This window comes from Pseudomonas sp. FSL R10-0056, assembly GCF_009600105.1.
Classification (GTDB): Bacteria; Pseudomonadota; Gammaproteobacteria; order Pseudomonadales; family Pseudomonadaceae; genus Aquipseudomonas; species Aquipseudomonas bubulae.
On the sequence record NZ_WIWL01000169.1, the window covers coordinates 1 to 56275 of the forward strand.

The following is a 56275-nucleotide window of genomic DNA, read 5'->3' on the forward strand; positions in this document are numbered from 1 at the left end:
GGCCGGTGCTGTTGTCGCCGGCAGGGTGAGCGCCTCGCCGCTCAGGCTCCAGACCTTGAGCGCCTTGCGATAAGCCGCGTCGTGCTCAGGGGCGCTGGCGCGCCAGTGGTTCAGGCGTTCGGTCAGTTCGGAGTCGTGAGGGTTCTCCTGGATCAGCAGCAGCCAGTCCAGTGCGGTTTCCCAGATCGGGTTCGGGGGCGGTTTTTCAGTCATCACTCAGTTGTTCCGCGCAGTAGGTCAGGGCGTCGCGGACCAATTGGTGGGCCAGGCTCACGGACATGCCAAGTTGCGTGCCGATTTGCTGAAACGTCAGGCCTTGCAGGCGATGCAATACGAATGCCTGGCGCGTGCGCTCCGGCAGGCGGGACAAAGCATGTTGCAATTTGCGCAATTCGTCCACATGCAAGGCTTGCTGCTCGGGCGAAGGCGCGTTGGAAATGTGTTCGTCCAATGATTCGCTATGGGTGGTGTGGCGGTTTTCCAGGGTTGCCCGGCGATTGAGGTCAAAGGCCAGGTTGCGCACGATACGGTAAAGATAGCCCACCGGTTGTGTCAGCGGGGCGAGGTTGTCCGCGCCCTGGCTGAAGCGCAGCCAGGCGTCTTGAACCACATCTTCTGCCTTGGCCCGGCAGCCCACGATGGGGGCGGCATAGTCGACCAGGGCGATACGATGCGTCAGGTAAAGCTGGAGCCTGTCATTGGTGTCGGGCACGGGTATCCAGGAGGATGAGCCAGGGATCTGAAGTTGGCCGGATATTAATGCGGATGAGATAGATTATCAAATACGACCTTTAGGCCGCAGATAAAAGGTATCGAAGAGGGCAGGAAGGAATCCCGGAAACTAAAAAGCCCGCTTTCGCGGGCTTTTTGAGTGGTTGCACAGGGTGAACCTGTAAACCTGAATTGGTGCCCAGAAGAAGACTCGAACTTCCACGACCTTGCGGTCACCAGCACCTGAAGCTGGCGTGTCTACCAATTTCACCATCTGGGCAGTATCAGCAACGTTGCCGCTGTTGATGTGGCGCATAATACGTAGAGCTTTTCGATCTGTAAACCCCTGTTTTAATTTTATTAAATCAGGGGCTTAGCTGACCCGGAATGCAAAAACCCGCTTTCGCGGGTTTTTGTGTGAGGCTGAAGAGTGTACTACTCTGCAATCTCGAATTGGTGCCCAGAAGAAGACTCGAACTTCCACGACCTTGCGATCACCAGCACCTGAAGCTGGCGTGTCTACCAATTTCACCATCTGGGCAGTATCTTCAACGCTGTTGCCGTTGTTGATGGCGCGCATCTTACGGACGAACCTTTGACCTGTAAAGCGTTGTGTTTAAAAATAGTGAAAATATTTCGCGAACGGTTGGTCGACAGCAGCAAAGCGCGTCAGAAAGGACTAATAAGGCCCAGTGTGTGCCTGAAATTTCCCGTTTCAATACGCGTATGCCAAACTAACCCGCATATAGACAAGGTGAAAACTATCTAATGGCCGATTGGCAGACCCTCGATCCCGAGGCCGCACGTGAAGCGGAAAAATACGAAAACCCTATCCCTAGCCGCGAACTGATCCTTCAGCACCTGGCCGAGCGTGGCTCGCCTGCTGCTCGTGAACAGTTGGTGGAAGAGTTCGGTCTGACCACAGAAGACCAAATCGAGGCCTTGCGCCGTCGCCTGCGTGCGATGGAGCGCGATGCCCAACTGATTTACACCCGCCGTGGCACTTACGCGCCGGTGGACAAGCTCGACCTGATTCTCGGCCGTATCAGTGGCCACCGCGATGGCTTCGGCTTCCTGGTTCCGGACGACGGCAGCGACGACCTGTTCATGAGCCCTGCGCAAATGCGCCTGGTGTTCGATGGCGACCGTGCGCTGGCCCGTGTTTCGGGGCTGGACCGTCGTGGTCGTCGTGAAGGCGTGATCGTCGAAGTGGTTTCCCGTGCTCACGAAACCATCGTGGGTCGCTACTTTGAAGAAGGTGGTATTGGCTTCGTAGTGGCCGACAACCCGAAGATCCAGCAAGAAGTGCTGGTAACCCCGGGTCGCAACGCTGGCGCAAAAATCGGTCAGTTCGTCGAAGTGAAGATTACTCACTGGCCTACGCCGCGTTTCCAGCCGCAAGGCGATGTACTGGAGGTTGTAGGCAACTACATGGCTCCGGGCATGGAAATCGATATTGCCCTGCGTACTTACGACATTCCTCACGTATGGCCGGAAGCTGTGCTTAAGGAAGCAAGCCGTCTGAAGCCGGAAGTCGAAGAGAAAGACAAAGAGAAGCGCATCGACCTGCGTCATCTGCCGTTCGTCACCATTGACGGCGAAGATGCTCGCGACTTCGATGACGCCGTATTCTGCGAAGCCAAGCCTGGCAAGCTGCGCCTGTTCTCCGGCGGCTGGAAGTTGTACGTGGCAATTGCCGACGTCTCCAGCTACGTGAAAATCGGTTCGGCCCTGGATGCCGAAGCCCAGGTTCGCGGCAACTCGGTGTACTTCCCTGAGCGCGTGATCCCGATGCTGCCTGAGCAGCTGTCCAACGGCCTGTGCTCGCTGAACCCGAAAGTCGACCGTTTGGCCATGGTTTGCGAGATGACCATCTCCAAAACCGGCGAAATGACCGACTATCAGTTCTACGAAGCGGTGATCCATTCCCAGGCACGTCTGACCTACAACAAGGTCAGCACTATTCTGGAGCAGCCGAAAACCAGCGAGGCCAAGCAACTGCGCAGCGAATACGCTGATGTGGTGCCGCACCTCAAGCAGTTGTACTCGTTGTACAAGGTGTTGCTGGCAGCTCGTCATACCCGTGGCGCGATTGATTTTGAAACCCAGGAAACCCGGATCATCTTCGGTTCCGATCGCAAAATTGCCGATATTCGCCCGACCACCCGTAACGATGCGCACAAGCTGATTGAAGAGTGCATGCTGGCGGCCAACGTGGCCACCGCCGAGTTCCTCAAGAAGCACGAGATTCCTGCGCTGTATCGTGTCCACGATGGTCCGCCGCCGGAGCGTCTGGAAAAACTGCGTGCGTTCCTCGGTGAGCTGGGCCTGAGCCTGCACAAAGGTAAAGATGGTCCGTCGCCGAAGGATTACCAGGCATTGCTGGCCAGCATCAAGGACCGTCCGGATTTCCACCTGATCCAGACCGTAATGCTGCGTTCGTTGAGCCAGGCGGTATACAGCTCCGATAACCAGGGCCACTTCGGCCTGAATTATGAAGCTTATACCCACTTCACCTCGCCGATTCGTCGCTACCCTGACCTGTTGACCCACCGTGCGATCCGCAGCGTGATCCATTCCAAGATGGATACCCCGCACGTTCGCCGTGCTGGTGCGATGACCATTCCGAAAGCGCGCATCTATCCGTACGACGAAGCGATCCTGGAGCAGCTCGGCGAGCAGTGCTCCATGAGCGAGCGCCGTGCCGACGAAGCCACCCGCGATGTGACCAACTGGCTCAAGTGCGAGTTCATGAAGGATCGCGTAGGCGAGTCGTTCCCTGGCGTGGTAACGGCAGTGACCGGTTTTGGCCTGTTCGTGGAACTGACCGATATCTATGTTGAAGGTCTGGTTCACGTAACTGCCTTGCCGGGCGACTACTACCACTTCGACCCTGTGCATCACCGCCTGGCGGGCGAGCGCACCGGTCGCAGCTTCCGCTTGGGTGATACCGTTGAAGTGCGGGTCATGCGCGTCGATCTCGACGAGCGCAAGATCGACTTCGAAATGGCGGAAAAAACCCTCAGTGCGCCGATTGGTCGTAAAAATCGTACTGCTGATGCGCCTAAAACCAGGAATGCAGGCAAGGCCGGTACCAAGCCGACTGAAAAGCCGGTTGAGCCAGCCCCGGCTGCACGTCGCAGTGCACCGGCCAAGCCCGCTAAAAAATCCTCGGATGATGCTTATCGCCCAAGCGATGCTGCGGCAAAAAACGCCGAGCTGCGCAAAAGCCGTGAACTGAAACAGGCGCTGCTGGCCGAATCGAAAAGCGGCGGTCGGACATCGGAGCCGGGAAAGTCGGGTAGGGGGGCGCCTGCAAAAGATGCGGGCAAGCCTTCCAAGCCGAGCAAACATCGTAAAGGCCCGCCAAAATCGGGCACCGCTCCAGCCGCCAAAAGCGGCGGGGCGCGCAAACCTAAGGCCAAGTCATGAGTCTGGAAAAAATCTATGGCGTGCATGCCGTAGAAGCATTGCTGCGTCACCATCCCAAGCGCGTCAAGCAGGTATGGCTGGCAGAAGGTCGCAGTGATCCGCGTGTACAAACGCTGATCGAGCTGGCCAACGAAAACCGTGTGGCTGTCGGCCAGGCCGAGCGTCGTGAAATGGACGTCTGGGTCGAAGGCGTGCACCAGGGTGTGGTGGCGGACGTGAGTCCGAGCCAGGTCTGGGGCGAAGCCATGCTCGACGAGCTGCTCGATCGCACTGAAGGTGCCCCGTTGCTGCTGGTGCTGGACGGCGTGACCGATCCCCACAACCTGGGTGCTTGCCTGCGTTCGGCGGATGCTGCCGGTGCGCTGGCTGTTATCGTGCCCAAGGACAAATCTGCAACGCTGACGCCGACGGTACGAAAAGTAGCCTGCGGTGCAGCGGAAGTTATTCCGTTGGTTGCCGTGACCAACCTGGCGCGTACCCTGGAGAAGCTCCAGCAGCGCGGCTTGTGGGTTGTCGGTACGGCCGGTGAGGCTGAAGTCAGTATCTATGACCAGGACCTGACCGGCCCGACCATCCTGATCATGGGGGCAGAAGGCAAGGGCATGCGTCGCCTGACCCGTGAGCACTGTGATTACCTGGTCAAGCTGCCGATGGCCGGCAGCGTCAGCAGCCTGAACGTTTCGGTGGCGACAGGTGTTTGCCTGTTCGAAGCCCAGCGTCAGCGCGGCGCCAAGGCCAAGACTTCTTCGAAGAAGAAGTAAGCTGGCTGGCTGTTAAATGTGGGAGCGGGCTTGCTCGCGATGCGTATCACGCGGTGTCTCTGGATGACCGCAGCGATGCCATCGCGAGCCAGCCCGCTCCCACATTGGTTTGTGGCGTATACAAGTAAAGATTGTTCAAATAATCACCAATTGCCTTGCGCCTCTGTTGTCCCTTCTCTACAATTGCGCCCCTTGCCGTCATGGCGGGCGCATATGTGCCTCTCTAGGCAAGACACACAAGTGTCATTCACTCCTTGTCTGACCGCTTTTTAGTTAGCGGCAGGCTACAACCCGTAAGGAGCATTCATGCGTCATTACGAAATCATCTTTTTGGTCCACCCGGATCAAAGCGAACAAGTCGGCGGCATGGTAGAGCGTTACACCAAGCTGATCGAAGAAGACGGCGGCAAAATCCACCGTCTGGAAGATTGGGGTCGTCGTCAACTGGCCTACGCAATCAACAATGTTCACAAGGCTCACTACGTGATGCTGAACGTTGAGTGCACTGGCAAAGCCCTGGCTGAGCTGGAAGACAACTTCCGTTACAACGATGCTGTGATCCGTAACCTGGTCATCCGTCGCGACGAAGCCGTAACTGGCCAGTCCGAGATGCTCAAGGCTGAAGAGAACCGCAGTGAGCGCCGTGAGCGTCGTGACCGTCCTGAGCATTCTGACAGCGCCGATGGCGATGACAGCGATAACAGCGACGCCAGCGATAACGCTGACGAGTAATCCACGGACCTTTTGAGGAGCCAATTACATGGCACGTTTCTTCCGTCGTCGTAAATTCTGCCGCTTCACCGCAGAAGAAGTGAAAGAGATCGATTACAAGGATCTCAACACTCTGAAAGCTTACGTATCCGAGACCGGCAAAATTGTTCCAAGCCGCATCACCGGTACTAAAGCTCGTTATCAGCGTCAGCTGGCCACCGCTATCAAGCGCGCCCGCTTCCTGGCCCTGCTGGCCTACACCGACAGCCACGGCCGCTGAGACCGGGCAGTCGACAAGTAGTAAAGGATTGAAAGCATGCGCGCCTTAGCTGAGTTCATCATGCGAGGCCGTGTGCAGGCCACGTTAATCGTGGCCGGATGTGCGGCATTGCCGTTCTTGTTCTGGTTGAGTGCTGCTGCAGGTAGCCTGGTGCTTCTGCGGCGCGGTCCGAGAGATGCCTTGAGCATTCTCTCATGGGCGTTACTGCCGGCCTTGGTCTGGTGGTTTATCGGAGAGCCCCGCACCCTTATGGTGCTGCTGGGAACTCTGGGGCTGGCGTTGATGTTACGCGCCGGTCAGTCCTGGAATCGCGTGCTGCTGGTCAGCGTAGCGTTGGGTGTGGTGTATGGCGTGGTCCTGGGTACGGTTTTCCGCGAACCCATTGGTGCGATGGCGCAGGAGTTGGAAAAACTTCTGCCGCAGGTCCTCAATGGTCTCTACGACAAGTTATCTGACGTAGAGCGAGCGCGCCTTGGAGCACTGATTGCACCCGTCCTCACCGGTTTGATTGCAGCTTTGATGCAGGTCGTCAGCGTGCTGAGCCTGATACTTGGGCGTTATTGGCAGGCGTTGTTGTATAACCCGGGTGGTTTTGCCAGCGAATTTCGCAGCATCCGCCTACCGCTGGGACCAGCGCTCGTATTGCTGGCGTGCATGCTTGTAGGGCCGAACTTCGGTCCCGAAATGGCCATGCTTACGCCGTTGTGCAGCGTAGCGTTGTTCTTCGCCGGGCTGGCCCTGATTCATGGGCTGGTGGCGCAAAAGCGACTGGCCAAGTTCTGGCTGGTGGGGTTGTACGTCACGCTGTTGCTGTTTATGCAGCTGATCTATCCGTTGCTCGTGGTCTTGGCCATTGTCGACAGCCTGATTGATTTTCGCGGACGTCTGGCGCCGAAAGGCACCGATAAAGACTCTGCGGACGGTGAAGGTTAAAAGTTAAGAGGATTTTCACATGCAACTGATCCTTCTGGAAAAAGTCGCGAACCTGGGCAACCTGGGCGACAAAGTAAATGTTAAGGCCGGTTACGGTCGTAACTACCTGCTGCCGTACGGCAAAGCTACCGCTGCAACCGCTGCCAACCTGGCTGCGTTTGAAGAGCGTCGTGCTGAGCTGGAACAAGCTGCTGCAGACAAAAAAGCTTCGGCTGAAACACGCGCTGCCCAACTGGCTGAGCTGGAAGTGACTATCACTGCCACCGCTGGCGACGAAGGCAAGCTATTCGGCTCGATCGGCACTCACGACATCGCTGATGCACTGACCGCCTCCGGCGTTGAAGTTGCAAAAAGCGAAGTTCGTCTGCCGAACGGCACTATCCGCAACGTTGGCGAATTCGACGTGGCTGTGCACCTGCACGCCGAAGTTGAAGCAACCGTACGCGTTGTTGTGGTAGCTGCTTAAGCAGTCTTAACTGACTGGCACCTTGTGTGCCGGACGGTTAACATCGGGCACGATCCTGTTTACAGGTCGTGCCCTTTGTCTTTCTGCAGATCCTGATTTTCAAACTAATTCCAAGTGGCCATGAACGATATCTCCGCTCCTGAGCAATACGATCTACAAACCGCAGCCCTGAAGGTGCCTCCGCATTCCATCGAGGCCGAACAGGCTGTGCTCGGTGGTTTGATGCTGGACAACAACGCCTGGGAACGCGTGCTGGATCAGGTTTCGGACGGTGATTTTTATCGACATGACCACCGCCTGATCTTCCGCGCCATAGCCAAGCTGGCAGACCAGAACTCCCCGATTGACGTCGTGACCCTTGCCGAGCAACTGGACAAGGAAGGTCAGACTTCGCAGGTGGGCGGCCTGGGCTACCTCGGTGAACTGGCAAAAAATACGCCGTCGGTCGCCAACATCAAGGCCTACGCCCAGATCGTGCGTCAGCGTGCGACGTTGCGTCAGCTTATCGGTATCAGCACCGAAATCGCCGACAGTGCATTCAACCCGGAAGGGCGCAGCGCCGAAGAAATCCTCGATGAGGCCGAGCGCCAGATCTTTGCCATTGCCGAGGCCCGGCCAAAAACCGGTGGCCCGGTGAGCGTCAATGATCTGTTGACCAAAGCCATCGACCGTATCGACACGCTGTTCAACACCGACAACGCCATCACCGGCCTGTCCACCGGTTACACCGACCTCGATGGCATGACCAGCGGCTTGCAGCCTGCGGACTTGATTATCGTCGCCGGTCGTCCATCGATGGGTAAAACCACCTTTGCGATGAACCTGGTTGAAAACGCCGTATTGCGCAGCGAGAAAGCGGTACTGGTTTACTCTCTCGAGATGCCAGGTGAATCGCTGATCATGCGTATGCTGTCATCGCTGGGTCGCATCGACCAGACCAAGGTCCGGGCCGGTCGCCTCGAAGACGACGATTGGCCGCGCCTGACTTCGGCGGTCAACCTGCTCAATGACCGTAAACTGTTTATCGACGATACCGCGGGCATCAGCCCCTCGGAAATGCGCGCCCGTACCCGGCGACTGGTGCGTGAGCACGGCGATATCGGCCTGATCATGATCGACTACCTGCAATTGATGCAGATCCCGGGTTCCGGCGGTGACAACCGTACCAACGAAATCTCCGAGATTTCCCGCTCCCTCAAGGCGCTGGCCAAGGAATTCAACTGCCCGGTAGTCGCGCTGTCACAGCTCAACCGTTCCCTGGAGCAGCGGCCCAACAAGCGCCCGATCAACTCCGACTTGCGTGAATCCGGAGCCATCGAGCAGGACGCCGACGTCATCATGTTCGTGTACCGGGACGAGGTGTACCACCCCGAGACCGAGCACAAGGGCATTGCCGAGATCATCATCGGCAAGCAGCGTAACGGCCCGATCGGCACCACGCGCCTGGCGTTTATCGGCAAATACACGCGCTTCGAAAACCTGGCGCCAGGCAGTTACAACTTCGACGACGATTAACCTGTCCGGCTTCTGTGGGAGCTGGCCTGCCAGCGATAGCATCGACGCGGTCAATCAGATAGATCGCGCCGCCTGAATCGCGAGCAAGCTCGCTCCCACAGACAATATGCCTGCGCCAATCAATTCCGACCATTGCCGTCGGAATTGGTCATTTTTTGTGCTATATTCCGCGCCCGCGAATTTCTTAGTAAATGCCGCGCCCCCTTTTTTGCACTCAACACCGGTCATCGACATGCAATCAGCCAAGCCTCTATTTGACTATCCGAAGTACTGGGCCGAATGTTTCGGCCCAGCACCATTCCTGCCCATGAGCAGGGAGGAGATGGATCAGCTTGGCTGGGATTCATGCGACATCATCATCGTGACGGGTGATGCCTATGTCGATCACCCGTCATTTGGTATGGCCATCATTGGTCGCTTGTTGGAGTCCCAGGGTTTCCGTGTGGGCATCATTGCCCAGCCGAACTGGCAGTCCAAAGACGACTTTATGAAGCTGGGCGAGCCGAACCTGTTCTTCGGCGTTGCCGCCGGCAACATGGACTCGATGATCAACCGCTACACCGCTGACAAAAAGATCCGTTCCGATGACGCCTACACCCCCGGTGGCATGGCAGGCAAACGTCCGGATCGCGCCAGTCTGGTGTACAGCCAGCGCTGCAAGGAAGCCTACAAAAACGTACCGATCGTACTCGGCGGTATCGAAGCTTCGTTGCGCCGTATCGCGCATTACGACTACTGGCAGGACCGCGTACGCAATTCGATCCTGATCGACGCCTGTGCCGATATCCTGTTGTACGGCAACGCCGAGCGCGCCATCGTCGAAGTGGCCCAGCGTCTGTCCTACGGCCACAAAGTCGAAGACATCACCGATGTGCGCGGCACCGCGTTCATTCGTCGCGATACGCCAAAAGACTGGTATGAAGTCGACTCCACGCGTATTGACCGTCCGGGCAAGATCGACAAGATCATCAACCCGTACGTCAACACCCAGGACACCCAGGCCTGCGCCATCGAGCAGGAAAAGGGCCCGGTTGAAGACCCGAACGAAGCCAAGGTCGTGCAGATCCTGGCCAGCCCGCGCATGACCCGTGACAAGACGGTCATCCGTCTGCCATCGGTCGAGAAAGTACGTGCTGATGCGGTGCTGTATGCCCACGCCAACCGCGTGCTGCACCTTGAAACCAACCCGGGCAACGCCCGTGCGCTGGTGCAAAAGCACGGCGAAGTGGATGTATGGTTCAACCCGCCACCGATCCCGATGACCACTGAAGAAATGGACTACGTGTTTGGCATGCCTTACGCACGTATTCCCCATCCTGCGTACGGCAAGGAAAAAATCCCGGCCTACGACATGATCCGTTTCTCGGTGAACATCATGCGTGGCTGCTTTGGTGGTTGCACCTTCTGCTCGATTACCGAGCACGAAGGCCGCATCATCCAGAACCGCTCCGAAGAGTCGATCATTCGCGAAATCGAAGAGATCCGCGACAAGGTGCCTGGCTTTACCGGGGTTATTTCCGACCTTGGCGGCCCGACCGCGAACATGTACCGCATCGCCTGCAAAACGCCAGAAATTGAATCTGCGTGCCGCAAGCCGTCCTGCGTTTTCCCGGGCATCTGCCCGAACCTGAACACCGACCACTCGTCGCTGATTCAGCTTTACCGCAGCGCCCGTGCCTTGCCGGGCGTGAAGAAAATCCTGATCGCTTCCGGTCTGCGTTACGACCTTGCCGTCGAGTCGCCGGAATACGTGAAGGAACTGGTCACCCACCACGTCGGTGGTTACCTGAAGATCGCCCCGGAACACACCGAGGAAGGTCCGCTCAACCAGATGATGAAGCCGGGCATTGGCAGCTATGACAAGTTCAAGCGCATGTTCGAGAAGTACACCAAGGAAGCAGGCAAAGAGCAGTACCTGATCCCGTACTTCATTGCCGCTCACCCCGGCACTAAAGACGAAGACATGATGAACCTGGCCATCTGGCTCAAGACCAACGGTTTCCGTGCCGACCAGGTGCAGGCGTTCTACCCGTCGCCGATGGCTACCGCCACCGCGATGTACCACTCGGGCAAGAACCCGCTGCGCAAGGTCACGTACAAGAGCGACTCGGTGACCATCGTCAAGAGCGAGGAGCAGCGCCGCCTGCACAAGGCGTTCCTGCGCTATCACGACCCGAAAGGCTGGCCGATGCTGCGTGAGGCGCTGACCCGCATGGGCCGTGCCGACCTGATCGGTTCGGGCAAGGACCAGTTGATCCCGTTGCATCAGCCGGCGACCGACAGTTACCAGAGTGCCCGTCGCAAAAACTCGACGCCTGCCGGTAGCCACAAGGTCGCGGGTGAGAAGACCACCAAGATCCTGACCCAGCACACTGGCCTGCCGCCGCGTGCCAGTGATGGTGGCAACCCGTGGGACAAGCGTGAACAGGCCAAGGCTGCTGCGTTTGCCCGCAACAAGCAGGCCGCCAAGGAGCGCCAGGAAGCAGCCAAGGGCGGCAAGAGCCAGCGCCCGGCCCGCAAGCCGGTAGTGCCGCGCTAAGCCTGCCCTTGTAGATACTCTGTTGCAGGTCAAGCCCTATTGTGGGAGCGAGCCTGCTCGCGAACGACCTTCGCGAGCAGGCTCGCTCCCACAGTTGCAGTGTTCCTTCGGCAGCTGCTACGGTTTTGCGTAAATTGCAGTAAATCAACGCCAGCCTTAGGGCTGGCGTTGTGCTTTCTGCGCGCTGAGAGGCCTGCCACGGGTTTGTAGGCTGTTTGCTGTCGCGGAAGTAAGGGAATGAGGTTGGAAGCGTCTGAGGGCGTTCAGGCTAACTGCGAGGATCAGCAGGCGGGCTGCTGATCCTGATCACAGATCCTGTGGGCCGGGTTGTGGATAACCGGGCCGAGGGGGTCAAGCAGTTGGAGCTTTGTCTTCTGGTGCGCCGGTATCTTCTGCGGCGTCTTCACTTTCGCTGTCGACTTCGTGGTCCAGCTCGGTATCAACAGTACCGCCTTCAGCAGCCGCTTTCTTGCGGGCAGCCTTTTCCTCTTTCTTCTGCTCTTTAGCCAAGTCTCTTTGACGCTTAGCGAAGTTATAGTTTGGTTTGGCCATGGGCGATCCTCTTGGGGTCGAAGGTGAGGTTGAGCGGCGCGTATTCTGCCCTGTATTAGTGCTTAGCCGTTAGCTGGGTTTTTGCAAGGTTGCACATTGCGCTAAAAATACGACTCTACACCCACGCAAAAGCCGGTTGTGGATTAAATCTAGTTACTTATTCCCCCAAAATTCAAAATGATGGCCTAAGGTTATAAGCCTGAAGTCCATTCTGGGATGGATTGTGTCGATTGTGGCGATAGACCATGACGCAGATCATATGAATCGATACAATTTTCAGGCAATCTGTATACAGATTTTTGCTTCCCCATACCCTGCCTTGGAGATACACCATGTTTGCCAAAGTTGTTGCGGTATCCCTTTTGACTCTGGCCAGCGGCCATTTGCTGGCGGCTGAGTGCGCTGTAACTGTCGATTCGACTGACCAAATGTCTTACAACACCAAAGAGATCGTCATCGACAAATCCTGCAAGACCTTCACCGTTAACCTGACGCACTCCGGCAATCTGCCGAAAAACGTCATGGGTCATAACTGGGTCTTGAGCAAAAAGGCAGACATGCAGGCAGTTTCTACCGACGGCATTGCCGCTGGCCTGGACAAAAACTATCTCAAGGACGGTGATGAGCGCATCATCGCCCACACCAAAGTGATTGGCGCCGGTGAGAAAGACTCCGTGACCTTCGATGTGGCCAAACTGAAAGCGGGCGAAGAATATGAATTCTTCTGCACCTTCCCGGGCCACAACTCGATGATGAAAGGCGCTGTGGTTCTTAAATAACACCACGCAAGCCCTTAACAGCCCTGACGTGCCCTGCGCCGTCAGGGCTGTTTGCGTTCAGGCCCTGGAGTCGGTCATCTTGAAAATGCCCTGGGCGTTGCTGCTGTCGAAGTTCAGATCGATGTGGCCGGTATCAGGGTCGATCTTGCGTTGGATGAACTCCACAAATGACCCCGGCACTGCGTGCTCGCGGTACACCCCGGCAGCATCGACCAGGCCGCGGCTGACCGTGTTGGCGCGATAGGCGGTTTGCATCACCCGCCCCGAGGCGGACACTTCGATGCTGTCTTTCATGGGCCGTTGCAAGTCACGTTGTTGCGCCACACAGGCTTCGAGGTCCGGCACGCGATCGGTCAGATGGTTGAAGCTGTTGCCCTCGGTTGCGATCCAGGCCATCTCGGCGCTTTCAGCGAGGAGGCAGTTGTAGTCCGTTTCCTGTACCACGCCATGCTGCCGGCCGAATGCTTGATACAGCCCTGGCAACAGGGCCTGCGCCTGGCTCAGGCTGCAGTGGCGGGTGAGGCTCAGGGTCTTGAGGATGCTGTGGTGTTGGGCCTGCAGCGGGTCAAGGCTGGAACCGACCACGCGGCTGACGGCCTGTTGAAAAGCCTCGCTGAAGCGGCCGGGGTGCAGTTCCGAGACAAAGAACTGGGCGATGTCTTCGGGCAGATCCATTTGTCTGTAGCCCCAGCCGGTCATGTTCAGCTTGGTCAGCGGGTAGGTTCGCACATCGGTAAAGCCCAGTGGCTCCAGCAAACGGGCAAATGCCTGGCGGCCGCGGGGCAGTTCGCCGTTGGCAGGCCAGTCCACCGTACGGAGGGCGCCATGGTCGAACACTACCTTGCGGCCATGCTGTGCCTGTTCCTGTACATAGCGTCGGCCTTCAGGCACGGCTTCCACCAGTTTGTGCAGCAGGCACAGGTTCAGTGCTTCGGCGAGCCACACCCGGTGCAGTGCCTGTTCATGCCAGTTGAAGCGCAGCAGCCCTTCAGGCACTTCGACATGCTCACGCAACCAGGCGGTGGCCGGTTGGCCGAGCACGGAATCGACAAGGGAGAACAAAGCATCGAAAGCAGGCATGGGGCAGGGCTCTGGCGACGAAATAGACGTCTATCAAAGCCTTTGGCCGTTGTGGCCACAAGCGAAAAAAATTGCGGGGTTCATTCCGTTTTTTCCGGGAAGGAAAAAGCCCCTCACCCTAGCCCTCTCCCGGAGGGAGAGGGGACGGATTGATGGTGTTCTTGAAACCGCGTGCGGTCTGCTCCCTCTCCCTCCGGGAGAGGTACGCACGGGCTCAAGGCGCGAACGGCATCTCACGCTTGTGGTGGGTCTTTTCGTACGTCTTGCAGATGATATTGAACGCTTCTTCGCTCACCGGCTCGCCATGCAAGAAGGCATCGATCTCGGCATAGGTCACGCCGTGGGACGCTTCGTCCGGTTTGCCGGGCTCCAGGTCTTCGAGGTCGGCAGTCGGGACTTTCTCCACCAGCGATTCCGGCGCACCAAAATGCCGCGCAATGGCCCGCACCTGATTTTTCACCAGCCCGCTGAGCGGCGCCAGATCACAGGAACCATCACCGAACTTGGTGAAGAAGCCCATCACCGCTTCCGCCGCATGGTCGGTGCCGATCACCAGCCCGCCAGTCGCCCCGGCAATAGTGTATTGCGCCACCATGCGCATACGCGCCTTGGTGTTACCCAGTACAAAGTCCACGGTGGCAGCAGGCTTGCCTTCAAACGCGGTCACTTCAGCCGCCAGGGCCTTGACCGCAGGGCCGATGTTCACGGTCTGGCGCTCGTCCGGGTTGATAAAGTCGACCGCAGCCGTGGCGTCTGCTTCGTCATGCTGCACACCGTAAGGCAGGCGCACGGCAATAAAGCGATAGGCCTGGTCACCGGTCTGTTCGCGCAATTGCTGCACCGCACGTTGGGCCATCAGGCCTGCGGTCAGGGAGTCGACCCCGCCGCTGATGCCCAGTACCAGGGTCTTGAGCCTGGCGTTGTGCAGGCAGCACTGAATGAAAGTGATACGCCGGGCAATCTCGGCCTCAAGGGCTGCGGTGTCTTTGAACGGCGGCTGGACCTTGAGGTCTGCAGCAATCTGACGCTGTACGGCCTGCATGATTCACTCCTTGGGAGAATGTTCAGGAACTTGGAAAACGTGGCGTAAATAGGCGGCGAAATTGGGGTCGGAGCAATGGGTTTTGCCCGGTTCATCGGAAATCTTGGCCACCGGCGAGCCATTGCAGGCGTTCATTTTAAGCACGATGCTCATTGGCTCAACCCCCGGAATGTCGCAGGTCAGGTTAGTCCCGATACCGAAGCTGACGTTGATCCGGCCGCGCAGTGACCGGAAAATCTCCAGCGCCCGGGGCAGGGTCAGGCTGTCGGAGAACACCAGAGTCTTGCTCATGGGGTCGATGCCCAGCTTGTGGTAATGAGCTATGCATTTTTCGGCCCACACCACAGGGTCGCCTGAGTCGTGGCGCAGGCCGTCGAACAGCTTGGCAAAGTACAGATCGAAATCTTTCAGGAAGGCATCGGTAGTAATGCAGTCCGTCAGCGCGATGCCCAACAAGCCGCGGTACTCGCGCACCCAGCAGTCGAGCGCGGCACTCTGGCTGTCGATCAGCCGTGGGCCCAGTTGCTGGTGGGCCATGATCCATTCGTGGGCCATGGTCCCCAGCGGCTTCATGTCCAGCTCGCGGGACAGGTTGACGTTGCTGGTGCCGACAAAGCGCCCGGGGAAGTCGTGCTTGAGCACACTGACGACTTCTTCTTGCACGCGGTACGAAAACCGTCGACGAGTGCCGAAATCGGCGACTTGCAGTTCAGACAACTCTTCAGCGCTGGCATTGGCCTGCAGCCAGTCAAACTTGCGATACAGCTGCTCCCGGGCCTGTGACAGCACGGTATCGGCATAGCGCGAACGGTTGCGTACTTCGCTGACAATCGCCAGTAACGGCACTTCAAACAGGATCACATGCAGCCACGGCCCGCGCAGGCGGATAACCAGTTCGCCGTTTTCGATGCCGGTGTGTACATAGCGCATATTGAAGCGAAACAGCCCCAAAAAGCGGATGAAGTCGGGCTTCATAAAGGTGATGCGTTCCAGAAACCCCAACTGGTCCTGAGTCATGCTCAGTTCGCACAGGCGTTCGATCTGGTGACGAATTTCGTTGAGGTATGGGCGCAGATCCTCACTGTTGCGGCAGCGGAATTCCCATTCGACTTCGACGTTGGGGTAGTTGTGCAGCACCGCCTGCATCATGGTCAATTTGTAGAAGTCGGTGTCGAGCAGGTTCTGCACGATGCGATCGGCAAATACACTCTCGCTCATAGCGGCAATCTCCATGCTGCCCGTGCCTGATAGCCACGGCGTTCAGCTTTTTCAATGAATGGCGCTAGTGGCGCATATCTGCAGGCGGTTTTGCCAGCGGTTTTTGTGGTCGTAGCCTGTTTCTGCCCGCTCCCACAGGTGTTATCGCGCATCCAGCTGCTCCATGAACCAGCTCACGAATGCCTTTACCTTGGGTACGCCTGCCGTATGTTCAGGATAGGCCAGGTAGTAGGCATCGCGGCTCGGCATCAAGTGCTGCCAGGCGATGACCAGTTTGCCGTCGGCCAATTCCTCTTCCACCAGGAACCTCGGCAGCAGTGCCACGCCACAGCCAACCTGGGCTGCGCGGATGCACATGTAGAAGGTGTCGAAGCGCGGCCCATGGTAGCTGTGATCGGTATGAAACCCCTGATGCTCAAACCACTCGTGCCAGGCCTGTGGCCGCGAAGCGTTCTGCAGCAACACCAGACCTGTGAGTTGGGTCGGGTCGGTCAGTGCCGTGCCCGGCAAGCTTGCTGGCGAACATACGGCGACCAGTTCTTCACTGAACAGCTTCAGGCTCTCGGTGCCGGGCCGTGAGCCCTGGCCGAAGTAAAACGCCAGATCGCTGCGCCCTTGCAGCAAATCGTCGCCTTGCTGCTCATTGCACAGATCCAGATGAATATGCGGATGGCGTATGCCCCAACCCTTGAGGCGCGGCACCAGCCAGCGGGCGCCAAAAGTGGAAGGGGTGGAGACCCGTAGCACTTCTGTTTCGCCGCCATAGGAACGCAGGGTATGGGTCGACATCTCGACCTGGGTCAGGATTTTTCGGACTTCTACCAGATACAAATCCCCTGCTGGAGTCAGCTGCAAGCGGCGGCGCACCCGGCGAAACAGCAAGTGCTGCAACAGCTCTTCGAGCTGCGCGACCTGTTTGCTGACTGCGCTCTGGGTCAGATTCAGCTCTTCGGCCGCACGGGTGAAACTCAGATGACGGGTCACCGCTTCAAAACACTGCAACGCCGTGATCGAAGGTAGATGGCGCTTGTTGAGCATAGAAGGCCTCTGATTGTTGTTGTCAGGCAACGTTACCAGTGCAGCATGAATTTTCGGAATGATATCTCGCTTAAAGGTCGTTTGTTGCCGCCATGCCAGCCAGCTACAACTAAAGGCCTGTGAATCATTTTTTAAAGCTCAAGGAGTGCCTTCAATGGTTGCTGCATTACTGGATCGTCTTGGTGTGAACCCCGCGCTGTACCAGCAGGGCAATCAGCCGGTGTATACGCCGATTGACGGTAGCCAGATCGGTGCCGTGCACTGGGAAGGGGCTGCCGAGGCCGAGCAGCACGTGACCCGCGCCGAACACGCCTTCGAGGCATGGCGCAAGGTGCCTGCCCCGCGTCGTGGGGAACTGGTGCGCCAGTTCGGCGATTTGCTGCGTGAGTACAAGGCCGATCTGGGCGAGCTGGTGTCATGGGAAGCGGGCAAGATCACCCAGGAAGGGTTGGGCGAAGTGCAGGAAATGATCGACATCTGCGACTTTGCAGTTGGCCTGTCGCGTCAGCTCTACGGCTTGACCATCGCCTCGGAGCGACCAGGCCACCATATGCGTGAAACCTGGCACCCGCTGGGTGTGGTGGGTGTGATCAGCGCATTCAACTTTCCGGTGGCCGTGTGGGCGTGGAATACCGCGTTGGCGCTGGTATGCGGCAACGCGGTGATCTGGAAACCATCGGAAAAAACCCCGCTGACGGCGCTGGCCTGTCAGGCCTTGTTTGATCGTGTGTTGAGCTCGTTTGAGGGCGCGCCCAAGTACCTGGCCCAGGTGGTGATTGGTGGTCGTGAAGCGGGCGAAGCCCTGGTTGACGATCCGCGAGTCGCGCTGATCAGTGCCACCGGCAGCACGCGCATGGGCCGCGAAGTGGCACCTAAAATCGCCGCACGCTTTGCCCGCAGTATTCTGGAGCTGGGCGGCAACAATGCGATGATTTTGGCGCCGAGTGCCGACCTGGACATGGCCGTGCGTGCCATCCTGTTCAGTGCTGTCGGTACTGCCGGGCAGCGCTGCACCAGCCTGCGCCGGCTGATTGCCCACGACTCGGTCAAGGAAGAAATTGTCACCCGGCTCAAGGCGGCCTATTCCAAAGTGCGTATCGGTCATCCGCTGGAAGGCAATCTGGTGGGGCCGCTGATCGACAAAAGCAGCTTTGAAAACATGCGTGATGCGCTGGAGCAGGCCCTTAGCGAAGGCGGGCGGGTATTTGGTGGCGAGCGGCAATTGGCGGGCCAGTACCCTGGCGCTTACTACGTGGCCCCGGCGATTGTGGAAATGCCCGAGCAAAGCGACGTGGTGTGCAGCGAGACCTTCGCGCCGATTTTGTATGTGGTCGGTTACAGCGACTTTGCCGAGGCCTTGCGCCTGAACAACGCGGTGCCGCAGGGGCTGTCATCGTGCATATTCACCACCGATGTGCGCGAGGCCGAGCAATTCATGTCGGCCACTGGCAGTGATTGCGGGATTGCCAACGTCAATATCGGGCCCAGCGGTGCGGAAATCGGGGGTGCCTTTGGTGGTGAGAAAGAAACCGGGGGCGGTCGCGAGTCGGGGTCAGATGCATGGCGTGGATATATGCGCCGGCAGACCAATACCGTCAACTACTCGCTGGAATTGCCGTTGGCGCAAGGGATTACGTTCGATTGAGGTGATGCAAGCCCTCACCCCCAACCCTCTCCCGGAGGGAGAGGGAGCTGATCTGCTTTTGCCTTTAGTCCCCTCTCCCTCCGGGAGAGGGCCAGGGTGAGGGGCTTTGATTTTGGTTGGGTTTCATTTCTGGAGCTTGGCAATGCCTTTACAAGAACAATGTCTGTGGGAAACCCTTACCCCCCAACGCCCCCAAGCGCCAACCTTCAAGGGCGAGTTGAGCGTTGATGTGTGTGTGATCGGTGCCGGCATCACCGGTTTGTCCGCCGCCATCCATTTGCTCGAGCAGGGCAAAAGTGTCTGTGTGCTCGAAGCCTATCGCACCGGTCATGGCGGCTCAGGCCGCAACGTAGGATTGGTTAATGCCGGGATGTGGATACCGCCCGACGATATCGAAGCCGGTTTCGGCGAGGCTGTCGGCAGCCAGCTCAACCGCATGCTCGGTGCCGCCCCGGGACTGGTGTTCAGCCTGATCGACAAATACCGCATCGACTGCCAGTTGCGCCGTGAAGGCACCCTGCACATGGCCCATAATGCCCGTGGCGAAGCCGATTTGCGCAGCCGTGAAGAACAATGGAAGCGCCGTGGCGCCCCGGTTGAACTGCTCACCGGCGCCGCCTGCGAAGCCGCTACCGGCACCACAAAAATCGCCGCCGCCTTGCTCGACCGTCGCGCCGGCACCCTCAACCCTATGGCCTACACCTCGGGCCTGGCCAAGGCAGCCTGTGATCTGGGCGGGCAGCTGTTCGATCATTCCCCGGTCACCGGACTTGAACGCCAAGGCCCACGCTGGTCAGTGCAAACGGCCCACGGTGCGGTAAGTGCGGAGCAGGTGGTGCTGGCGTCCAATGCCTACACTGAAGGCGAATGGACTGATTTACGACGTAACTTTTTCCCTGGTTATTACTACCAGGTCGCCTCCAAACCTCTGACCGACGCCAGCGCAGCGCGAATCTTGCCAGGCGGCCAAGGGTCGTGGGACACCCGCCAGGTATTGAGCAGTATCCGTCGCGATGCCGACGGCCGTTTACTGCTCGGCAGCCTGGGCAACGGCAATCAGAAGCCTGCGTGGTTTCTCAAGGCCTGGGCCGACCGCGTGCAGCAGCATTATTTCCCGTACCTCAAGGGCGTGGAATGGGAATGCACCTGGACGGGCTGCATCGCATTTACGCCCGATCATCTGATGCGCTTATTTGAACCGGCGCCCGGTTTGGTGGCAGTCACCGGCTATAACGGTCGCGGTGTAACCACAGGCAGCGTGGTCGGCAAGGCCTTTGCCGACTATTTGTGCAGTGGCGATGCCAAGGCCTTGCCAATCCCCTTTGCACCGATGCGGCCGCTGTCTGGCACGGGGTTGCGCAGTTGTTTATACGAAGCCGGTTTTTCGCTGTATCACGCCGGCCAATGTTTAAGAATTGTGATCTGACGCGGTTTTTTTCTGGGCGCCCCGACGTTTTGCCTGGCAGCGGCTAGCCTTAAGTGGTGCGGCCTGTAGCAGTCCTGCACCGAGAGTGTGCAGTTCGGTGACGCAAGTGGTTACAGGACGTTTGCGCAACCCGGGGCAACCTGGTTGCAATACCGGCTGCGGCAGGTGGCGCCTGTAGAAACATAGCGGTTTTACCTTCCTCGGTTTAGACGGTTGCACGCCCAATGAAAATGGGCTCGAAACAGTCGATATAACAACAATAGAACGACTTTTTTAAGAATAAAAAGCCAATGGCACGCGGCTTGCTCAGCGCTTTAGGTGAAGTCGAAGTGCCATCTAATAAAACCTCAGGAGCACCACCTCATGTCGCAGACGTTCTACAAGAAAGGTTTTCTGGCCCTCGCCGTAGCAGCTGCATTGGGCGTTTCTTCGTTTGTTCAGGCTGATCTGAAAATTGGTGTTGCCGGCCCGATGACTGGCGCCAACGCAGCTTTTGGCGAGCAGTACATGAAGGGTGCCAAGGCAGCGGCAGACAAGATCAACGCCGCCGGTGGGGTCAACGGCGAGAAGATCGTTCTGGTGGCCGGGGACGATGCCTGCGAGCCGAAACAGGCCGTAGCCGTCGCCAACCGTTTGGTCGACCAGGACAAAGTGGCCGGTGTAGTAGGGCACTTCTGTTCTTCATCGACCATTCCGGCGTCTGAGGTGTACGCCGATGCCGGTGTGATTGCGATCACTCCTGGCTCCACCAACCCGGCGGTGACCGAGCGTGGCCTGAGCGCGATGTTCCGCATGTGTGGTCGTGATGACCAGCAGGGCATTGTGGCGGCGGATTACATTGTTGATGTGCTCAAAGGCAAGAAAGTGGCCGTTTTGCACGACAAGGACACCTATGGCCAGGGCCTGGCGGACGCCACCAAGGCGCAACTGATCAAGCGCGGCGTGACCCCTGTGTTGTACGAAGGCCTGACCCGAGGCGAAAAAGACTTCAGTGCCGTGGTGACCAAAATCCGCTCCAACGGGGCCGACGTGGTGTATTTCGGTGGCCTGCACCCGGAAGCCGGCCCGCTGGTACGCCAACTGCGTGAGCAAGGCCTCAAGGATGTGAAGTTCATGTCCGATGATGGTGTGGTCACCGACGAACTGGTTACCACCGCAGGCGGCCCGCAGTACGTTGACGGCGTTTATATGACCTTCGGTGCCGACCCGCGCCTGTTGCCAGACAGCAAGGTGGTGGTTGAAGAGTTCCGTAAGGCTGGCACCGAACCAGAGGGCTACACCCTGTACGCCTATGCTTCGGTCCAGGCCCTGGCTGACGCCTTTGCCGGCGCCAAATCCAACAAGGGTGAAGATGCTGCCAAGTGGCTCAAGGCCAACCCGGTTAAAACCGTGATGGGTGAGAAAGCCTGGGACAGCAAAGGTGACCTTAAAGTCTCCGACTACGTTATGTACCAGTGGGACAAAGACGGTAAATATCACCAACTGGAAAAACAGAAGTGAGATGAGTCACCTACCTGATGCCAGCTTCGGCGGGCATCAGGTAGGGATGGATCTGCACCACCTGTCTTCTTTTCCAGGAGTCGCGCACACCCTGCCAGCCAAGCTGTCCTGTGACGGCGTGGATGGCTTGCGTCTGCGCAAAGGCTCCAGTGCGTGAGATTGCGTTATGGATGGTATTTTCCTACAGCAACTGCTGAACGGCCTGACCCTCGGGTCTGTCTACGGCCTGATCGCCATCGGCTACACAATGGTCTACGGCATCATCGGCATGATCAACTTCGCCCACGGCGAGGTGTACATGATCTCTGCTTACCTCGCGGCGATCAGTCTGGCTCTGTTGGCATACTTCGGTATCGAATCCTTCCCGTTGTTGATGTTGGGCACCCTTATTTTCACGGTGGTGGTCACGGGCGTGTATGGCTGGGTGATCGAGCGCGTGGCCTACAAGCCGCTGCGCAATTCCACACGGTTGGCGCCGCTGATTAGCGCCATTGGTATCTCCCTTATCCTGCAGAACTATGTGCAAATCGCCCAAGGCTCACGTCAGCAGGGCGTGCCGACGTTACTTAGCGGGGCGTGGCGGGTCGATATCGGCTCAGGCTTCGTACAGCTGACCTACACCAAAGTCTTTATTCTGCTCGCCGCCTTTGTGGGCATGGGCCTGCTTACTTACATCATCAAGTACACCAAGCTGGGCCGCATGTGCCGCGCCACCCAGCAGGATCGCAAGATGGCGTCGATCCTGGGGATCAATACCGACCGGGTGATTTCCTACGTGTTCGTGATCGGTGCCGCCATGGCCGCGCTGGCCGGTGTGCTGATTACCATGAACTACGGCACGTTCGACTTCTATGCCGGTTTCATCATCGGGATCAAGGCCTTCACCGCAGCGGTGCTCGGCGGCATCGGTTCACTGCCGGGGGCCATGCTCGGCGGGATCATCCTGGGTATTTCCGAGTCGCTTTTTGCCGGGTTGATTAACTCGGATTACAAGGATGTATTCAGTTTCTCACTGCTGGTGCTGATTCTGATTTTCCGTCCTCAAGGCCTGCTGGGTCGTCCTCTCGTGGCGAAGGTGTAAGTATGTCTGTAGCCATTAATAAACCGATTGATATCAAAAAAAGCGTAGTCGACTCGATCCTGGCCGGGTTGATTTCATTGATTGTGTTCGGGCCCATCGTAGGGGTGGTGCTCGACGGTTACAGCTTCAACCTGCAACCGGCCCGGGTAGGCTGGCTGGTGGCTATCGTGATGGTCGGGCGCTTTGCCCTGAGCCTGTTTTTACAGACTGCCAAAGGGCTGAAAATCCTGCAGGGCTTTGAGTCCACAGGCTCGGGCGTGCATGTGCTGGCACCGGACTACAAGTCGCGGCTGCGCTGGATCGTGCCGTTGCTGATCGTGATTGCCATCGTGTTTCCGTTTTTCGCCAATAAATACATTCTGACCGTGGTCATCCTTGGGCTGATTTACGTGCTGCTGGGCCTGGGGCTGAATATCGTGGTTGGCCTGGCGGGGTTGCTCGACCTGGGGTATGTGGCGTTCTATGCCATCGGCGCTTATGGTCTGGCGCTGGGCTATCAATACCTGGGGCTGGGTTTCTGGACGGTGCTGCCGCTGGCGGCCATTGCGGCGGCGATGGCGGGATGCATTCTGGGGTTTCCGGTGTTGCGCATGCACGGTGACTACCTGGCCATCGTGACCCTGGGCTTTGGTGAAATCATCCGTCTGATCCTCAACAACTGGCTGTCGTTTACCGGCGGGCCAAATGGCATGCCGGTGCCATCGCCGACCTTTTTCGGCCTGGAGTTCGGCCGGCGCGCGAAAGATGGCGGGGTGCCATTTCATGAGTTCTTCGGCCTGGAATACAACCCCAATATCAAGTTCCTGTTTATCTATATCGTGCTGTTTCTGGTGGTGCTGCTGGTGTTGTACATCAAGCACCGCCTGACCCGCATGCCGATCGGCCGCGCCTGGGAAGCGCTGCGCGAAGACGAAATTGCCTGCCGTTCCATGGGCCTCAACCATGTGCTGGTCAAGCTGTCGGCGTTCACCATTGGTGCCTCCACGGCTGGCCTGGCCGGGGTGTTCTTTGCCAGCTACCAGGGTTTTGTTAACCCTTCCTCGTTCACCTTCTTCGAGTCGGCGCTGATCCTCGCCATTGTGGTGCTCGGCGGCATGGGCTCGACAGTGGGCGTGGTGATCGCCGCATTCGTGCTGACGGTGGCTCCTGAACTGTTGCGCAGCTTTGCCGAGTACCGGGTGCTGCTGTTTGGTGTGTTGATGGTGTTGATGATGATCTGGCGACCACGAGGCCTGATCCGCATCAGCCGTGTCGGAGTTGCGCCACGCAAGGGGGTTGCGCCATGAGCGAATTGTCAAAAGACGATGTTGTGCTCTCGGTCGACAAACTGATGATGCACTTTGGCGGGATCAAGGCCCTGAGCGATGTCAGCCTCAAGGTCAAACGCAACTCGATCTTTGCCCTGATCGGCCCCAACGGTGCCGGTAAAACTACAGTGTTCAACTGTTTGACCGGCTTTTACAAAGCCAGCGGCGGCAGGATCGAACTCAATGCCCGCGGTACTCGTACCAACGTGATCAAGCTACTGGGGGAGCCGTTCAGGCTGAGCGACTTTGTATCGCCCAAGGCGTTTGCCAGCCGGCTGTATTACAAAATGTTCGGCGGAACACATCTGGTCAACCGCTCGGGTCTGGCGCGCACGTTCCAGAATATCCGCCTGTTCAAGGAAATGTCGGTACTGGAAAACCTGCTGGTGGCCCAGCATATGTGGGTCAACCGCAACATGCTCGCCGGCATCCTCAATACCAAGGGCTATCGCAAGGCTGAAAGCGATGCGCTGGATCATGCCTTCTACTGGCTGGAGGTGGTTGACCTGGTGGACTGTGCCAATCGCCTGGCCGGTGAATTGTCCTATGGCCAGCAGCGACGCCTGGAGATTGCCCGGGCCATGTGTACGCGGCCGCAAATCATCTGCCTGGACGAACCGGCGGCAGGCCTCAACCCGCAGGAAACCGAAGCGTTGAGCGGGATGATCCGCCTGCTGCGCGACGAACACGACCTGACGGTGGTGTTGATCGAGCACGACATGGGCATGGTCATGAGCATTTCCGATCACATCGTGGTGCTCGACCACGGCAACGTGATTGCCGAAGGCGGGCCTGAGGCCATCCGCAACGACCCCAAAGTGATTGCGGCCTACCTTGGCGCAGACGAAGAGGAGCTGATATGACGGGCACGATCCTCGAGCTCAAGGAACTGGACGTTCACTACGGGCCGATCCAGGCCCTGAAAAAAGTCTCGATGCATATTGAGGAGGGCGAAACGGTAAGCCTGATCGGCTCCAACGGCGCGGGTAAATCCACGTTGCTGATGTCGATTTTTGGCCAGCCCCGGGCCAGCGGCGGGCAAATTATCTACCAGGGGGTGGACATTACCCACAAGTCCTCGCACTACATCGCCTCCAACGGTATCGCCCAGTCGCCGGAAGGCCGTCGCGTGTTTCCGGACATGTCGGTGGAAGAAAACCTGCTGATGGGCACCATCCCCATTGGCGACAAATATGCCGACGAAGACATGCAGCGCATGTTCGAGTTGTTCCCCCGGCTCCTGGAGCGGCGCAATCAGCGGGCCATGACCATGTCGGGTGGCGAACAGCAAATGCTCGCCATTGCCCGAGCGCTGATGAGCCGGCCCAAGCTGCTGTTGCTGGATGAGCCCAGCCTGGGGTTGGCACCGATTGTGGTGAAGCAGATTTTTGCCACGCTGCGGGAGCTGGCAGGCACTGGCATGACCATCTTTCTGGTGGAGCAGAACGCCAACCATGCCCTGCGGTTGTCGGACCGGGCCTATGTGATGGTCAACGGTGAAATCCGTCTGACCGGCACCGGCAAGGAACTGCTGAGTAACGAGGAGGTGCGTAACGCTTATTTGGGCGGGCATTAACAGGCATTTCACATCTCTCTGTGTGGGAGCGAGCCTGCTCGCGATGGCATCACTGCGGTTTGTTTGAATCACCGCGTCGATCCCATCGCGAGCAGGCTCGCTCCCACATGTCTTTTTGTCAGACAATTCCACCCCGCCCGCCCTCGCCGCAAATTGTGGAAAACAATATTACAACGCTGTGAAAGCGCGACATAAAGCCGCTGCAATTACCTGTTTTGTCATCATTTTGACTTGTCCCCGTTTGCTGTGGAGGTGGCTGTGGGTAACGTGGGAGTAGTTGGCTGTAGCCCTTTATTTACAAGGTGTCCAGCTGGGTGGTTATTTTTCGACCAGCGGCTTTTGCGCAGCCGTTGCGCCGATTTGTCAACAGGTTTGTACGGGTGTAAAGAGCTTCTGGAAATAATGACTAACCTGTGGATAAGTCTGTGGTTAAACTCTGGAAAGAATGCTCCAGGCAGCGTAATTACTGGCCTCTGGCTATCTGGCGGATTTTCCACGGTTGCACCTTTTTGGGGCGTCTGCATGCGGGGTGTGCCCGGGTCAAGTAAAAAAGTCTTACCGATGCTCTCTATCCCTTGTGGATCGGGGCTTTGCGCTTTTTGGAGTTGCCCCCAAAGACTGTGGACGGGCCTGTGGATAAGGTGAGCGCATATGGCTCCAGCCCTTGTTCGTCGTGGCTTGTCGCGTGCTGGTTGTTTTTTGTACAGACTTGTTTTGAAAACACCGCAGGTTGCCGCTGAACGCTAGCCGGGGCATTCTGCTCAACGTCCAATTCAACGGCGGCCGATGCCCGCCAGCCAAGGAGAACATGATGACTTCCACCCTGTTTATTACGGGCGCGACTTCCGGATTTGGTGAAGCATGTGCACGCAAGTTTGCACAGGCAGGCTGGAAACTGGTGTTGACGGGGCGACGCGAAGACCGTTTGAAAGCATTGTGCGAAGAGTTATCCAAGCAAACCGAAGTACACGGCCTGGTGGTGGATGTGCGCGACCGTGCCGCGATGGAAGCGGCGATTGCCGGTTTGCCACCTTCGTTCAGCACATTGCGTGGGCTTATCAACAACGCGGGCCTGGCCCTGGGCACCGACCCTGCGCCCAAATGCGACCTCGACGATTGGGAGACCATGGTCGACACCAATATCAAGGGCCTGCTCTATACCACCCGCCTGCTGTTGCCACGACTGATTGCCTACGGCCGTGGTGCCGGGATCGTTAACCTGGGTTCCATCGCGGGTAGTTATCCTTACCCCGGCAGCCATGTGTATGGCGGTACCAAGGCGTTTGTAAAACAGTTCTCCCTGAACCTGCGCTGCGATTTGCAGGGCACGGGCGTGCGGGTCAGCAACGTTGAGCCGGGCCTGTGCGAGAGCGAGTTCTCGATGGTGCGCTTTGGCGGCGACAAGGCTCGCTACGACGCGACCTATCAGGGCGCCGAACCGATTCAGCCAGAAGACATCGCCGAGACCATTTTCTGGGTGCTCAATACTCCGGCCCACGTCAACATCAACCGCCTTGAGCTGATGCCCGTCACGCAGTCCTGGAGCGGTTTTGCCATCGAGCGCCACGCCAAGGAGTAAACTCACCCCTGGCAGCCCACCTGCGACCTCCTGAGGGGGTCGCATTCAATCGGGCTGAAAAGGAGTTTGTGTGAGTAACCGTGGTGAGCAGAAACTGCTCAAGCAATCGACCGTTCTAATGTTCGCGGTGGCCATTGCCGGCATCGTGACGGGTTTTATTTCGGGTTCCGAATCCATCATGTTCGATGGGTTTTTCTCTCTGATCGCGACTTTTATCAAAGTGCTGATGCTGATTACGGCGCAACTGATCGCCAAGGAAAGCAACCAGCGTTTCCAGTTCGGTTTTTGGCACCTTGAGCCCATGGTGCTGCTGATTGAAGGCAGCTTCCTGTTGTTGATTGCGATCTACGCCTTTCTCAATGGCGTGTTCGGCATTATCAATGGCGGGCGTGATATCGAACTGGGGCTGGTGATCGTCTATGCGGCGGTGTTCACCGTTGTTGAATTTGCCTACTACTTCTGGGTAAAGCGCAAAAATCGCAAGCTCAAGTCAACCCTGATCCAGTTCGATAATGTCAGCTGGCTGGTGGATGCCATGTTGTCGGTGGGGCTGTTGATAAGTTTTGTCACGGCGTTGCTGTTGAAGCAGCAGGGTTATGCACAGTGGGCCGCTTATGTTGACCCGGGGATCCTGATTTTGCTGGCGCTGAGCATGCTTGCGCCGGCGTTCAAGATCCTCAAGCCGGCCTTGCGTGATGTGCTCGGGATTGTCCCGGATGCGCTGGATGACAAGGTGCGGGATGTGCTCGAGGAAATGTCGGCGCGGCATGGTTTTGAAGGCTACAAAACCTATGTGCAGAAGCACGGGCGGGCACGGTTTATAGAGATTCATATCGTGTTGCCGGCAGGTTATCCACTGACCAGCGTGAAGACCCTTGATGCACTGCGCGAAGAGATCTCCGGGCTGCTGGGTGCCGCGGACAGTGCGCGCTGGCTGACCATCAGCTTTACCGGTGATCGTAAGTGGATTGCCTGAGCCAGCCTTGAGTGGTGGGAGCGGGCTTGCTCGCGATTCAGGCGGCGCGGTTTGTCAGGACTATTTCGGTGATGCCATCGCGAGCAAGCCCGCTCCCACAGCTGTTGGTGTTAGCCGAGGTATTGCGCCAAACCGCTGTAACAGGTGGCCAGATGATAAGGCGTGGTCGACGGCATATCCTCGCGGCTGACCTTGCCCGCGCCATCGCGGCATTCGTACCAGCCACCGGCATGTAGAAACTTCTGCTGCAGCGCCAGCAATTGACGCTGCACCTGTGCCTGGTTGTTCGGGCGTAAGGTCAGGGCGCGCAGGTACTCGGCCTGTGCCCAGATACGCTGGGTACCATCGCGCAGGCTGCCATCAGGGGCCAGCATGCCGCACACCGCGCCGCTCTGCGGGTCGACCCCCACCTGCTCGGCAAACCCGAACGCCCGCTCCAGCGAACCGTGCAACGGCGTCTGGCGCAGCAGTGGCGAAGACTCCAGCAAAAAGAACCACTCGAATTGATGCCCCGGTTCAAACCAGTTATCCACAGCTCCGAGCGGTTTTTCCAGCATGACGTTATGCACAGGCTCGATAAAGCGCTGTTGCATACCCTCGGCCAGGGCCAGCAAGGCCGTCTGCACTGGCTTATCGTCACGTACCGACAAAGTGGCCAGGAACGCTTCGGCCAAGTGCATCAACGGGTTTTGCAGCGGGCCGCTGCCCAGTGGCGACCAATCCCGCTCCAGGCTGGCTTCATACAGGCCGTTGCCGTCACTGAAACGTTCAGCCACCACTGCCAGTGCGCCATTGAGCGCCGACGCCACCTGTGGTTCGCGCACTTTCGCCCAGTAATGGGCACAGGCAAAGATGATAAAGGCGTGGGTGTAAAGGTCTTTGCGTTGATCCAGCGGCGCGCCATCGGGGCCGATGCTGTAGAACCAGCCACCGTGCTCGGCGTCATGAAAATGCAGGTGCAGCGAGCGGAACAGTTCAGCAGCGCGTTCGGCGGCACCGGGGAACGCCGGGTCGTCGATCAGGCTGGCGAACAGGTACAGCTGCCGTGCGCAAGCCATTGCCCGGTAGCGATGGGGTGGCAGCGGCTGGTGCGTGGGGCTCAAGGCCTCGAAGGGCAGTGCGAGTTCGGCATTCCAGCCGGGGCCTTGCCAGAGCGGCACGATGACCTGGCGAAAATGCTGCTGTACTGCCGCAAATTGGGCGGTCAGTTCAAGCGGGAAGTCGGAGCTGGCTACATCAGGCATCGGTGGGTGTCGTCACGGCTGGGGCGATTGCGCGACATGATACACCGTGATTCCCCGGATGATCTCAACTCTGTGGGAGCGAGCCTGCTCGCGATGGCATCGCTGCGTTTTTCTGATGTACCCCGTCGCGGCCATCGCGAGCAGGCTCGCTCCCACAGATGATTTCACCGCTATTGGATCAACAATCCTTGACGCTCAATAAACGCCACGATGGTGTCCAGGCCATGTCCGGTCTTCTGGTTGCTGAACACAAAGGGTTTTGCACCGCGCATGCGCTTGGTGTCGCTGTCCATCAGTTCCAGCGATGCGCCCACCAGCGGCGCAAGGTCGATTTTGTTGATCACCAGCAGGTCCGATTTGCAGATCCCCGGCCCGCCCTTGCGCGGCAACTTGTCCCCGGCGGACACGTCGATCACGTAAATGGTCAGGTCGGACAGCTCCGGGCTGAAGGTGGCCGACAAGTTATCCCCACCCGATTCCACCAGAATCAGATCAAGGCCGGGAAAGCGTCGGTTCAACTGATCCACAGCTTCCAGGTTGATCGACGCATCTTCACGAATCGCTGTGTGCGGGCAGCCGCCGGTTTCTACACCAATGATCCGCTCTGGCGCCAGCGCCTCATTGCGCACCAGAAAGTCAGCATCTTCACGGGTGTAGATATCGTTGGTGACGACGGCCAGGTTGTACTTTTCCCGCAGGGCCAGGCACAGGGCCAGGGTGAGCGCAGTTTTGCCGGAGCCTACCGGGCCACCGATGCCAACACGCAAAGGCTGTGTGTTCATTGCTTTCTCCTAGGAACGAAACAGGCGGCTGTACTGGCGCTCGTGGGCCATGCTCGCCAAAGACAGGCCGAAAGCGGCACTGCCAATGTGGGATAAGTGGAGGCTACTAGCGTGTTGCTGGGCCTGCTGCAACGCAGCCGACAGTTCGCTGGTCATGCGCTGGGCCGCTTGCTGGCCCAGGGGCAGGGTTTTCATCAGCACGGCCAACTGGTTTTCCAGCCAGCTCCAGAGCCAGGCGGCCAATGCGTCCTGTGGGTCGATGCCCCAGGCGCGGGCGGCCAATGCCCAGCCCAGCGCCAGATGGGGCTCGGCCTGTTGTGCGAGAAACTCGCGTGCGGGCTCGTCCAGCTCCGGTAAGCCGGTGAGTAACTGTTGCAGGGAATACCCCATTTGCCGGCTTTCCTGATGCAGTTCGCGGGTTTCACGGCTGGCGCGATGCTCGTCACACAAACGCTGCAAAGCGTTCCAGTCTTGATCCGCTGCGGCCTGACAGTGGGCGAGCAACAAGGGCGCCTCGAAGCGGGCGAGGTTGAGCAGCAATTGATCGCGGATCCAGCGCGCTGCCGTGGCCGGGTCAGCCACGCGGCCGTTTTCAACGGCCATTTCCAGCCCCTGGGAATAGCTGTAGCCGCCAATGGGCAGCTGCGGGCTGGCCAGGCGCAAGAGCGCCCAGGCCGGGTTCACAAGCGCACACCAAACTGATGCAACCGCGGGGCGTAGTTGAAATCCTCTTCGCCCGCACGGGAGTGGTGATGGCCACCGCCATAGGCGCCGTGTTCGGGCTGAAACGGTGCTTCGATGGCCTCGATATGGGCACCCAGTTGCTCCAGCATGGCCTTGAGCACGTAGTCGTCAAGCAGGCGTAACCAGCCATCACCCACTTGCAGGGCGACGTGGCGGTTGCCCAGGTGATAAGCGGCGCGGGTCAGTTCAAAAGCATTGCAGCAGGTGACATGCAGGAGCTTTTCGGGGCTGGCACAGACGCGCACGATGCGCCCGTCCTGAGCCTGCAGAAATTCGCCATCGACCAGCGGTGACTGGCCACGGTCAAGGAACAGGCCGACATCTTCGCCGCTGCTGCTGAAACAACGCAGGCGACTTTTGCTGCGGGCTTCGAAGTTCAGGTGTAACTCGGCGCTCCACACGGGGTGGGACTGGACTCTGCGATGAATCACCAGCATCGGAAGGCTTCCTGCAATGGACATTACTCCAACCACAGCAAGGGGCTTGCCAACCCGGTCGGAGGCTGCAAATGCAGGCCCAAAAAGGGTGCAGAAAGATGAAGATGTTCTATATAAGTGCGCAATCTGCGCATCGGCGCACCAATGGGGTGCGCTTGCGATTACTCGGTACTGCCCAGGCCTTTCCAGTGCTTGAGCCCGATAAAAATAAAGCGCAGTTGCTGACTGATCTTGGCCTGGGGCTGCAGGTGATCGGGCAGTGAATCTGCAGGCGGGTCGATCACGTCGGGCAAGGCGGCAAATACGCTTTTGACCACCAGATCGGCGATCACGGTAAGGCCGGCATGATTCAGGTGCGCTAACTTGGGCTTGGAGCCAAGGTCGGCCGCCAGATCCGAAGTGATGTCTTCGCGCAGGGCGCCAATGGCCTGGCGAACCGGTTGCGAACCGCCGTATTGCTCGCGGGCCAGAAACAGAAACTGCGAGCGGTTGGCTTCTACCACGTCGAGAAAAATTCGCACCGAGGCGTTGATCACACCGCCCATAAACAGTTCGTTGTGACGCACCAGGCGAATGGTTTCACGAAAGGTCTGGCCGACTTCACTGACCAGGGCCAGGCCCAGTTGGTCCATGTCGCTGAAATGGCGATAAAAACCGGTCGGCACGATGCCAGCGGTCTTTGCGACTTCGCGCAGGCTCAGGCTGCCAAAGCCGCGACCCGACTCCATCAAGTGGCGGGCAGCATCCATCAGCGCAAGGCGGGTTTGTTGCTTCTGTTCGGCACGAGGCAGCATCGGGGCTGGTATTCCAGACAAGTACAGCGGCGCACTCTAGCAAATCGGCTTTGATGACGTCGAACGGTGTACTGCACAAAGTGTGGGGGCGGGCTTGCTCGCGATGCAGGTTACGCGGGCTAGCGGATCAGCGGCAGGGATGCATTGGCGAGCAAGCCCGCTCCCACACCTGCGAAAGGCTTAGCTCGCATGCTTGTTGCGTTCTGCCAGACGATCAGCGCCACCTTCGGCGACAAACTGGCTGCCCGGAGTGCGATCGTAGCCATCTTCGGCATAGCTGTTTTGTTGGTCCAGGGTACGTTGTGCGCCGTCTTCGGCAACCGGGTTGAGCGGCTGGCTCAAGGAGCTCGATGCTGGTTGGGCCATTGGGGTCGGCTCTTCATCGGCAGGCATGGCGAAGGCGTTGAAGGCCATCAGTGAAAGGGAAAGACCAAACAGGACTGGGCGTTTCATGGTGTGTGCTCCGTAGCAATGCAACTAAGTAGGTGTGATGGCAATGCTACGCTTGGCTGCCGGATATCAAAGTTCATACGGCCAATGGTGATAATCGACAAAATTGATTGTTCAGGCTGGGAGGCTCTAGCCCGGGGCTTTTGAAATTTTTTATACGAAAGCCGTACCGGGGTTAAACCTTCCGGCGTCTTTGCCAGTCGTACATTTATGGCGTCGTAACTGGGACGTTCTGTGGAATTCAAGGAGCCGTGACATGACGCGCACCCGTAAGACCCTTGCCTGGGCAGGCGGTATTTTCGTTCTGCTGGTGGCCGTGCTGGTGGTGATCCTCGCTACCTTCGACTGGAACCGCATCAAGCCGACCATCAACAGCAAAGTGTCTGAAATCCTCCACCGCCCGTTTGCTATTAACGGTGACCTGGCTGTGCGCTGGCAGCGCGAAGAGGATCAGGGCGGCTGGCGGGCCTGGGTGCCGTGGCCCCATGTGATTGCTCAGGACCTGACCCTGGGCAACCCCGAGTGGGCGAAAACTGCGCAAATGGCCAGCCTGAAAAGAGTCGAGCTGCGCCTGTCGCCGCTGGCGCTGTTGACCCAAACCGTGGATATCCCGCGCATCAATCTGACAGAGCCCAGCGCCAGTCTTGAGCGCCTGGCTGATGGCCGGGCGAACTGGACCTTTACCTTCGACCCCAAGGACCCGGATGCCGAGCCTTCAGCCTGGACGCTGGACATCGGTGCTATCGGCTTCGACAAGGGGCATGTGACCCTCAATGACCAGACCCTGAAAACCCGACTGGACGTGTTGATCGACTCGCTGGGCAAACCCATCCCGTTTAGCGAGATCGTCGGCGAAAAAGACGCGAAAAAGGCCCTGGAGAAGGGCGGCAAACCGCAGGACTATGCGTTCGCCCTCAAGGTCAAAGGCCAGTACCACGGTCAGCAGCTCAACGGCAGCGGTAAAATTGGCGGTCTGCTGGCATTGCAGGACGCGACACAGCCTTTCCCGTTGCAAGCCCGGGTCAGCATTGCCGACAGCCATGTCGAGCTGGCCGGGACCTTGACCGACCCGCTCAATCTGGGTGCCTTGGACCTGCGCCTGAAATTGGCCGGTACCAGCCTGAGTAACCTCTATCCGTTGACCGGCGTGACCTTGCCGGATTCGCCGCCGTACTCCACCGACGGCCATTTGACCGCCAAACTGCGTGAAGCCAGTGGCGCGACCTTCAGCTATGAAAATTTCAACGGCAAAATCGGCAGCAGTGATATCCATGGCGATCTGAAATACGTGGCCAGCCAGCCGCGGCCCAAGCTGTCCGGCAAGCTGGTGTCCAACCAGTTGCTGATGGCTGACCTGGGGCCGTTGATCGGTGCCGACTCCAACACCCAGCAAAAAGCCCGGGGCAGCGAGAGCAAGCAGCCTGCGGGCAAGGTGCTGCCGGTGGAAGAGTTTCGCACCGAGCGCTGGCGCGATATGGACGCAGACGTAGAACTCACCGGCAAACGTATCGTGCAAAGCGCCGAGCTGCCGTTTACCGACCTCTACACCCATGTGGTGCTCAATGATGGCGAACTGAGTCTTGAGCCGCTGCGTTTTGGCGTGGCAGGTGGCAAGCTGGATGCGCAGATTCGTCTCAACGGCCGTGCTGCGCCCCTGAAAGGCAGCGCCAGGCTGACCGCGCGCAACTTTAAACTCAAGCAACTGTTTCCCACCTTTGAGCCGATGAAAACCAGCTTCGGCGAACTCAATGGTGATGCCACGATTACCGGTACCGGCAATTCGGTGGCCAAGTTGTTGGGCACCGCCAACGGTGATCTGAAGATGATCATCAATGACGGCGCTATCAGTCGCAGCCTTATGGAAATTGCCGGCCTGAACGTAGGCAACTATGTAGTGGGCAAGATTTTTGGCGACGAGGACGTGAAGATCAACTGCGCGGCAGCGGACCTGGGGATCAAGAACGGGCTGGCCAGTACCCGATTGTTTGTTTTCGATACCGAGAACGCGATTATCTATATCGATGGCACGATCAACCTTGCTACCGAGCAGCTGGACTTGAAGATCACTCCAGAGTCCAAGGGCTTGCGTCTGTTTTCGTTGCGTTCACCGCTGTATGTACGCGGTACCTTTGCCAACCCGTCAGCGGGTGTGCAAGCCGTGCCGCTGCTGTTGCGTGGTGCGGGCATGGTGGCATTGGGTGTGATTGCAGGGCCGGCGGCGGGATTACTGGCGTTGGTCGCCCCAAGCGGTGGCGAACCCAACCAGTGCGCGCCGCTGCTGCAACAAATGCAGCAGGGCAAGGTGCCGAAGACGGTGAAGTAGATCAAAAGTCCCTCACCCTCTCCCGGAGGGAGAGGATGAGGGGACTAAAGGCAAAAGTGGATCCGGGCAACGCCACCAGTTGACTCCCTCTCCCTGCGAAGGCTTGAGCCGGACATCGAAAGCGGGCAGGGAGAGGGCTGGGGTGAGGGCTAAATCACGCCGCCCGCAACGGCGTAGTCCAGCGCTCCGACAGAATTACCCCTCCCAGAGTCAGCGCCCCGCCAATCAGGTGATAGGCATGTAGTTGCTCTTTGAGCACCACCGCTGCGATCAGCGCGGTAATCAACGGCAGCAGGTTGAAGAACAGCGTGGTACGGCTCGGGCCAAGGTTGGCCACGGCTTTCATCCAGGCCAGCGGTGCGATCATCGACGCCAGCACACAGGCATAAAGCACCAGCCCCATGTTATGCACCGTTGGCCCGACCTTAGGTGAGGCCAGGTACAGCGGAAACAACACCACAATCGCCACCAGCACCTGCATATACAGCATCTGCAGCGGCGGCAGGCGCAGTTGCCATTTTTTCAGCAGGGTGCTGTAAACCGCATAGGCCAGGGTGGCGACCAGCATCATCGCGTCACCCAGGTTCAGGCCATGATCAAGCAAGGCCGCCAGGCTGCCGCTCGACACCACCACCAGTACCCCGACAAACGATACGACCGCGCCCACCAAGGCCCCGGCAGTCAGGCGCTGCCCCAGGCTGATAATCGACATGCTCAGCACCATCAGCGGCATCAATGACAGGATAATGCCCATATTGGTCGCCGACGTACGGGCCGCCGCGTAGTAGGCCAGGCTCTGGTACACCGCCATGCCGAGCACGCCGAGGATGAAAATCTTGCCCAGGTTGGGGCGGATGATCGGCCAGTTGCTCATCACCGGCTTGAGCATAAAGGGGGTAAACAGCAGGCCAGCCAGCAGCCAGCGATAAAAGCCGATCTCGGACGGGAAGATCGCTCCCACCGCAAGCTTGTTGATAACGGTATTGCCGGCCCAGATCAAAATGGCCAGTAGCGGGTAAGCGTATTGCATCGGTGACAACCACAGGGTTAATGAGCTGTGATTATCCGCTTGTCTGTCTGCGAGCCTATACTGCGATCCAGCCAACCTCACCCCGTATCCAGACAGCATGCACAAGAATCTGATCAACGTCCCCGAGTTCGACGGTCTGCCAGCGCCGGTTTACTTTCGCTATGCCGAGATTGAGGCCCACAGCCATGCCGTGCCCCATACCCATGCCTGGGGCTCACTGGATTATGTGGCCCACGGTGTGATGCGCTTTGAAGTCGATGGCCGGCGCTTTATGTCGCCGCCGCAATACGCGGTCTGGGTGCCGCCCAACACCGAGCACAGTGCCTACAACGCCCAGGCTATTGTTTACCGTTCGGTGTATCTGGATGCCGTGCATTGCCAGCACTTGCCGACCACCCCGGTCACCCTGGCTATCAGCGATATTCTCAAGGCCATCCTCAGCGACTTTGCCCGCCGCGATATCAATATCCCGCAAAGCGAAGCCGATATAAGGCTGGCCCGGGTGCTGGTCGATCAATTGCGCCAGGCACCGGTGCATCAGTGCTTCTTGCCTTATGCCAGCCATCCGGGCCTGTTGCTGGTGTTGGAAGCGCTGCAACAGAGCCCAGGCGACAACCGCCCGTTGGGCCAGTGGGCGCAGCAGGTGCATGTCAGCGAACGTACATTGGCGCGGGTGTTTGTGCGGGAACTGGGCATGAGCTTTGGCGAGTGGCGTCAGCGTCTGCGGTTTCTGGCCGCGATTGAGGCGCTGGAATCGGCGCGCAGCGTGCAGGACGTGGGCTTCGACCTGGGTTACAGCACCTCGTCGGCGTTTATCGCAATGTTCCAGCGCCAGGCCGGATGTACCCCGGAGCAGTATCGACGTCAGGCACGAGTGCTGTAACAGAGTTTGTCTACACTTCAGGAATCGCGCTGCCCGTTGGCGCGCCAACAAGGAGAAAACTCCATGAAGATGCTGCGTGTTCCTTTGCTGATGATAGGTCTGCTCCTGTGTTCCCAGGGCTTTGCGGCCACGGCCCAACAAAACAAAATGACCACCTGTAACGCTGACGCCAGTGCCAAGGCCCTCAAGGGCGATGAGCGCAAAGCCTTTATGAGTACCTGCCTCAAAGCCAAGCCCGCGACGCAGCAGGACAAGATGAAAACCTGCAATGCCACCGCCGGCACCCAGGCCCTCAAGGGCGATGCGCGCAAAGCCTTTATGAGTGATTGCCTGAAGAAAAAATGATCGGCACTGTGGGAGCGGGCTTGCTCGCGATGGCCTCACTGCGGTTTAACTGACATACCGCAGCGCCTGATTCGCGAGCAAGCCCGCTCCCACAGGGTGTATGCCCTCCCGCCAGTCACAAATTCTAGTGCTCGCAGCTGAAGGCTGGCAGACTGCTTGTCCTTTCACGCTGTCAGTTTTGAGGCTGTATGCCATCGTTTTCTCAGCGTCACATCGTCTTGGCCAGCTACATCATTATTGCTGGCGGCCTGCTATTGGTTTTCCCGTTGCGTTTGTTGCCCAGCCTGCTGGCGGGCTTGTTGGTGTTCGAACTGGTCAATATGCTCACCCCGCAATTGCAGCGTCTGATTGCCGGGCGCCGTGCGCGCTGGCTGGCGGTGGCTTTGCTGGGTACGGTGATTGTCAGCGTACTGGCGCTGATCTTTGCCGGTGCCATCAGTTTTCTGTTGCATGAGGCGGAAAACCCCGGCGCTTCACTGAATAAATTCATGGCCGTAGTCGATCGGGCCCGCGGCCAGTTGCCGCCGTTCCTGGACAGCTACCTGCCAGCCAGTGCTGCCGAGTTCCGGATTGCCATCGGGCAATGGATGAACAAGCACCTCAGCGATCTGCAACTGGTGGGCAAAGACGCCGCGCATATGTTCGTGACCCTGCTGATCGGCATGGTGCTGGGGGCCATCATGGCCTTGCAGACCATTCCTGATATCAGCCGCCGCAAGCCGCTGTCGGCTGCGCTGTTCGAGCGTCTGCACCTGCTGGTACAAGCCTTTCGCAATATCGTTTTTGCGCAAATCAAGATCGCGCTGCTCAACACGGTATTTACCGGGATCTTTCTGGCTGTAGTCCTGCCGCTGCTGGGCGTGCATCTGCCGCTGACCAAAACCCTGATCGTGCTGACCTTCCTGCTGGGTTTGCTGCCGGTGATTGGCAACCTGATTTCCAACACCCTGATCACTATCGTCGGTTTGTCGCTATCGATCTGGGTGGCGATCGGGGCGCTGGGTTATCTGATTGTTATCCACAAGCTGGAATACTTCCTCAACGCCAAGATCGTCGGCGGGCAAATCAGTGCCAAGTCGTGGGAATTGCTGCTGGCGATGCTGGTCTTTGAAGCAGCCTTCGGCCTGCCGGGCGTGGTGGCGGGGCCGATCTACTATGCGTATTTGAAGAGTGAGTTGAAGCAGGTGGGGTTGGTGTAACGGCTTGCCCCAACCCTCTCCCGGACGGAGAGGGTTGGGGCGAGGGTTTTAGCCGTAACGCTTTTTGGCCTCAATCGCCAGACCGCTGCCGATGCTGCCGAAGATGTTGCCTTCAACATGCTGCGCATTCGGCAACATGGCCGCGACGCTCTGGCGCAAGGCCGGAATCCCGCTTGAACCACCGGTGAAGAACACCGTATCCACCTGCTCGACACCCACGCCGGCATTGCCCAGCAATTGCGTCACGCTGTTGCGGATGCGTTCCAGCTGGTTGTCGATGGACTCTTCAAACATCGCCCGGCTCAGGTTTACGCTCAACCCCGCTTCAACCCGGTCCAGCGGCACATGGCGGCTGTCGTTGTGGGTCAGTTCGATCTTGGTCTGCTCGATTTCCATCGCCAGCCAGTGTCCGGCACGCTGCTCGATCAGTTTGAACAGACGGTCGATACCGCCGGTATCCTCAATGTCGTAACGCATGCTGCCCAGCGACAGCTGGGATTTTTGCGAGTACACGGAGTTGATGGTGTGCCAGGTCGCCAGGTTCATATGATGGCTGGTAGGCATGTAGGCGCCGCTTTTCATGCGGCTGCCGTAGCCGAACAATGGCATCACGCCTTGCAGGCTCAGCTGTTTGTCGAAATCGGTACCGCCCACGTGTACGCCGCCGGTGGCCAGAATATCGTCCTGGCGGTTGTCCAGGCCACGGCGCTCGGGCGACAGGCGCACCAGGGAGAAGTCGGACGTACCACCGCCGATATCGACAATCAGCACCAGCTCTTCGCGCTCGATGGTGGACTCATAGTCAAATGCCGCGGCGATCGGTTCGTACTGGAAGGACACTTCCTTGAAGCCGATGGCGCGGGCCACGTCAGTCAGGGTGTTTTCGGCTTCCTGGTCGGCCAGGGGGTCGTCGTCGACGAAAAATACCGGGCGACCGAGTACCACTTCTTCGAATTCACGACCGGCGGTCGCTTCGGCGCGCTTTTTCAGCTGGGCGATAAACAGCCCCAGCAAGTCCTTGAACGGCATCGCCGTGCCCAGAACGCTGGTGTCGTGCTTGATCAGCTTGGAACCCAGCAGGCTTTTGAGCGAGCGCATCAGGCGGCCTTCGTAGCCTTCCAGGTACTCATGCAGCGCCAGACGGCCGTACACCGGGCGGCGTTCTTCCATATTGAAGAACACCACCGAGGGCAGGGTGATCTTGTCGTCCTCCAGCGCAATGAGGGTTTCCACGCCTGGACGCAGCCAGCCGACGGTGGAGTTTGACGTGCCGAAGTCGATACCGCAGGCACGTGCTGGAGAGGCGCTTTTCATGTCTTTCGTGTTCCGGTCAAAAAACGGCCGCGCAGTGTATGTCAGACCGCCGCAGAATCGAAGCACGACTAATCGTTAAATCGCAGGTTTTAATCCACTTGAAAGACTATCCTTGATCCCCAAACTTCCAGTCATTGGCGTGGCAGTCTTTAGGCTGCCGATAAACATTGGCAGCGCTGTTCTTGAGGCCGGTCAAATGACAGGCCGGGCAACCGGAGCATTCTGGTGACCTGAGCTGCGCGATATTGATAACGGATGGTGATCCTTACATGGACTTCAAAGACTATTACAAGATCCTGGGTGTCGAGCCCACGGCGGACGATAAGGCGATCAAGACCGCCTATCGCAAGCTGGCGCGCAAGTATCACCCGGATGTGAGCAAGGAAAAGGACGCCGAGAGCAAGTTCAAGGATGTCAACGAGGCGTATGAAGCGCTTAAAAGCGCCGAAAAACGCGCTGAATACGACGAAATTCGCAAATACGGCCAGCATGGCCAGCCGTTCCAGGGGCCGCCGGGCTGGCAAGGCCGTTCCAGCGGCGGTTTCGAAGACAATGGCGATTTTTCGGACTTCTTCAGCTCGATCTTCGGTTCGCGTGGTGGCGGTTTTGGTGGGCAATCAGGCCGCAGTGCGGGCCGTCGCGGGCAGGATGTTGAAATGGAATTGCCGATTTTCCTTGAAGAAACCCTGTCGGGTGAGTCCAAGCCCATCAGCTTTCAGATAGGCGGGGTCAGCAAGACCCTGAACGTGAAGATCCCGGCCGGTGTGACCGACGGTGAGCGCATCCGCCTTAAAGGCCAGGGTGGCCCTGGCGTGGGTGGCGGGGCCAACGGTGATCTGTACCTGATCATCCGTTTTGCACCGCATCCGAAGTTCGATGTTGAAGGCCATGACCTGGTTATCACGGTTCCTCTGGCGCCGTGGGAAGCTGCGCTGGGCACCAAGGTGGCGATACCGACCCTGACCAGCAAGGTGATGATGACCATTCGCCCTGACAGCCAGAGCGGTCAGCGCATGCGCATCAAGGGGCACGGCCTGGTGGACAAGCAAGGCCAGCGCGGTGATTTGTATGCGCAACTGAAAGTGGTCATGCCGACCCATGGCGACGAGGCCACCAAGGCCCTGTGGCAAGAACTTGCCGACAAAGCAGCATTTGATCCGAGAGCCCAATGGAGTAACTGATCATGAGCAGCACCCTGATCGTTCAGCTGGACATGGAAAGGTTCTGCGAAGAGGCCAATATCCCGGCCACTTACGTGATAGAGATTGTCGAACACGGAATTATCGAACCTCAGGGCCGCACGCCTGACGTGTGGCGTTTTGAAGACTACGAACTGGTCATCGCCAGACGCGCGGCCAAGCTGCGTGATGATCTGCAGATGGAATGGGAGGGTGTGGCGCTGGCGCTGGACCTGCTCGAGGAAGTGCAGCAGTTGCGTGCTGAAAATCAGCGATTGAAGCAGCAGTTGGGGCGGTTTGTGACGCAATAGATGAAGCCTGCCTAAAGGCTCTGTGGGAGCTGGCTTGCCTGCGATGGCCTCGGCGCGGTGTTCCTGGTAGACCGCGGCGGCTGCATCGCGAGCAAGCCCGCTCCCACAGATTGTGTTTGCCCAGGGCTCAGGCGTTTTTGGGCAACACCACCGTAAACGTCGTGCCCTCGGCTTCGGTCGAGGTCACGTCGATGCTGCCCTGGTGGGCGTCCACCACTTCCTTGATGATAAACAACCCCAGGCCCAGGCTGGTGGATGTACCCGGCTGGGTCAGGTCTTCGCTCGGGCTGCGCACCAGCGGGTCGAACAGGGTGCCCAGGGCGTCTTCGGCGATGGGCATGCCCAGGTTGTGCACGCGCAAGGTCACCGCTTCGCTGTCCCCGCTCAGGTGCAATGTCACCTTGCCCCGGCGCGCACCGTGCTGCAGGGCATTGCCGATCAGGTTTTGCAGCAGTTGCCCCAACCGGCGCGGATCCCAGTGCCCTTGCACATCACCTTCGACCTGCAGTGCCGGCGCGCAATCCGGTTGCCCGGCGCAGGCTTCATCCAGCGCCGCCTGGCAGGCCTGGGCAAGGTCCATCGGCTCGGGCTCGATCGGCAGGCTGGTGCCCAGACGGCTGCGCACAAACTCCAGCAGGTCATTGACCATCGCGCCCATATGCCGCGTGCCGTTTCTGATGGCTAGCAGATAAGGCTGCGCCGCAGGGTCAAGGCTGGTTTTGCGTTCCAGCATTTCACTGGACATGCTCACTGCCTGCAACGGTGCGCGCAGGTCATGACCCAGGATGGCAAGGAAGATGTCGCGTGAGCGATTGACCTGTTCGGCATAGGCCGCGGTGGACTCGGCCAGGGCCTGGTCAATGGCTTCGTTGAAGCGGATCATGTCGAGCAGGTGCTCGTGGGCCGGGGCCTGGATGCTGGCGACCCACAGGCGGATGACGCAGGCGCGCAGGTGGCGGAACTCCGAAGTCATCTGCACCAGATCAAAACCCACGGTATGGCGCAGTTCGCCGTGGCTGGCAGCTGCTTCATCCAGCGCAGGGCTCGTTTCGGGGCCTTCACCCTCGGCCTTGGCCTGCTGCTCGCTGGCCGTTTGCGCGGTGTTCATGTCCCGCGAGGCAGCCAGCAGGATTTCCCTGGCATGGTCGCGCAGCGCGACGCTGTTCATGGATTCGGCTGCCGGGGTAATGGTTTCGGCAAACTGCTCCCATTCATCGACGATGCGATCTACATTGAGCACGATGAATTCAGATAGGCCCATGGCCACACGCCTTGCTGCAAGAGCGGTTGTAAAAAATGGAGCCGCATCTTAACGCCAAATGCAGCGTTCCAGTACAACCGCCAATCCCCCTGCAAATACGGGGTGTCAGAACAGGAAGTAGCGCTGTGCCATCGGCAGGACCTCGGCCGGTTCACACCACAGCAATACACCGTCGGCCTTGACCTGATAGGTCTGCGGGTCGACTTCGATCGCCGGCAGATAGCCGTTGTGGATCAGATCCTTTTTCTGCACATCCCGGCAGCCCTTTACCACCGCGATTTGCTTTTGCAAACCCAGCGCTGCGGGGACGCCCGCGTCAAACGCGGCCTGGCTGATAAAGGTCAGGCAGGTGGCGTGGCGCGAGCCGCCGTAGCTGGCGAACATCGGGCGATAGTGAACCGGTTGCGGCGTGGGGATCGAGGCGTTGGCATCGCCCATCAGGCTTGCCGCAATGGCCCCGCCCTTGATGATCAACGTCGGTTTGACGCCGAAAAACGCCGGGCGCCACAGCACCAGGTCGGCCCACTTGCCGACTTCGATCGAGCCCACTTCATGGCTTACGCCATGGGTGATCGCCGGGTTGATGGTGTATTTGGCGATATAGCGCTTGGCGCGGAAGTTATCGTTGCCCGGTGCATCCTCAGGCAGCGGCCCGCGCTGTTTTTTCATCTTGTCGGCAGTTTGCCAGGTGCGCGTGATCACTTCGCCCACCCGGCCCATGGCCTGGCTGTCGGAGCTGATCATCGAGAACGCGCCCAGGTCATGGAGGATGTCTTCGGCGGCGATGGTCTCGCGGCGGATCCGGCTTTCGGCGAAAGCCACGTCCTCGGCGATGCTCGGGTCGAGGTGATGGCAGACCATCAGCATGTCGAGGTGTTCGTCGATGGTGTTGCGCGTAAAAGGCCGCGTCGGGTTGGTGGAGCTGGGCAGCACGTTGGTCAGGCCGCAAGCCTTGATGATGTCCGGCGCATGCCCGCCACCGGCACCTTCGGTGTGATAGGTGTGGATGGTGCGGCCCTTGAAGGCGGCGAGGGTGGTTTCGACAAAGCCCGACTCGTTCAGGGTGTCGCTGTGGATCGCCACTTGCACGTCATAGAGGTCGGCAACGGTCAGGCAGTTGTCGATGGACGCCGGGGTGGTGCCCCAGTCTTCGTGCAGCTTGAGGCCGATGGCTCCGGCTTCGACCTGTTCGATCAGCGGTTGCGGCAGGCTGGCGTTGCCCTTACCGGTAAAGCCCATGTTCATCGGGAACGAATCGGCGGCCTGAAGCATGCGCGCCATGTGCCACGGCCCCGAAGTGCAGGTGGTGGCATTGGTGCCGGTGGCCGGGCCGGTACCGCCGCCGATCATGGTGGTCACGCCGCTGTTGAGCGCTTCTTCGATCTGTTGCGGGCAGATAAAGTGGATATGGGTGTCGATGCCGCCTGCGGTGAGGATCATGCCTTCGCCGGCGATCACTTCGGTGCTGGCGCCGATGGCGATGGTGACGTTGGGCTGGATATCCGGGTTGCCGGCCTTGCCGATGGCGTGGATGCGCCCGTTCTTGAGGCCCACATCGGCTTTGACGATGCCCCAGTGATCGATAATCAGCGCATTGGTGATCAGCGTGTCGACCACTTCACTGGCGAGCAGTTGGCTCTGCCCCATGCCGTCACGAATCACCTTGCCACCGCCGAACTTCACTTCTTCGCCGTAGGTGGTGAAGTCGTGCTCGACCTCAATCCACAACTCGGTGTCGGCCAGGCGGATCTTGTCGCCGACGGTGGGGCCGAACATGTCGGCGTAAGCCTGACGGGAGATTTTCATGGTGAGTTCCTAAAAATTGGTTCGGACCCTGTGGGTCAATCCAGATTGCCCATCACCCGCCCGGCGAAGCCGAACACCCGGCGCAGACCGGCCAGTTCCACCAGTTCCACTTCACGGGTTTGCCCCGGCTCGAAGCGCACGGCGGTGCCAGCCGGAATGTTCAGGCGCATGCCGCGACTGTCGCCACGGTCAAACATCAGGGCGTCGTTGGTTTCAAAAAAGTGATAATGCGAGCCGACCTGGATCGGGCGGTCGCCACGATTGGCTACGCTCAGGACCAGGGTGCGGCGGCCGACGTTCAGTTCGATCTCGCCCGACTCAATGCGGTATTCGCCCGGGATCATTGCGGCTCACTCAGGGTTTTGAAGTAGATGGCCGTGGGGCTGTAGTGGCCGTCGGGGCTTTGGCAGTAGTTGGGCAACTCGCCCACGCGGGTGTAGCCCAGGGCACTGTAGAAGTTCTCCGCCGGGGAGCCGGCTTCGGTGTCCAGGTGCAACAGGCCGCGCTTTTGCTCGCGGGCGCCTTGCTCCAGGGCGTGGATCAGTACCTGTCCCAGGCCGCGGCGACGCACTTCATTGAGCACCAGCAGTTTTTGCACCTCGGCACGGTTCAGGCCGTTGGCCTTCTGGCACAGCACCAGTTGCACGCTGGCCAGCACGCGCTGGTCTTCGACCAGTACCCACAGCAGCAGATTGCCTTGTTCCAGTTGCCCGTGAACTTCGTTGAAGTAACGGCTGGCCTGAGGCTGATCCAGGTCGTTCATGAAACCCACCGATGCACCGTGCCCGACCGCATCGAGCAGCAGCACAATCAAGTCATCGCGGTACTGAGCAAAGCTCTGCGCCGTCACGCGTACCACCTGTTCGGCGTTCATTGTGCGAGCTCCTTGGGCGGCAGGGCGCCGGGGTTAAGCATCAGTTGCATAAAAGTCAGGTCTAGCCAGCGGCCGAACTTGATCCCCACTTGCGGCATGCGCCCGCTGGTGACAAAGCCCAGTTGCCTGTGGACATGGATCGAGGCCGCGTTGGCGCCTTCGATGGCGGCAACCATCACATGCTTGTCGCAGGCACGGGCGCGCTTGATCAACTCGGCCAGCAACTGTGGCCCGAGTTTTTTGCCGCGCTGCTCGGGGTGGATATACACCGAGTGCTCAACGGTATGGCGAAAGCCCTCGAACGGCCGCCAGTCGCCGAACGAGGCATAGCCCAGGGCGATATTGGTGTCGTCGACGATCACCAGAATCGGGTAACCCTGGGCCTGGCGTGCGTCGAACCACTGCTGGCGGTTGTCCAGGTCTACGGTGTTTTCGTTCCATATGGCCAGGGTGTTGAGCACCGCATCGTTGTAGATATCGCGAATCGCCGGCAGATCCGCCGCGACTGCATCACGAATGACATAAGACATGCTCGGCCTCAGGCGATGGGTTGGTGGACGGTGACCAGCTTGGTGCCATCCGGGAAGGTGGCTTCGACCTGGATATCGGGGATCATTTCCGGAATGCCTTCCATCACCTGGTCGCGGGTCAGCAGGGTGGTGCCGTAGTGCATCAGCTCGGCGACGGTGCGGCCATCGCGGGCACCTTCGAGCAGGGCTGCGGAGATATAGGCGATGGTTTCCGGGTAGTTGAGAATCACACCGCGGGCCAACCGCCGCTCGGCCAGCAGGCCGGCGGTGAAGATCAGCATCTTGTCTTTTTCGCGTGGAGTCAGGTCCATGGTCGGGTCCGTGTTCGGCAGTTAAAAATGAGTCGGGCCTTGGCTCTCAACCTCTCCCAGAGGGAGAGGGGCTCTTCAGGTACTCCAGATGCGTGGCGCCAACGCCTCGCGCCCCAGCAATGCCGGGCGCAGCAAGCGCCATAAATCGATCAGCCAGCTGCGCGCCTGCAAGGCTTCACTGGCCAGGCAGCGCGCTACCAGTAAACCCGGTAATTGAGTCAAATCACCGCGTACCGGGTTGGCCAGCGCGCGGCAGCGTTCCAGCAGCTCGGCACTGACTTCACCCGTTACCAGCAAGGTGGCAAACACCGGGTTGCCATCCAGGCCGATGGGCGAGTCCAGCAGCCCGTCGCCGCCTGCAATGCGCTGGCGTTCATGCCAGAGCAACTGGCCGTCGCGGCGGATATCCAGGCGTGACTGAAAATGCCCGTGCTCAAAACGCTCGCCGCTGGCCAGCCGCCCCAACGCCACCATGTCCCAGTAAAACAGCCGTGCATCGCCTGCAAGTTCGATACGGGTGGTGAGTTCGGCCTGGGCTGCGCTGAACACGATGGTTTCTTGCGGTAGCCATTCCAGGGTCGCGCCGGCAGCCACGTTCAATTCGACTGTCTGGTAAGCCGGGCCCGCCGCGCGATACCACTTGGCCGCGCCGGGGCTGGTCAATTGCGCCCAGGCATCGGGGCCGACGCTGGCGCTGATATTCAGTTGGTCACCCCCGGCAATCCCCCCCGGCGGGTGGACGATGATGTGCTGGCACACCTCGGGGCCTTCGGCGTACAAATGCTTTTGCACCCGCAACGGGCCGAGGTGGCGCCGCAGGGTAGGGCGGGTGCTGTCGCCAAAACGGCCATAGCCCAGCTCCAGCTCGGCGAGCCAGCTGGGGGTGAACAATGCGGTATTGGCCGGCAGGTTCATATGTAGGACTTCTTTGTAAGAAAAGCACCAGGAAAGAGGGACAGATTAAATCGTCACCAGCCCGCGCACACCCTCTGTTTGCATATTTTCGCCACGCCCCTGTTGCACGATTTCACCTCGCGACATCACCAGATACTGATCGGCGAGCTCCTCGGCAAAGTCATAAAACTGCTCCACCAGCAAAATCGCCATATCGCCGCGGGCGGCGAGCATTTTGATCACTGCGCCGATCTCCTTGATCACCGAGGGCTGGATGCCTTCGGTGGGCTCGTCGAGGATCAACAGACGCGGGCGGCTGGCCAGTGCGCGACCGATGGCCAGCTGTTGCTGCTGGCCGCCGGACAAATCGCCGCCGCGCCGGTGTTTCATTTGCAGCAGCACCGGGAACAGTTCGTAGATAAACGCCGGCACCTCTTTGGCCTCGGCGCCGGGAAAGCGTGACAGGCCCATCAGCAGGTTTTCTTCCACTGTCAGGCGCCCGAAAATCTCCCGGCCCTGGGGCACATAGGCGATCCCTGCGTGGACCCGCTGATGAGGCTTGAGCGTGGTGATGGGCTGGCCCTCCCACTGCACGCTGCCTTCCTTGACTGGCAACAGGCCCATCAGGCATTTGAGCAGGGTGGTCTTGCCCACGCCATTACGGCCGAGCAGGCAGGTGACTTCACCGACTTTGACCTCGAAGGACAGGCCGCGAAGGATATGGCTGCCGCCGTAGTATTGGTGCAGTTTTTCGACGTTAAGCATGTTCAGTTCTCTCCATGCCCCTGTGGGAGCGGGCAGTTTTCAGCGACCCAGGTAGACTTCGATCACCCGTTCATCCGCCTGCACCTGCTCCAGCGAGCCTTCGGCCAATACGCTGCCCTGGTGCAGCACGGTGACGTGGTCGGCAATCGAGCCGACAAAGCCCATGTCATGCTCCACCACCATCAGCGAGTGTTTGCCCGCCAGGCTCTTGAACAGCTCGGCGGTGAACTCGGTTTCGGCATCGGTCATGCCCGCCACCGGCTCGTCGAGCAACAGCAGTTGCGGGTCCTGCATCAACAACATGCCGATTTCCAGAAACTGTTTCTGCCCGTGGGACAACAGCCCCGCAGGCCGCAGGGCCGAGCCGGTCAGGCGGATGGTATGCAGCACTTCGCCGATACGGTCCTTTTGCTCTCCTGTCAGTTTCGCGCGCAGGCTGGCCCACACCGACTTGTCGGTCTTCTGCGCCAGCTCCAGGTTCTCGAACACGCTCAGGGCCTCGAATACCGTGGGCTTCTGGAACTTGCGGCCAATCCCGGCCTGGGCGATCTGTACTTCGCTCATCTGGCGCAGGTCGAGGGTTTCGCCAAACCAGGCCTGGCCTTCGCTGGGCCGGGTCTTGCCGGTGATCACATCCATCATGGTGGTCTTGCCCGCACCATTGGGGCCGATGATGCAGCGCAGTTCACCGACGCCGATATACAGGTTGAGGTTGTTCAGGGCCTTGAAGCCATCGAAGCTGACGCTGATGTCTTCCAGGGTCAGGAGGGTGCCGTGGCGGGTGTTCAGGCCCGGCCCGGCGGCTTGTCCCAGGCCGATGGCGTCGCGACTGCTGCCAGCGTCCAGCACCGGTTCGAGCATGAATTCGGCGGTCGGTGTGATTCTCATTGTTCGCCCCTTTTCTTCAGCAGGCCGATCACGCCTTTAGGCAGGTACAGGGTCACGACGATAAACAGTGCGCCCAGGAAGAACAGCCAGTACTCGGGGAACGCCACCGTGAACCAGCTTTTCATGCCATTGACCACGCCTGCCCCCAGCAGCGGGCCGATCAGGGTGCCGCGCCCGCCGAGGGCGACCCATACGGCGGCTTCGATGGAGTTGGTCGGCGACATTTCACCCGGGTTGATAATGCCCACCTGGGGCACATACAAGGCCCCGGCCAGGCCGCACAGCACGGCGCTCAGTACCCAGACGAACAGCTTGAAACCGCGCGGGTCGTAGCCGCAGAACATCAGGCGGTTTTCCGCGTCGCGCAGTGCGGTCAATACCCGGCCGAACTTGCTGCGCGCCAGTCGCCAGCCAAGGAACAGGCTGGTCACCAGCAGCAGCACGGTGGCCAAAAACAGCGCCGCGCGCGTGCCCGGCTCGGTGATGCCAAAGCCCAGAATACTGCGAAAATTGGTGAAACCGTTGTTGCCGCCAAAGCCGGTTTCGTTGCGGAAAAACAGCAGCATTCCGGCGAAGGTCAGGGCCTGGGTCATGATCGAGAAGTACACGCCCTTGATCCGCGAGCGAAAGGCGAAAAAGCCGAACACCAGGGCCAGCAGGCCGGGAGCCAATACCACCAGACACATTGCCCACCAGAAATGCTCGGTACCGACCCAGTACCATGGCAGCTCGGTCCACGACAAAAAGGTCATAAAGGCCGGCAGCTCGTCGCCCGAGGCCTGGCGCATCAGGTACATACCCATTGCGTAACCGCCCAGGGCGAAGAACAGACCATGGCCGAGCGACAGCAGCCCGGCGTAGCCCCAGACCAGATCCAGGGCCAGGGCGACAATGGCGTAGCAGAGAATCTTGCCCACCAGCGTCAGCGTGTAGGCCGAGACCTGCAACGGGCTGTCGGCGGGCAACAGCGAGAGCAGCGGCAGGGCCAGCAATACCAGCAGGACCAGAACGCCCACCAGTGTAGTGACCGCAGGTCCGGCCTTTTGTGCAGCAGTGACCATCAGAGGCTGATTCATCAGTCGATCACCCGTCCTTTAAGCGCGAAGAGCCCCTGCGGACGCTTCTGGATAAACAGAATGATCAGTCCCAGGATCAGGATTTTGCCCAGCACGGCACCGATCTGCGGTTCGAGGATCTTGTTGGCGATACCCAGGCCAAAGGCCGCATACACAGTACCGGCCAATTGGCCGACGCCGCCCAGCACCACCACCAGAAACGAGTCGATGATGTAGCCCTGTCCCAGATCCGGGCCGACGTTGCCTACCTGGCTCAAGGCCACGCCGCCAAGTCCGGCAATCCCCGAGCCCAGGCCGAAGGCGAGCATGTCCACGCGCCCGGTGGGTACACCGCAGCAGGCAGCCATGTTGCGGTTCTGGGTAACGGCGCGCACGTTGAGGCCCAAACGGGTCTTGTTCAGCAGCAGCCAGGTCAGTACCACCACGGCCAGGGCGAAGACGATGATCACCAGACGGTTATACGGCAACACCAGGTTGGGCAGCACTTGCAGCCCGCCCGACAGCCAGGCCGGGTTGGCCACTTCGACGTTTTGCGCGCCGAACAGCACACGTACCAGCTGGATCAGGATCAGGCTGATGCCCCAGGTGGCAAGCAATGTCTCCAGCGGGCGGCCGTAGAGGTGACGGATGATGGTGCGCTCCAGCAGCATGCCCACGGCTGCGGTAACGAAGAACGCCACGGGCAGGGCCAGCAGCGGGTAGAACTCGATGGCGCCGGGAGCAAAGCGCTGGAACAGCAACTGCACGCAGTAGGTGGAATAGGCGCCGAGCATCAGCATTTCGCCGTGGGCCATATTGATCACCCCCAGCAGGCCAAAGGTGATGGCCAGGCCGAGTGCAGCCAGCAGCAGGATCGATCCGAGGGACAAACCGCTGAACGCCTGCCCCAGCAGGTCGCCGATCAGCAGCTTGCGTTTGATTTGCACCAGGCTGGTTTCGGCGGCGGTGTGCACGCTGGCATCGGTTTCTACCCCTGGTTGCAGCAGGTTTTCGAGGCGGGTGCGGGCCAGCGGTTCGCCAGTTTCGCCCAGCAGGCGCACGGCGGCCAGACGCACGGCAGGGTTGGGGTCGACCAATTGCAGATTGGCCAGCGCCAGGCTTAATGCGCTGTGCACATCGCTGTCCTTTTCAGCGGCCAGTTGTTGGTCGAGGAAATTGAGTTGCGCCGGTTTGGCGGATTTCTGCAATTGTTGCGCTGCGCTCAAGCGCAGCTCGGGGTCGGCTGCCAGCAGTTGATGGCTGGCCAGTGCGGTATCGATCAAGCCGCGCAAGCGGTTGTTCAGGCGCAGGGTTTTAACCTGGCCGTCTACGGTGACCTGGCCCTGTTGCAGGCTGTTGATCAGTTCGATGCGGGCGGGCGCGGGTTGTGCGGCCCAGCTTTCCAGGAGTTGGGCTTGCTGGGCGTTATTGGCTGCGGCGAAGTCGCTGGCGTCGTCGGCGTGGGCGGCCAGGGGCAGCAACAGCAGTAGCGCGACGATAACGCGGTAAAGGGCAGTGGGCATAGTTATGGCCTTGCACAGATAGAAGCAATTCAACACACCTGTGGGAGCGGGCTTGCTCGCGATGCAGGCAACGCGGTCTTTCAGTCAAACCGTGTTGACTGCATCGCGAGCAAGCCCGCTCCCACAAAAGCACAACGATGAGGCTGGCCTCAGTTACTCTTCACCGCGTAATCCGGCTTCTTGTCATTGCCCGGGATGTAAGGGCTCCACGGCTGGGCGCGGATCGGCCCTTCGGTCTGCCATACCACGCTGAACTGCCCGTCCGGCTGGATCTCGCCGATCATTACCGGCTTGTGCAGGTGATGGTTGGTCTTGTCCATCGTCAGGGTGTAGCCCGAAGGCGCGGCAAAGGTCTGGCCCGCCAGGGCTTCGCGCACCTTGTCGACATCGGTGGACTTGGCTTTTTCGGCCGCCTGGGCCCACATGTGAATGCCCACGTAGGTGGCTTCCATCGGGTCGTTGGTCACGGCCTTGTCGGCGCCCGGCAGGTTGTGTTTTTTGGCGTAGGCTTTCCAGTCAGCTACGAATTTGGCGTTGACCGGGTTCTCTACCGACTGGAAGTAGTTCCACGCCGCCAGGTTACCCACCAGCGGTTTGGTGTCGATGCCGCGCAGCTCCTCTTCACCCACCGAGAACGCGATCACCGGCACGTCGGTCGCTTTCAGGCCCTGGTTGGCCAGCTCTTTATAGAAGGGCACGTTGGAGTCACCGTTGACCGTGGAGATCACCGCTGTCTTGCCGCCCGCCGAGAACTTTTTGATATTGCCCACGATGGTCTGGTAGTCGCTGTGGCCAAACGGGGTGTAGACCTCTTCGATGTCCTTGTCGGCCACGCCTTTGGAATGCAGGAATGCGCGCAGGATCTTGTTGGTGGTGCGCGGGTACACGTAGTCGGTGCCCAGCAGCACAAAACGTTTGGCGCTGCCGCCGTCTTCGCTCATCAGGTATTCCACCGCTGGAATCGCTTGCTGGTTCGGCGCCGCGCCGGTGTAGAAGACGTTGGGCGACATCTCTTCGCCTTCGTATTGCACCGGGTAGAACAGCAGGCCGTTGAGTTCTTCAAACACCGGCAGTACCGATTTGCGCGACACCGATGTCCAGCAGCCGAACACCACCGCAACCTTGTCCTGAGTCAGCAGCTGACGGCCCTTTTCGGCAAACAGTGGCCAGTTGGAGGCCGGGTCGACTACTACGGGTTCGAGCATCTTGCCGTTGACACCGCCCTTGGCGTTGATCTCGTCAATGGTCATCAGGGCCATGTCTTTGAGCGAGGTTTCGGAGATCGCCATGGTTCCGGACAACGAATGCAAAATCCCTACTTTGATGGTCTCGGCGGCTTGCACCGTCCAGGTCATGCCCATGGCTGCGATGGAGGCGCTCAGGGTGAAAGCCTTGATCAAGCTACGACGCTTCATGGTGCGATCTCCAGGTCTCTGATTTTTTAGTGATGAATTCAATGACTGGAGAGGTCTTTAGCAAAGGCTGTGCCTATACCTGAAAAGGGCTCTGGAACAGTATTTTGCGCGAAGAGTGGGCGCGACGACGCACCCGTTTGGTGCCGCCGGGAAGGGGTGGTGCGGGGTTGTGCTTCACCTTGGTGCTTTGCGGGTTTGACTCACTACCGGCCTGTCAGGCGGTGTTAGCGTTTGCGCATCAACCCGATAAAAAACAGCCCGCCAATCGCCGCCGTGGCCACGCCTATGGGCAGGTCTTCGGGGGCGATCAGGGTGCGTGCCGCCACGTCGACCCAGACCAGGAACACACTGCCCAGCAAGGCGGATACCGGCAGCAGACGTCGATGCTCCGCGCCCACCAGGCGGCGGGCGATATGCGGAATCATCAGCCCGACAAAACCAATGGAGCCACTGATGGCCACCAGCACGCCGGTCATCAGCGAGGCGATCAAAAATACCCGCAGGCGCACATTGCGCGCATTCAAGCCCAGGGTCACGGCGGTTTGTTCGCCGGCCATCAGGGCATTCAGCGGGCGTGCCATACCCAGCAGCAACACCAGCCCCAGCAGCACGCTGGCGCTGGGGATGGCCAGCAGCTCCCAGCGCGCCAGTCCCAGCCCGCCAAGCATCCAGAACAGCACCGCGGAACTGGCCCGGTGGTCGCCCAGAAACAGCAGGGTATTGGCCACGGCCATCATCACAAAGGATACGGCCACGCCGCACAACAGCAAACGGTCGCTGTCGAGCCGGCCGTGTCGGCTGGCGATGGCCAGTACCAGAGCCATGCTCAACAGCGCCCCGATAAATGCGGCAATGGGCAGGGTCAGCAGCCCGACGATTTCGCCCACATGCAGCACCACAATCACCGCCCCCAGCGTGGCGCCGCTGGTCACACCCAGCAGGTGCGGGTCGGCCAGGGGGTTGCGGGTCACGGCCTGCAACACCGCGCCGATCAGTGCCAGCCCTGCGCCCACCAGCGCCCCCAGCAACATGCGCGGCACGCGGATCAGCCACACGATATGTTCCTGGCCCGCGCTCCAGTTAACGTCGCCGATGCCAAACAGCTTGTGCAGCAGAATCTGCCACACCACGTCCACTGGCACCCGCGCCGGGCCAAAACCCAGCGAAACCACACACGACACCAGCAGCAATGCGCCAAGACCAGTGAGCAACAGGGCGTAGCGGCTGGCTATCATTGCGGGTGAAAGCCTTTAGCCAGGGTTTCGATGGCGAGCACGTTGTCGATGCCCGGCGTGGCCTGCACATAAGGGATAACGATAAAGCGCTTGTTACGGATCGCGTCTACCGATTGCAGCGCCGGGTTGGTTTCCAGGAAGCGTTGTTTCTGCTCGGCGGTGACCTCGCTGTAATCAACGATCACGATGACTTCGGGGTTGCGCTCGACCACGGTTTCCCAATTGATACGGGTCCAGCTGGCGTCGATATCGCTGAGGATATCGTTGCCACCGGCGGCTTCGATCAATGCGTGGGGGATACCCAGTTTGCCCGAAGTCATGGCCCGGTCTTCACCGCTGTCATACAGGAAAACCCGGGGCTTCGAGGTGGGCAGGGTGTTTTGGACGTCTGCAATTTTTGCCTGCATCTGGGCGATCAACGCACTGGCGCGATCCTGCACGTCGAAGATCCTGCCCAGGTTGCGCAGGTCGTTATAGGTGTCTTCCATGCTGGCGGGCGGGCGCTTCATCACAAATGCGCAGGACTCGGTCAGCTCATACACATTGATGCCCAGCGGGGTCAGGGTTTGCGGCGTGAGGTCGCCGCCCACGCGCATGCCGTAGTCCCAGCCGGCGAAGAAGAAATCGACGTTGGCATTGAGCAGGGTTTCCACTGACGGGTATTTGCTCGCCAGTTCCGGCAGACCATCGAGGATCACTTTCATCTGCGGGGTCACGGCCTTCCACCCGCTGATCCCGCTGTAGCCGGCCATGTGTGGCTTGAGACCGAGGGCGAGCATCATCTGGGTCATGTTGATGTCATGGCTGACCGCGTGTTTGGGGGCCTGGTCGAAGGTTACGTCGCGATTGCAACTCTTGATAGTCAGCGGGTACTGCGTGGCCTCGGCAAAGGCCAGGGGCGAGGCGAGCACTGCGCCCAGGCAGAGGGCGAAACGAATCAGGTTCATGCGTGGGTTATCCAGGTTATGCGCGGGTAGCCGGACAGCGGATGGTCGTCGATCAGGGCCGCCACGCCAAACACGTCGCGCAACAGCTCCACAGTCAAAACTTCACGGGGCGTGCCGCTGGCGATGATCTTGCCGTGGTCAATGACGTACAGCCGGTCACAAAAGGCAGCGGCCAGATTGAGGTCGTGGATGCTGGCCAGGGTGCCGATGTTCAGGCGCTTGACCAGTTGCAGCAACTCCAGTTGATAGCGCGGGTCGAGGTGATTGGTGGGCTCGTCGAGGATCAGCAGTTCGGGTTGCTGGGTCAGGGCACGCGCCAGGATCACCCGTTGTTTTTCGCCGCCCGAGAGGGTGGCGAAAGCGTGGTCTTCAAAACCCTGCAGGCCGACGGATGCGAGGGCGTTTGTAGCCAGTTGGCGATCAGCTTGGGTGTCGCCATCGAACAGGCCTTTGTGCGGGGTACGGCCCATGGCGACCACTTCATCGACGGTCAGGCCGAAAGTGTCGGGGAATTCTTGCAACACCACGGCGATGCGTTGCGCGCACCAGCGGGGTGATTGCTGCCAGAGATTGTGGCGGTCGAGCTGGACAGTGCCCGATTGCGGCTTGCTGAAACGGTAGGCGCAGCGCAACAGGCTGGTCTTGCCGCTGCCGTTGGGCCCGATCAGCCCCACAAACTCACCCGCCGCGACATGCAGGTTGGCATCACGCAGCTGGAACTGGTGATGGCAATGGCCGTGGCCCAGAGGGCTCCAGGCGAGCTGGGTGAGGGTGAGGCGGGTCATAAAAGTCCGGTTGTTCTTTAAAGTCAAAAGCCCCTCACCCTAGCCCTCTCCCTCCGGGAGAGGGTTAGGGTGAGGGCCAGCGGTTAAAAGGTGTAATCAGCCGTCACGAAAAACGAACGCGGTTCGCCCATGATCCATTGCTGGCCGCCATTGTATTGGGTTACGGCGTACTGGCGGTCGAACAAATTGTTCAAACGCAAACCCAGGGTGGTTTTGGGCATCGCTTTCCAGCTCACGCTGGCGTCTACCACGGTGTAGCTCGGCAGCTCGACGTTGTTGGCCATGTCGGCATAACGCGAGTCGACATAGCGCACGCCGGCACCGGCACTTACATCATCGTTGATGGCCTTGCTCAACCACAGATTGGCGGTGCGACGGGGTACGTCGGTGGGACGGTTGCCTTTGCGCGATACGCCTTCATCGTCGAACTTGTCGTACTGCGCGCGCACCACCGAGGCGTTGGCTTGCAACGCCCAGCGCTGCGGCAGTTGCAGGTCAAGGCTGGCTTCCAGGCCGCTGGAGGACTGCTCGCCCACTTGCAGCGTATTGCCCGGGATATTCGGGTCGGAGGTCAGCAGGTCTTTTTTGACGATGTGATAGGCCGCCAGGGTCCATTCGCCGCGCTGATCCCAGAACATCTGCTTGAAGCCGATTTCGGTCTGGCGCGCATGGGCCAGCTCGAAGTTTTGCTGCTTTTCGCTCAGGCTGATCAAGCCGCCCACGCCATCAACGCTGGTGGCTTGCTGGGCATAGATCGACATGTCCGGTGTCAGTTCGTATACCAACCCGACTTTCCAGCTGTTGG

General features: G+C 59.4%; 56 protein-coding genes and 2 tRNA genes (1 of these 58 cut by a window edge). 25 read left to right on the forward strand and 33 right to left on the reverse strand.

Features of this window, described 5'->3' with window-relative positions; translation table 11 throughout:
* The 4 genes from GHO42_RS09385 to GHO42_RS09400 all read right to left on the reverse strand — a co-directional run.
* A partial coding sequence (locus GHO42_RS09385; protein ID WP_153384148.1) for a DUF4880 domain-containing protein occupies positions 1–213 on the reverse strand: 213 nt, incomplete at its 3' end.
* Positions 206–712, reverse strand: coding sequence for a sigma-70 family RNA polymerase sigma factor (locus GHO42_RS09390; RefSeq protein WP_178126974.1), 507 nt, complete (start codon positions 710–712; stop codon positions 206–208). The genes GHO42_RS09385 and GHO42_RS09390, both read right to left, overlap by 8 nt.
* A gap of 192 nt (positions 713–904) precedes the next feature.
* Positions 905–991, reverse strand: a tRNA-Leu gene (locus GHO42_RS09395).
* A 174-nt stretch (positions 992–1165) separates the two neighbouring features.
* Positions 1166–1252, reverse strand: a tRNA-Leu gene (locus GHO42_RS09400).
* Between the two features lie 227 nt (positions 1253–1479).
* On the opposite strand from GHO42_RS09400, the gene rnr reads away from it, so the two are divergent.
* The 8 genes from rnr to GHO42_RS09440 all read left to right on the forward strand — a co-directional run bounded on the left by rnr (position 1480) and on the right by GHO42_RS09440 (position 11348).
* Positions 1480–4143, forward strand: coding sequence for a ribonuclease R (rnr, locus tag GHO42_RS09405; RefSeq protein ID WP_095000963.1), 2664 nt, complete (start codon positions 1480–1482; stop codon positions 4141–4143).
* Positions 4140–4904, forward strand: coding sequence for a 23S rRNA (guanosine(2251)-2'-O)-methyltransferase RlmB (rlmB, locus tag GHO42_RS09410; RefSeq protein WP_095000964.1), 765 nt, complete (start codon positions 4140–4142; stop codon positions 4902–4904). Before rnr ends, rlmB begins: the two co-directional genes overlap by 4 nt.
* Before the next feature lie 306 nt (positions 4905–5210).
* A complete protein-coding gene (rpsF, locus tag GHO42_RS09415) occupies positions 5211–5636 on the forward strand; it encodes a 30S ribosomal protein S6 (RefSeq protein WP_003439045.1) in 426 nt (141 codons plus the stop codon).
* 28 nt (positions 5637–5664) lie between these two features.
* Entirely contained in the window at positions 5665–5895 is a 231-nt protein-coding gene (gene rpsR / locus GHO42_RS09420) for a 30S ribosomal protein S18 (RefSeq protein WP_003171373.1), read from the forward strand.
* Positions 5896–5931: 36 nt separating this feature from the next.
* A complete protein-coding gene (locus tag GHO42_RS09425) occupies positions 5932–6828 on the forward strand; it encodes a hypothetical protein (RefSeq protein WP_095000965.1) in 897 nt (298 codons plus the stop codon).
* Between the two features lie 19 nt (positions 6829–6847).
* The gene (rplI, locus tag GHO42_RS09430) at positions 6848–7294 is read left to right on the forward strand and encodes a 50S ribosomal protein L9 (RefSeq protein ID WP_003439047.1); all 447 of its coding nucleotides are present in this window, start codon (positions 6848–6850) and stop codon (positions 7292–7294) included.
* A gap of 120 nt (positions 7295–7414) precedes the next feature.
* Complete coding sequence (dnaB, locus tag GHO42_RS09435) at positions 7415–8809, forward strand: replicative DNA helicase (RefSeq protein ID WP_016783319.1); 1395 nt, start codon at positions 7415–7417, stop codon at positions 8807–8809.
* A 232-nt stretch (positions 8810–9041) separates the two neighbouring features.
* On the forward strand, positions 9042–11348 hold the full coding sequence (locus tag GHO42_RS09440; protein WP_095000967.1) for a YgiQ family radical SAM protein: 2307 nt from the start codon (positions 9042–9044) through the stop codon (positions 11346–11348).
* Positions 11349–11699: 351 nt separating this feature from the next.
* Here GHO42_RS09440 and GHO42_RS09445 read toward each other — a convergent pair whose 3' ends face one another.
* Entirely contained in the window at positions 11700–11900 is a 201-nt protein-coding gene (locus tag GHO42_RS09445; RefSeq protein WP_095000968.1) for a hypothetical protein, read from the reverse strand.
* Positions 11901–12232: 332 nt separating this feature from the next.
* Between GHO42_RS09445 and azu the strand changes: the two genes are divergently transcribed.
* Positions 12233–12679: an azurin gene (gene azu, locus GHO42_RS09450; protein WP_095000969.1), complete on the forward strand. Its 447-nt coding sequence runs from the start codon at positions 12233–12235 to the stop codon at positions 12677–12679.
* 57 nt (positions 12680–12736) lie between these two features.
* On the opposite strand, the gene GHO42_RS09455 is transcribed toward azu, so the two are convergent.
* The 4 genes from GHO42_RS09455 to GHO42_RS09470 all read right to left on the reverse strand — a co-directional run bounded on the left by GHO42_RS09455 (position 12737) and on the right by GHO42_RS09470 (position 17057).
* The gene (locus tag GHO42_RS09455; protein ID WP_095017675.1) at positions 12737–13759 is read right to left on the reverse strand and encodes a DUF1338 domain-containing protein; all 1023 of its coding nucleotides are present in this window, start codon (positions 13757–13759) and stop codon (positions 12737–12739) included.
* Between the two features lie 214 nt (positions 13760–13973).
* Entirely contained in the window at positions 13974–14801 is an 828-nt protein-coding gene (nadE, locus tag GHO42_RS09460) for an ammonia-dependent NAD(+) synthetase (RefSeq protein ID WP_095000971.1), read from the reverse strand.
* Positions 14802–14804: 3 nt separating this feature from the next.
* A complete protein-coding gene (pncB, locus tag GHO42_RS09465) occupies positions 14805–16019 on the reverse strand; it encodes a nicotinate phosphoribosyltransferase (protein WP_095000972.1) in 1215 nt (404 codons plus the stop codon).
* Positions 16020–16160: 141 nt separating this feature from the next.
* Positions 16161–17057 (reverse strand): LysR family transcriptional regulator, encoded by an 897-nt coding sequence (locus tag GHO42_RS09470; RefSeq protein ID WP_095017674.1) that lies wholly within the window; start codon positions 17055–17057, stop codon positions 16161–16163.
* A gap of 154 nt (positions 17058–17211) precedes the next feature.
* On the opposite strand from GHO42_RS09470, the gene GHO42_RS09475 reads away from it, so the two are divergent.
* The 10 genes from GHO42_RS09475 (at position 17212) to GHO42_RS09520 (ending at position 28147) form a co-directional block, all read left to right on the forward strand.
* The gene (locus GHO42_RS09475; RefSeq protein WP_095000974.1) at positions 17212–18702 is read left to right on the forward strand and encodes an aldehyde dehydrogenase family protein; all 1491 of its coding nucleotides are present in this window, start codon (positions 17212–17214) and stop codon (positions 18700–18702) included.
* Between the two features lie 142 nt (positions 18703–18844).
* Positions 18845–20128 (forward strand): FAD-binding oxidoreductase, encoded by a 1284-nt coding sequence (locus GHO42_RS09480; protein WP_095000975.1) that lies wholly within the window; start codon positions 18845–18847, stop codon positions 20126–20128.
* Between the two features lie 363 nt (positions 20129–20491).
* Positions 20492–21628: a branched-chain amino acid ABC transporter substrate-binding protein gene (locus GHO42_RS09485; protein WP_095000976.1), complete on the forward strand. Its 1137-nt coding sequence runs from the start codon at positions 20492–20494 to the stop codon at positions 21626–21628.
* A 1-nt stretch (position 21629) separates the two neighbouring features.
* Complete coding sequence (locus tag GHO42_RS09490; RefSeq protein ID WP_153327708.1) at positions 21630–21785, forward strand: hypothetical protein; 156 nt, start codon at positions 21630–21632, stop codon at positions 21783–21785.
* 9 nt (positions 21786–21794) lie between these two features.
* On the forward strand, positions 21795–22709 hold the full coding sequence (locus GHO42_RS09495) for a branched-chain amino acid ABC transporter permease LivH (RefSeq protein WP_095000977.1): 915 nt from the start codon (positions 21795–21797) through the stop codon (positions 22707–22709).
* A 2-nt stretch (positions 22710–22711) separates the two neighbouring features.
* Positions 22712–23995: a high-affinity branched-chain amino acid ABC transporter permease LivM gene (gene livM, locus GHO42_RS09500; protein ID WP_095000978.1), complete on the forward strand. Its 1284-nt coding sequence runs from the start codon at positions 22712–22714 to the stop codon at positions 23993–23995.
* Positions 23992–24879: an ABC transporter ATP-binding protein gene (locus GHO42_RS09505; RefSeq protein WP_095017673.1), complete on the forward strand. Its 888-nt coding sequence runs from the start codon at positions 23992–23994 to the stop codon at positions 24877–24879. The genes livM and GHO42_RS09505 overlap by 4 nt, the downstream gene beginning before the upstream one ends.
* Positions 24876–25592 (forward strand): ABC transporter ATP-binding protein, encoded by a 717-nt coding sequence (locus GHO42_RS09510; protein WP_095000980.1) that lies wholly within the window; start codon positions 24876–24878, stop codon positions 25590–25592. The genes GHO42_RS09505 and GHO42_RS09510 overlap by 4 nt, the downstream gene beginning before the upstream one ends.
* An 811-nt stretch (positions 25593–26403) precedes the next feature.
* The gene (locus GHO42_RS09515; protein WP_095017672.1) at positions 26404–27171 is read left to right on the forward strand and encodes an SDR family oxidoreductase; all 768 of its coding nucleotides are present in this window, start codon (positions 26404–26406) and stop codon (positions 27169–27171) included.
* Positions 27172–27241: 70 nt separating this feature from the next.
* Entirely contained in the window at positions 27242–28147 is a 906-nt protein-coding gene (locus tag GHO42_RS09520) for a cation diffusion facilitator family transporter (protein WP_178126975.1), read from the forward strand.
* Positions 28148–28257: 110 nt separating this feature from the next.
* Here the strand turns inward: GHO42_RS09520 and GHO42_RS09525 are convergent, their stop codons facing one another.
* The 6 genes from GHO42_RS09525 to GHO42_RS09550 all read right to left on the reverse strand — a co-directional run bounded on the left by GHO42_RS09525 (position 28258) and on the right by GHO42_RS09550 (position 32601).
* The gene (locus tag GHO42_RS09525) at positions 28258–29391 is read right to left on the reverse strand and encodes an AGE family epimerase/isomerase (protein ID WP_153327710.1); all 1134 of its coding nucleotides are present in this window, start codon (positions 29389–29391) and stop codon (positions 28258–28260) included.
* Positions 29392–29561: 170 nt separating this feature from the next.
* Positions 29562–30173: an urease accessory protein UreG gene (gene ureG, locus GHO42_RS09530; protein WP_095000984.1), complete on the reverse strand. Its 612-nt coding sequence runs from the start codon at positions 30171–30173 to the stop codon at positions 29562–29564.
* A 9-nt stretch (positions 30174–30182) separates the two neighbouring features.
* Positions 30183–30857, reverse strand: a complete 675-nt coding sequence (locus GHO42_RS09535) for an urease accessory protein UreF (protein ID WP_095017670.1) — start codon at positions 30855–30857, stop codon at positions 30183–30185.
* Positions 30854–31354 (reverse strand): urease accessory protein UreE, encoded by a 501-nt coding sequence (ureE, locus tag GHO42_RS09540; RefSeq protein ID WP_095017669.1) that lies wholly within the window; start codon positions 31352–31354, stop codon positions 30854–30856. The genes GHO42_RS09535 and ureE overlap by 4 nt, the downstream gene beginning before the upstream one ends.
* 161 nt (positions 31355–31515) lie before the next feature.
* The gene (locus GHO42_RS09545) at positions 31516–32148 is read right to left on the reverse strand and encodes a TetR family transcriptional regulator (RefSeq protein ID WP_095000987.1); all 633 of its coding nucleotides are present in this window, start codon (positions 32146–32148) and stop codon (positions 31516–31518) included.
* A gap of 180 nt (positions 32149–32328) precedes the next feature.
* Entirely contained in the window at positions 32329–32601 is a 273-nt protein-coding gene (locus GHO42_RS09550; RefSeq protein WP_095000988.1) for a hypothetical protein, read from the reverse strand.
* Between the two features lie 253 nt (positions 32602–32854).
* On the opposite strand from GHO42_RS09550, the gene GHO42_RS09555 reads away from it, so the two are divergent.
* A complete protein-coding gene (locus GHO42_RS09555; RefSeq protein WP_095000989.1) occupies positions 32855–34921 on the forward strand; it encodes an AsmA family protein in 2067 nt (688 codons plus the stop codon).
* Positions 34922–35075: 154 nt separating this feature from the next.
* On the opposite strand, the gene GHO42_RS09560 is transcribed toward GHO42_RS09555, so the two are convergent.
* Positions 35076–35951 carry a DMT family transporter gene (locus tag GHO42_RS09560; protein WP_095000990.1) on the reverse strand — a complete coding sequence of 292 codons (876 nt, stop codon included), beginning with the start codon at positions 35949–35951 and terminating at the stop codon, positions 35076–35078.
* Positions 35952–36048: 97 nt separating this feature from the next.
* Here GHO42_RS09560 and GHO42_RS09565 point away from each other — a divergent pair, with 97 nt between their 5' ends.
* From GHO42_RS09565 to GHO42_RS09575, 3 genes are all read left to right on the forward strand, one after another.
* Positions 36049–36834 carry a helix-turn-helix transcriptional regulator gene (locus GHO42_RS09565; protein ID WP_153327712.1) on the forward strand — a complete coding sequence of 262 codons (786 nt, stop codon included), beginning with the start codon at positions 36049–36051 and terminating at the stop codon, positions 36832–36834.
* Positions 36835–36897: 63 nt separating this feature from the next.
* Positions 36898–37179, forward strand: a complete 282-nt coding sequence (locus GHO42_RS09570) for a PsiF family protein (RefSeq protein WP_095000992.1) — start codon at positions 36898–36900, stop codon at positions 37177–37179.
* A gap of 188 nt (positions 37180–37367) precedes the next feature.
* On the forward strand, positions 37368–38378 hold the full coding sequence (locus GHO42_RS09575) for an AI-2E family transporter (protein WP_095000993.1): 1011 nt from the start codon (positions 37368–37370) through the stop codon (positions 38376–38378).
* A gap of 48 nt (positions 38379–38426) precedes the next feature.
* On the opposite strand, the gene GHO42_RS09580 is transcribed toward GHO42_RS09575, so the two are convergent.
* A complete protein-coding gene (locus GHO42_RS09580; RefSeq protein ID WP_095000994.1) occupies positions 38427–39692 on the reverse strand; it encodes an Hsp70 family protein in 1266 nt (421 codons plus the stop codon).
* A 269-nt stretch (positions 39693–39961) separates the two neighbouring features.
* Here GHO42_RS09580 and cbpA point away from each other — a divergent pair, with 269 nt between their 5' ends.
* Both cbpA and GHO42_RS09590 read left to right on the forward strand, forming a co-directional pair.
* Positions 39962–40873, forward strand: coding sequence for a curved DNA-binding protein (cbpA, locus tag GHO42_RS09585; RefSeq protein WP_095000995.1), 912 nt, complete (start codon positions 39962–39964; stop codon positions 40871–40873).
* A gap of 2 nt (positions 40874–40875) precedes the next feature.
* Positions 40876–41181: a chaperone modulator CbpM gene (locus GHO42_RS09590; RefSeq protein ID WP_095000996.1), complete on the forward strand. Its 306-nt coding sequence runs from the start codon at positions 40876–40878 to the stop codon at positions 41179–41181.
* A gap of 127 nt (positions 41182–41308) precedes the next feature.
* Here GHO42_RS09590 and GHO42_RS09595 read toward each other — a convergent pair whose 3' ends face one another.
* The 16 genes from GHO42_RS09595 to GHO42_RS09670 form a co-directional block, all read right to left on the reverse strand.
* Positions 41309–42442: a sensor histidine kinase KdpD gene (locus GHO42_RS09595; RefSeq protein ID WP_095017665.1), complete on the reverse strand. Its 1134-nt coding sequence runs from the start codon at positions 42440–42442 to the stop codon at positions 41309–41311.
* Positions 42443–42547: 105 nt separating this feature from the next.
* Positions 42548–44248, reverse strand: a complete 1701-nt coding sequence (gene ureC, locus GHO42_RS09600) for an urease subunit alpha (RefSeq protein ID WP_095025263.1) — start codon at positions 44246–44248, stop codon at positions 42548–42550.
* A gap of 35 nt (positions 44249–44283) precedes the next feature.
* Positions 44284–44592, reverse strand: coding sequence for an urease subunit beta (locus GHO42_RS09605; RefSeq protein ID WP_095000999.1), 309 nt, complete (start codon positions 44590–44592; stop codon positions 44284–44286).
* Entirely contained in the window at positions 44589–45122 is a 534-nt protein-coding gene (locus GHO42_RS09610) for a GNAT family N-acetyltransferase (RefSeq protein WP_095017663.1), read from the reverse strand. Before GHO42_RS09610 ends, GHO42_RS09605 begins: the two co-directional genes overlap by 4 nt.
* Entirely contained in the window at positions 45119–45652 is a 534-nt protein-coding gene (locus GHO42_RS09615; protein ID WP_095001001.1) for a GNAT family N-acetyltransferase, read from the reverse strand. Before GHO42_RS09615 ends, GHO42_RS09610 begins: the two co-directional genes overlap by 4 nt.
* 8 nt (positions 45653–45660) lie before the next feature.
* Positions 45661–45963: an urease subunit gamma gene (ureA, locus tag GHO42_RS09620; RefSeq protein WP_016783355.1), complete on the reverse strand. Its 303-nt coding sequence runs from the start codon at positions 45961–45963 to the stop codon at positions 45661–45663.
* Between the two features lie 75 nt (positions 45964–46038).
* Complete coding sequence (locus GHO42_RS09625; RefSeq protein ID WP_095017662.1) at positions 46039–46878, reverse strand: urease accessory protein UreD; 840 nt, start codon at positions 46876–46878, stop codon at positions 46039–46041.
* 45 nt (positions 46879–46923) lie between these two features.
* Positions 46924–47622 carry an urea ABC transporter ATP-binding subunit UrtE gene (urtE, locus tag GHO42_RS09630; RefSeq protein WP_153327714.1) on the reverse strand — a complete coding sequence of 233 codons (699 nt, stop codon included), beginning with the start codon at positions 47620–47622 and terminating at the stop codon, positions 46924–46926.
* A gap of 39 nt (positions 47623–47661) precedes the next feature.
* The gene (urtD, locus tag GHO42_RS09635; protein WP_095001004.1) at positions 47662–48510 is read right to left on the reverse strand and encodes an urea ABC transporter ATP-binding protein UrtD; all 849 of its coding nucleotides are present in this window, start codon (positions 48508–48510) and stop codon (positions 47662–47664) included.
* Complete coding sequence (gene urtC, locus GHO42_RS09640; RefSeq protein WP_095020797.1) at positions 48507–49586, reverse strand: urea ABC transporter permease subunit UrtC; 1080 nt, start codon at positions 49584–49586, stop codon at positions 48507–48509. Before urtC ends, urtD begins: the two co-directional genes overlap by 4 nt.
* Positions 49586–51088, reverse strand: a complete 1503-nt coding sequence (gene urtB / locus GHO42_RS09645; RefSeq protein WP_153327716.1) for an urea ABC transporter permease subunit UrtB — start codon at positions 51086–51088, stop codon at positions 49586–49588. The genes urtC and urtB overlap by 1 nt, the downstream gene beginning before the upstream one ends.
* A gap of 149 nt (positions 51089–51237) precedes the next feature.
* The gene (gene urtA / locus GHO42_RS09650; protein WP_095024330.1) at positions 51238–52503 is read right to left on the reverse strand and encodes an urea ABC transporter substrate-binding protein; all 1266 of its coding nucleotides are present in this window, start codon (positions 52501–52503) and stop codon (positions 51238–51240) included.
* 224 nt (positions 52504–52727) lie between these two features.
* Complete coding sequence (locus GHO42_RS09655; RefSeq protein WP_095017658.1) at positions 52728–53738, reverse strand: iron ABC transporter permease; 1011 nt, start codon at positions 53736–53738, stop codon at positions 52728–52730.
* A complete protein-coding gene (locus tag GHO42_RS09660; protein ID WP_095001009.1) occupies positions 53735–54685 on the reverse strand; it encodes an ABC transporter substrate-binding protein in 951 nt (316 codons plus the stop codon). The genes GHO42_RS09655 and GHO42_RS09660 overlap by 4 nt, the downstream gene beginning before the upstream one ends.
* Complete coding sequence (locus tag GHO42_RS09665; protein ID WP_095001010.1) at positions 54682–55470, reverse strand: ABC transporter ATP-binding protein; 789 nt, start codon at positions 55468–55470, stop codon at positions 54682–54684. The genes GHO42_RS09660 and GHO42_RS09665 overlap by 4 nt, the downstream gene beginning before the upstream one ends.
* A gap of 83 nt (positions 55471–55553) precedes the next feature.
* On the reverse strand, positions 55554–56275 hold the final stretch of the coding sequence (locus GHO42_RS09670; protein ID WP_153327718.1) for a TonB-dependent siderophore receptor. The gene runs 1405 nt beyond the window's last position; only the last 722 of its 2127 coding nucleotides appear in the window; its start codon lies beyond the right edge, outside the window — the gene reads right to left on this strand; it ends in the stop codon at positions 55554–55556.

What these genes read in the sequence shown, in the direction of transcription:
- GHO42_RS09515 (WP_095017672.1), top strand. Translation starts at nt 26,404, where the DNA reads ATGACTTCCACCCTGTTTATTACGGGCGCGACTTCCGGATTTGGTGAA.
- GHO42_RS09560 (WP_095000990.1), bottom strand. Translation starts at nt 35,951, where the DNA reads ATGCAATACGCTTACCCGCTACTGGCCATTTTGATCTGGGCCGGCAAT.
- GHO42_RS09440 (WP_095000967.1), top strand. Translation starts at nt 9,042, where the DNA reads ATGCAATCAGCCAAGCCTCTATTTGACTATCCGAAGTACTGGGCCGAA.
- pncB (WP_095000972.1), bottom strand. Translation starts at nt 16,019, where the DNA reads ATGAGCGAGAGTGTATTTGCCGATCGCATCGTGCAGAACCTGCTCGAC.
- GHO42_RS09655 (WP_095017658.1), bottom strand. Translation starts at nt 53,738, where the DNA reads ATGATAGCCAGCCGCTACGCCCTGTTGCTCACTGGTCTTGGCGCATTG.
- GHO42_RS09555 (WP_095000989.1), top strand. Translation starts at nt 32,855, where the DNA reads ATGACGCGCACCCGTAAGACCCTTGCCTGGGCAGGCGGTATTTTCGTT.
- GHO42_RS09445 (WP_095000968.1), bottom strand. Translation starts at nt 11,900, where the DNA reads ATGGCCAAACCAAACTATAACTTCGCTAAGCGTCAAAGAGACTTGGCT.
- rlmB (WP_095000964.1), top strand. Translation starts at nt 4,140, where the DNA reads ATGAGTCTGGAAAAAATCTATGGCGTGCATGCCGTAGAAGCATTGCTG.
- GHO42_RS09580 (WP_095000994.1), bottom strand. Translation starts at nt 39,692, where the DNA reads ATGAAAAGCGCCTCTCCAGCACGTGCCTGCGGTATCGACTTCGGCACG.
- ureC (WP_095025263.1), bottom strand. Translation starts at nt 44,248, where the DNA reads ATGAAAATCTCCCGTCAGGCTTACGCCGACATGTTCGGCCCCACCGTC.
- GHO42_RS09495 (WP_095000977.1), top strand. Translation starts at nt 21,795, where the DNA reads ATGGATGGTATTTTCCTACAGCAACTGCTGAACGGCCTGACCCTCGGG.
- urtB (WP_153327716.1), bottom strand. Translation starts at nt 51,088, where the DNA reads ATGCCCACTGCCCTTTACCGCGTTATCGTCGCGCTACTGCTGTTGCTG.
- azu (WP_095000969.1), top strand. Translation starts at nt 12,233, where the DNA reads ATGTTTGCCAAAGTTGTTGCGGTATCCCTTTTGACTCTGGCCAGCGGC.
- GHO42_RS09595 (WP_095017665.1), bottom strand. Translation starts at nt 42,442, where the DNA reads ATGGGCCTATCTGAATTCATCGTGCTCAATGTAGATCGCATCGTCGAT.
- GHO42_RS09570 (WP_095000992.1), top strand. Translation starts at nt 36,898, where the DNA reads ATGAAGATGCTGCGTGTTCCTTTGCTGATGATAGGTCTGCTCCTGTGT.
- cbpA (WP_095000995.1), top strand. Translation starts at nt 39,962, where the DNA reads ATGGACTTCAAAGACTATTACAAGATCCTGGGTGTCGAGCCCACGGCG.
- ureG (WP_095000984.1), bottom strand. Translation starts at nt 30,173, where the DNA reads ATGAACACACAGCCTTTGCGTGTTGGCATCGGTGGCCCGGTAGGCTCC.
- urtC (WP_095020797.1), bottom strand. Translation starts at nt 49,586, where the DNA reads ATGAATCAGCCTCTGATGGTCACTGCTGCACAAAAGGCCGGACCTGCG.
- GHO42_RS09550 (WP_095000988.1), bottom strand. Translation starts at nt 32,601, where the DNA reads ATGAAACGCCCAGTCCTGTTTGGTCTTTCCCTTTCACTGATGGCCTTC.
- GHO42_RS09545 (WP_095000987.1), bottom strand. Translation starts at nt 32,148, where the DNA reads ATGCTGCCTCGTGCCGAACAGAAGCAACAAACCCGCCTTGCGCTGATG.
- GHO42_RS09485 (WP_095000976.1), top strand. Translation starts at nt 20,492, where the DNA reads ATGTCGCAGACGTTCTACAAGAAAGGTTTTCTGGCCCTCGCCGTAGCA.
- GHO42_RS09490 (WP_153327708.1), top strand. Translation starts at nt 21,630, where the DNA reads ATGAGTCACCTACCTGATGCCAGCTTCGGCGGGCATCAGGTAGGGATG.
- rplI (WP_003439047.1), top strand. Translation starts at nt 6,848, where the DNA reads ATGCAACTGATCCTTCTGGAAAAAGTCGCGAACCTGGGCAACCTGGGC.
- urtE (WP_153327714.1), bottom strand. Translation starts at nt 47,622, where the DNA reads ATGCTTAACGTCGAAAAACTGCACCAATACTACGGCGGCAGCCATATC.
- GHO42_RS09565 (WP_153327712.1), top strand. Translation starts at nt 36,049, where the DNA reads ATGCACAAGAATCTGATCAACGTCCCCGAGTTCGACGGTCTGCCAGCG.
- GHO42_RS09525 (WP_153327710.1), bottom strand. Translation starts at nt 29,391, where the DNA reads ATGCCTGATGTAGCCAGCTCCGACTTCCCGCTTGAACTGACCGCCCAA.
- dnaB (WP_016783319.1), top strand. Translation starts at nt 7,415, where the DNA reads ATGAACGATATCTCCGCTCCTGAGCAATACGATCTACAAACCGCAGCC.
- livM (WP_095000978.1), top strand. Translation starts at nt 22,712, where the DNA reads ATGTCTGTAGCCATTAATAAACCGATTGATATCAAAAAAAGCGTAGTC.
- GHO42_RS09425 (WP_095000965.1), top strand. Translation starts at nt 5,932, where the DNA reads ATGCGCGCCTTAGCTGAGTTCATCATGCGAGGCCGTGTGCAGGCCACG.
- urtA (WP_095024330.1), bottom strand. Translation starts at nt 52,503, where the DNA reads ATGAAGCGTCGTAGCTTGATCAAGGCTTTCACCCTGAGCGCCTCCATC.
- urtD (WP_095001004.1), bottom strand. Translation starts at nt 48,510, where the DNA reads ATGAGAATCACACCGACCGCCGAATTCATGCTCGAACCGGTGCTGGAC.
- rpsR (WP_003171373.1), top strand. Translation starts at nt 5,665, where the DNA reads ATGGCACGTTTCTTCCGTCGTCGTAAATTCTGCCGCTTCACCGCAGAA.
- GHO42_RS09510 (WP_095000980.1), top strand. Translation starts at nt 24,876, where the DNA reads ATGACGGGCACGATCCTCGAGCTCAAGGAACTGGACGTTCACTACGGG.
- rnr (WP_095000963.1), top strand. Translation starts at nt 1,480, where the DNA reads ATGGCCGATTGGCAGACCCTCGATCCCGAGGCCGCACGTGAAGCGGAA.
- GHO42_RS09470 (WP_095017674.1), bottom strand. Translation starts at nt 17,057, where the DNA reads ATGCTCAACAAGCGCCATCTACCTTCGATCACGGCGTTGCAGTGTTTT.
- GHO42_RS09605 (WP_095000999.1), bottom strand. Translation starts at nt 44,592, where the DNA reads ATGATCCCGGGCGAATACCGCATTGAGTCGGGCGAGATCGAACTGAAC.
- GHO42_RS09575 (WP_095000993.1), top strand. Translation starts at nt 37,368, where the DNA reads ATGCCATCGTTTTCTCAGCGTCACATCGTCTTGGCCAGCTACATCATT.
- GHO42_RS09610 (WP_095017663.1), bottom strand. Translation starts at nt 45,122, where the DNA reads ATGAACGCCGAACAGGTGGTACGCGTGACGGCGCAGAGCTTTGCTCAG.
- GHO42_RS09480 (WP_095000975.1), top strand. Translation starts at nt 18,845, where the DNA reads ATGCCTTTACAAGAACAATGTCTGTGGGAAACCCTTACCCCCCAACGC.
- GHO42_RS09475 (WP_095000974.1), top strand. Translation starts at nt 17,212, where the DNA reads ATGGTTGCTGCATTACTGGATCGTCTTGGTGTGAACCCCGCGCTGTAC.
- nadE (WP_095000971.1), bottom strand. Translation starts at nt 14,801, where the DNA reads ATGCAGGCCGTACAGCGTCAGATTGCTGCAGACCTCAAGGTCCAGCCG.
- GHO42_RS09660 (WP_095001009.1), bottom strand. Translation starts at nt 54,685, where the DNA reads ATGAACCTGATTCGTTTCGCCCTCTGCCTGGGCGCAGTGCTCGCCTCG.
- GHO42_RS09455 (WP_095017675.1), bottom strand. Translation starts at nt 13,759, where the DNA reads ATGCCTGCTTTCGATGCTTTGTTCTCCCTTGTCGATTCCGTGCTCGGC.
- GHO42_RS09625 (WP_095017662.1), bottom strand. Translation starts at nt 46,878, where the DNA reads ATGAACCTGCCGGCCAATACCGCATTGTTCACCCCCAGCTGGCTCGCC.
- ureA (WP_016783355.1), bottom strand. Translation starts at nt 45,963, where the DNA reads ATGGACCTGACTCCACGCGAAAAAGACAAGATGCTGATCTTCACCGCC.
- GHO42_RS09505 (WP_095017673.1), top strand. Translation starts at nt 23,992, where the DNA reads ATGAGCGAATTGTCAAAAGACGATGTTGTGCTCTCGGTCGACAAACTG.
- GHO42_RS09590 (WP_095000996.1), top strand. Translation starts at nt 40,876, where the DNA reads ATGAGCAGCACCCTGATCGTTCAGCTGGACATGGAAAGGTTCTGCGAA.
- GHO42_RS09665 (WP_095001010.1), bottom strand. Translation starts at nt 55,470, where the DNA reads ATGACCCGCCTCACCCTCACCCAGCTCGCCTGGAGCCCTCTGGGCCAC.
- ureE (WP_095017669.1), bottom strand. Translation starts at nt 31,354, where the DNA reads ATGCTGGTGATTCATCGCAGAGTCCAGTCCCACCCCGTGTGGAGCGCC.
- GHO42_RS09615 (WP_095001001.1), bottom strand. Translation starts at nt 45,652, where the DNA reads ATGTCTTATGTCATTCGTGATGCAGTCGCGGCGGATCTGCCGGCGATT.
- rpsF (WP_003439045.1), top strand. Translation starts at nt 5,211, where the DNA reads ATGCGTCATTACGAAATCATCTTTTTGGTCCACCCGGATCAAAGCGAA.